57 protein-coding genes are annotated in these 42,210 nt (G+C 63.5%); 41 read left to right on the top strand and 16 right to left on the bottom strand.

Features of this window, described 5'->3' with window-relative positions:
* On the top strand, positions 1-79 hold a 79-nt coding region (locus IEX41_RS22010; protein WP_373285613.1), incomplete at its 5' end, for an EF-Tu C-terminal domain-related protein.
* Positions 80-479: 400 nt separating this feature from the next.
* Here IEX41_RS22010 and IEX41_RS21170 read toward each other — a convergent pair.
* Positions 480-713 (bottom strand): hypothetical protein, encoded by a 234-nt coding sequence (locus IEX41_RS21170; RefSeq protein WP_188792204.1) that lies wholly within the window; start codon positions 711-713, stop codon positions 480-482.
* 526 nt (positions 714-1,239) lie between these two features.
* Here IEX41_RS21170 and rpsJ point away from each other — a divergent pair.
* From rpsJ to IEX41_RS21110, 12 genes are all read left to right on the top strand, one after another.
* Entirely contained in the window at positions 1,240-1,545 is a 306-nt protein-coding gene (gene rpsJ, locus IEX41_RS21165; protein ID WP_066104052.1) for a 30S ribosomal protein S10, read from the top strand.
* A gap of 12 nt (positions 1,546-1,557) precedes the next feature.
* The gene (rplC, locus tag IEX41_RS21160; protein ID WP_188792203.1) at positions 1,558-2,400 is read left to right on the top strand and encodes a 50S ribosomal protein L3; all 843 of its coding nucleotides are present in this window, start codon (positions 1,558-1,560) and stop codon (positions 2,398-2,400) included.
* Entirely contained in the window at positions 2,397-3,014 is a 618-nt protein-coding gene (gene rplD / locus IEX41_RS21155; protein ID WP_188792202.1) for a 50S ribosomal protein L4, read from the top strand. The genes rplC and rplD overlap by 4 nt, the downstream gene beginning before the upstream one ends.
* Positions 3,011-3,307, top strand: coding sequence for a 50S ribosomal protein L23 (locus tag IEX41_RS21150; RefSeq protein ID WP_188792201.1), 297 nt, complete (start codon positions 3,011-3,013; stop codon positions 3,305-3,307). The genes rplD and IEX41_RS21150 overlap by 4 nt, the downstream gene beginning before the upstream one ends.
* A gap of 87 nt (positions 3,308-3,394) precedes the next feature.
* Positions 3,395-4,087: a YoaK family protein gene (locus tag IEX41_RS21145; RefSeq protein WP_188792200.1), complete on the top strand. Its 693-nt coding sequence runs from the start codon at positions 3,395-3,397 to the stop codon at positions 4,085-4,087.
* Positions 4,088-4,180: 93 nt separating this feature from the next.
* Complete coding sequence (locus IEX41_RS21140; protein WP_188792199.1) at positions 4,181-4,483, top strand: hypothetical protein; 303 nt, start codon at positions 4,181-4,183, stop codon at positions 4,481-4,483.
* A 240-nt stretch (positions 4,484-4,723) separates the two neighbouring features.
* Complete coding sequence (rplB, locus tag IEX41_RS21135) at positions 4,724-5,566, top strand: 50S ribosomal protein L2 (protein ID WP_188792198.1); 843 nt, start codon at positions 4,724-4,726, stop codon at positions 5,564-5,566.
* Between the two features lie 3 nt (positions 5,567-5,569).
* Positions 5,570-5,848, top strand: a complete 279-nt coding sequence (gene rpsS, locus IEX41_RS21130; protein ID WP_188792197.1) for a 30S ribosomal protein S19 — start codon at positions 5,570-5,572, stop codon at positions 5,846-5,848.
* Between the two features lie 3 nt (positions 5,849-5,851).
* The gene (gene rplV, locus IEX41_RS21125) at positions 5,852-6,232 is read left to right on the top strand and encodes a 50S ribosomal protein L22 (protein ID WP_188792196.1); all 381 of its coding nucleotides are present in this window, start codon (positions 5,852-5,854) and stop codon (positions 6,230-6,232) included.
* The gene (gene rpsC, locus IEX41_RS21120; RefSeq protein WP_188792195.1) at positions 6,232-6,942 is read left to right on the top strand and encodes a 30S ribosomal protein S3; all 711 of its coding nucleotides are present in this window, start codon (positions 6,232-6,234) and stop codon (positions 6,940-6,942) included. Before rplV ends, rpsC begins: the two co-directional genes overlap by 1 nt.
* Before the next feature lie 13 nt (positions 6,943-6,955).
* Complete coding sequence (gene rplP, locus IEX41_RS21115; RefSeq protein WP_188792194.1) at positions 6,956-7,369, top strand: 50S ribosomal protein L16; 414 nt, start codon at positions 6,956-6,958, stop codon at positions 7,367-7,369.
* Between the two features lie 68 nt (positions 7,370-7,437).
* Positions 7,438-7,602 carry a hypothetical protein gene (locus tag IEX41_RS21110; protein ID WP_188792193.1) on the top strand — a complete coding sequence of 55 codons (165 nt, stop codon included), beginning with the start codon at positions 7,438-7,440 and terminating at the stop codon, positions 7,600-7,602.
* Here IEX41_RS21110 and IEX41_RS21105 read toward each other — a convergent pair.
* Positions 7,599-8,339 (bottom strand): hypothetical protein, encoded by a 741-nt coding sequence (locus tag IEX41_RS21105; protein ID WP_188792192.1) that lies wholly within the window; start codon positions 8,337-8,339, stop codon positions 7,599-7,601. The genes IEX41_RS21110 and IEX41_RS21105 overlap by 4 nt on opposite strands.
* A 100-nt stretch (positions 8,340-8,439) precedes the next feature.
* On the opposite strand from IEX41_RS21105, the gene IEX41_RS21100 reads away from it, so the two are divergent.
* The 13 genes from IEX41_RS21100 (at position 8,440) to rpmD (ending at position 14,452) form a co-directional block, all read left to right on the top strand.
* On the top strand, positions 8,440-9,060 hold the full coding sequence (locus IEX41_RS21100) for a TIGR02466 family protein (protein ID WP_188792191.1): 621 nt from the start codon (positions 8,440-8,442) through the stop codon (positions 9,058-9,060).
* A 287-nt stretch (positions 9,061-9,347) separates the two neighbouring features.
* Entirely contained in the window at positions 9,348-9,821 is a 474-nt protein-coding gene (locus IEX41_RS21095) for a hypothetical protein (RefSeq protein WP_188792190.1), read from the top strand.
* 170 nt (positions 9,822-9,991) lie between these two features.
* Positions 9,992-10,198: a 50S ribosomal protein L29 gene (rpmC, locus tag IEX41_RS21090; RefSeq protein ID WP_188792189.1), complete on the top strand. Its 207-nt coding sequence runs from the start codon at positions 9,992-9,994 to the stop codon at positions 10,196-10,198.
* A 12-nt stretch (positions 10,199-10,210) separates the two neighbouring features.
* On the top strand, positions 10,211-10,537 hold the full coding sequence (rpsQ, locus tag IEX41_RS21085) for a 30S ribosomal protein S17 (RefSeq protein ID WP_188792188.1): 327 nt from the start codon (positions 10,211-10,213) through the stop codon (positions 10,535-10,537).
* An 87-nt stretch (positions 10,538-10,624) separates the two neighbouring features.
* A complete protein-coding gene (gene rplN / locus IEX41_RS21080; RefSeq protein ID WP_005854833.1) occupies positions 10,625-10,993 on the top strand; it encodes a 50S ribosomal protein L14 in 369 nt (122 codons plus the stop codon).
* Positions 10,993-11,304 (top strand): 50S ribosomal protein L24, encoded by a 312-nt coding sequence (gene rplX, locus IEX41_RS21075; RefSeq protein WP_188792187.1) that lies wholly within the window; start codon positions 10,993-10,995, stop codon positions 11,302-11,304. Before rplN ends, rplX begins: the two co-directional genes overlap by 1 nt.
* The gene (gene rplE, locus IEX41_RS21070; RefSeq protein ID WP_188792186.1) at positions 11,297-11,857 is read left to right on the top strand and encodes a 50S ribosomal protein L5; all 561 of its coding nucleotides are present in this window, start codon (positions 11,297-11,299) and stop codon (positions 11,855-11,857) included. Before rplX ends, rplE begins: the two co-directional genes overlap by 8 nt.
* A 14-nt stretch (positions 11,858-11,871) precedes the next feature.
* Positions 11,872-12,177: a 30S ribosomal protein S14 gene (rpsN, locus tag IEX41_RS21065; protein ID WP_188792185.1), complete on the top strand. Its 306-nt coding sequence runs from the start codon at positions 11,872-11,874 to the stop codon at positions 12,175-12,177.
* A 13-nt stretch (positions 12,178-12,190) separates the two neighbouring features.
* On the top strand, positions 12,191-12,583 hold the full coding sequence (rpsH, locus tag IEX41_RS21060; RefSeq protein ID WP_188792184.1) for a 30S ribosomal protein S8: 393 nt from the start codon (positions 12,191-12,193) through the stop codon (positions 12,581-12,583).
* Positions 12,584-12,593: 10 nt separating this feature from the next.
* Entirely contained in the window at positions 12,594-13,127 is a 534-nt protein-coding gene (gene rplF, locus IEX41_RS21055) for a 50S ribosomal protein L6 (protein ID WP_188792183.1), read from the top strand.
* 11 nt (positions 13,128-13,138) lie between these two features.
* Complete coding sequence (rplR, locus tag IEX41_RS21050; RefSeq protein ID WP_188792182.1) at positions 13,139-13,498, top strand: 50S ribosomal protein L18; 360 nt, start codon at positions 13,139-13,141, stop codon at positions 13,496-13,498.
* Positions 13,499-13,679: 181 nt separating this feature from the next.
* Positions 13,680-14,258: a 30S ribosomal protein S5 gene (gene rpsE / locus IEX41_RS21045; RefSeq protein WP_188792181.1), complete on the top strand. Its 579-nt coding sequence runs from the start codon at positions 13,680-13,682 to the stop codon at positions 14,256-14,258.
* Between the two features lie 5 nt (positions 14,259-14,263).
* Positions 14,264-14,452 (top strand): 50S ribosomal protein L30, encoded by a 189-nt coding sequence (gene rpmD / locus IEX41_RS21040; protein ID WP_188792180.1) that lies wholly within the window; start codon positions 14,264-14,266, stop codon positions 14,450-14,452.
* 224 nt (positions 14,453-14,676) lie between these two features.
* On the opposite strand, the gene IEX41_RS21035 is transcribed toward rpmD, so the two are convergent.
* Positions 14,677-15,426: an IclR family transcriptional regulator gene (locus IEX41_RS21035; protein ID WP_188792179.1), complete on the bottom strand. Its 750-nt coding sequence runs from the start codon at positions 15,424-15,426 to the stop codon at positions 14,677-14,679.
* Positions 15,427-15,700: 274 nt separating this feature from the next.
* Between IEX41_RS21035 and IEX41_RS21030 the strand changes: the two genes are divergently transcribed.
* From IEX41_RS21030 to IEX41_RS21020, 3 genes are read left to right on the top strand one after another with little or no spacing between them, the layout of a single operon-like run.
* Positions 15,701-16,678, top strand: a complete 978-nt coding sequence (locus IEX41_RS21030; protein WP_188792178.1) for a TAXI family TRAP transporter solute-binding subunit — start codon at positions 15,701-15,703, stop codon at positions 16,676-16,678.
* On the top strand, positions 16,675-17,163 hold the full coding sequence (locus IEX41_RS21025; RefSeq protein WP_188792177.1) for a DUF1850 domain-containing protein: 489 nt from the start codon (positions 16,675-16,677) through the stop codon (positions 17,161-17,163). The genes IEX41_RS21030 and IEX41_RS21025 overlap by 4 nt, the downstream gene beginning before the upstream one ends.
* On the top strand, positions 17,160-19,373 hold the full coding sequence (locus IEX41_RS21020) for a TRAP transporter permease (protein ID WP_188792176.1): 2,214 nt from the start codon (positions 17,160-17,162) through the stop codon (positions 19,371-19,373). Before IEX41_RS21025 ends, IEX41_RS21020 begins: the two co-directional genes overlap by 4 nt.
* Positions 19,374-19,429: 56 nt before the next feature.
* On the opposite strand, the gene IEX41_RS21015 is transcribed toward IEX41_RS21020, so the two are convergent.
* Positions 19,430-21,055, bottom strand: coding sequence for an AMP-binding protein (locus tag IEX41_RS21015; RefSeq protein ID WP_188792175.1), 1,626 nt, complete (start codon positions 21,053-21,055; stop codon positions 19,430-19,432).
* A 110-nt stretch (positions 21,056-21,165) separates the two neighbouring features.
* Here IEX41_RS21015 and IEX41_RS21010 point away from each other — a divergent pair, with 110 nt between their 5' ends.
* Positions 21,166-21,813 carry a sulfotransferase family 2 domain-containing protein gene (locus IEX41_RS21010; protein WP_188792174.1) on the top strand — a complete coding sequence of 216 codons (648 nt, stop codon included), beginning with the start codon at positions 21,166-21,168 and terminating at the stop codon, positions 21,811-21,813.
* A gap of 307 nt (positions 21,814-22,120) precedes the next feature.
* Here the strand turns inward: IEX41_RS21010 and IEX41_RS21005 are convergent, their stop codons facing one another.
* Positions 22,121-22,744, bottom strand: a complete 624-nt coding sequence (locus tag IEX41_RS21005; RefSeq protein ID WP_188792173.1) for a ribonuclease T2 family protein — start codon at positions 22,742-22,744, stop codon at positions 22,121-22,123.
* Between the two features lie 138 nt (positions 22,745-22,882).
* Here IEX41_RS21005 and IEX41_RS21000 point away from each other — a divergent pair, with 138 nt between their 5' ends.
* The gene (locus IEX41_RS21000; protein WP_188792172.1) at positions 22,883-23,644 is read left to right on the top strand and encodes a DUF1013 domain-containing protein; all 762 of its coding nucleotides are present in this window, start codon (positions 22,883-22,885) and stop codon (positions 23,642-23,644) included.
* An 88-nt stretch (positions 23,645-23,732) separates the two neighbouring features.
* On the opposite strand, the gene IEX41_RS20995 is transcribed toward IEX41_RS21000, so the two are convergent.
* The 6 genes from IEX41_RS20995 to IEX41_RS20970 all read right to left on the bottom strand — a co-directional run bounded on the left by IEX41_RS20995 (position 23,733) and on the right by IEX41_RS20970 (position 30,942).
* Entirely contained in the window at positions 23,733-25,187 is a 1,455-nt protein-coding gene (locus IEX41_RS20995) for a DUF2252 domain-containing protein (RefSeq protein ID WP_188792171.1), read from the bottom strand.
* Positions 25,188-25,248: 61 nt separating this feature from the next.
* Positions 25,249-25,842: a recombination mediator RecR gene (gene recR, locus IEX41_RS20990; RefSeq protein WP_188792170.1), complete on the bottom strand. Its 594-nt coding sequence runs from the start codon at positions 25,840-25,842 to the stop codon at positions 25,249-25,251.
* A 90-nt stretch (positions 25,843-25,932) separates the two neighbouring features.
* Positions 25,933-26,277: a YbaB/EbfC family nucleoid-associated protein gene (locus tag IEX41_RS20985; RefSeq protein ID WP_188792169.1), complete on the bottom strand. Its 345-nt coding sequence runs from the start codon at positions 26,275-26,277 to the stop codon at positions 25,933-25,935.
* A 103-nt stretch (positions 26,278-26,380) separates the two neighbouring features.
* Entirely contained in the window at positions 26,381-28,369 is a 1,989-nt protein-coding gene (locus IEX41_RS20980; protein ID WP_188792168.1) for a capsule polysaccharide biogenesis protein, read from the bottom strand.
* Between the two features lie 17 nt (positions 28,370-28,386).
* The gene (locus tag IEX41_RS20975) at positions 28,387-29,538 is read right to left on the bottom strand and encodes a polysaccharide biosynthesis/export family protein (RefSeq protein ID WP_188792167.1); all 1,152 of its coding nucleotides are present in this window, start codon (positions 29,536-29,538) and stop codon (positions 28,387-28,389) included.
* A gap of 96 nt (positions 29,539-29,634) precedes the next feature.
* Positions 29,635-30,942, bottom strand: a complete 1,308-nt coding sequence (locus IEX41_RS20970; protein ID WP_188792166.1) for a capsule polysaccharide biogenesis protein — start codon at positions 30,940-30,942, stop codon at positions 29,635-29,637.
* Between the two features lie 177 nt (positions 30,943-31,119).
* Here IEX41_RS20970 and IEX41_RS20965 point away from each other — a divergent pair, with 177 nt between their 5' ends.
* The 10 genes from IEX41_RS20965 to IEX41_RS20920 all read left to right on the top strand — a co-directional run bounded on the left by IEX41_RS20965 (position 31,120) and on the right by IEX41_RS20920 (position 38,453).
* Positions 31,120-31,707 carry a riboflavin synthase gene (locus IEX41_RS20965; RefSeq protein ID WP_188792165.1) on the top strand — a complete coding sequence of 196 codons (588 nt, stop codon included), beginning with the start codon at positions 31,120-31,122 and terminating at the stop codon, positions 31,705-31,707.
* 378 nt (positions 31,708-32,085) lie between these two features.
* Complete coding sequence (locus tag IEX41_RS20960) at positions 32,086-32,715, top strand: hypothetical protein (protein WP_188792164.1); 630 nt, start codon at positions 32,086-32,088, stop codon at positions 32,713-32,715.
* Between the two features lie 34 nt (positions 32,716-32,749).
* A complete protein-coding gene (locus IEX41_RS20955; protein WP_188792163.1) occupies positions 32,750-33,349 on the top strand; it encodes a hypothetical protein in 600 nt (199 codons plus the stop codon).
* Positions 33,350-33,548: 199 nt separating this feature from the next.
* A complete protein-coding gene (locus tag IEX41_RS20950) occupies positions 33,549-34,460 on the top strand; it encodes a cation diffusion facilitator family transporter (RefSeq protein WP_188792162.1) in 912 nt (303 codons plus the stop codon).
* 109 nt (positions 34,461-34,569) lie between these two features.
* Positions 34,570-35,202, top strand: a complete 633-nt coding sequence (locus IEX41_RS20945) for an ATP-dependent Clp protease proteolytic subunit (RefSeq protein WP_188792161.1) — start codon at positions 34,570-34,572, stop codon at positions 35,200-35,202.
* Between the two features lie 152 nt (positions 35,203-35,354).
* Positions 35,355-36,617 (top strand): ATP-dependent Clp protease ATP-binding subunit ClpX, encoded by a 1,263-nt coding sequence (gene clpX / locus IEX41_RS20940; RefSeq protein ID WP_188792160.1) that lies wholly within the window; start codon positions 35,355-35,357, stop codon positions 36,615-36,617.
* Positions 36,618-36,681: 64 nt separating this feature from the next.
* Positions 36,682-37,047 (top strand): RidA family protein, encoded by a 366-nt coding sequence (locus IEX41_RS20935; protein ID WP_188792159.1) that lies wholly within the window; start codon positions 36,682-36,684, stop codon positions 37,045-37,047.
* Between the two features lie 206 nt (positions 37,048-37,253).
* Complete coding sequence (locus tag IEX41_RS20930) at positions 37,254-37,637, top strand: NADH:ubiquinone oxidoreductase subunit NDUFA12 (RefSeq protein WP_188792158.1); 384 nt, start codon at positions 37,254-37,256, stop codon at positions 37,635-37,637.
* Between the two features lie 4 nt (positions 37,638-37,641).
* Positions 37,642-38,088, top strand: coding sequence for an outer membrane lipid asymmetry maintenance protein MlaD (gene mlaD, locus IEX41_RS20925; protein ID WP_188792157.1), 447 nt, complete (start codon positions 37,642-37,644; stop codon positions 38,086-38,088).
* On the top strand, positions 38,085-38,453 hold the full coding sequence (locus tag IEX41_RS20920) for a DUF2155 domain-containing protein (protein ID WP_188792156.1): 369 nt from the start codon (positions 38,085-38,087) through the stop codon (positions 38,451-38,453). The genes mlaD and IEX41_RS20920 overlap by 4 nt, the downstream gene beginning before the upstream one ends.
* On the opposite strand, the gene aat is transcribed toward IEX41_RS20920, so the two are convergent.
* From aat to IEX41_RS20895, 5 genes are all read right to left on the bottom strand, one after another.
* Positions 38,417-39,052 carry a leucyl/phenylalanyl-tRNA--protein transferase gene (gene aat / locus IEX41_RS20915; RefSeq protein WP_188792155.1) on the bottom strand — a complete coding sequence of 212 codons (636 nt, stop codon included), beginning with the start codon at positions 39,050-39,052 and terminating at the stop codon, positions 38,417-38,419. The two genes, IEX41_RS20920 and aat, sit on opposite strands and share 37 nt — an antisense overlap.
* A gap of 49 nt (positions 39,053-39,101) precedes the next feature.
* Positions 39,102-40,454 carry an acetyl-CoA carboxylase biotin carboxylase subunit gene (gene accC, locus IEX41_RS20910; RefSeq protein WP_188792154.1) on the bottom strand — a complete coding sequence of 451 codons (1,353 nt, stop codon included), beginning with the start codon at positions 40,452-40,454 and terminating at the stop codon, positions 39,102-39,104.
* 10 nt (positions 40,455-40,464) lie between these two features.
* On the bottom strand, positions 40,465-40,947 hold the full coding sequence (gene accB, locus IEX41_RS20905; RefSeq protein ID WP_188792153.1) for an acetyl-CoA carboxylase biotin carboxyl carrier protein: 483 nt from the start codon (positions 40,945-40,947) through the stop codon (positions 40,465-40,467).
* Between the two features lie 218 nt (positions 40,948-41,165).
* The gene (locus IEX41_RS20900; RefSeq protein WP_188792152.1) at positions 41,166-41,693 is read right to left on the bottom strand and encodes a hypothetical protein; all 528 of its coding nucleotides are present in this window, start codon (positions 41,691-41,693) and stop codon (positions 41,166-41,168) included.
* A gap of 150 nt (positions 41,694-41,843) precedes the next feature.
* Positions 41,844-42,210, bottom strand: a 367-nt coding sequence (locus IEX41_RS20895; protein WP_444544450.1) for an AMP-binding enzyme, incomplete at its 5' end; no start/stop codon positions are given.

The raw sequence follows: 42,210 nt of genomic DNA, 5'->3' as shown, positions 1-42,210 counted from the left end.
GGAAGACGGCCTGCGCTTCGCCATCCGTGAAGGTGGCCGGACCGTTGGTTCGGGTGTCGTGTCGAAGATCATCGAGTAATCGAGGATCCCGAGACGCGCCAAACGTGTCGAAGATCACTGATCCACGGAAAGGCCGCCCCTCGGGGCGGCCTTTTTGTTTGGTCGCTTTGGATGGACGGTGCCTCGACATGCTTCGATGAGAAGAGGAGCGTCTGGGTCAGCGGTACGGGGGAGGGGGGCCGTTCGTGCACTGCGCCTTTCTGCGATAGGTCGACGTCTCTCATCCGTTCCGGGTCTTGTGGCACGTTCTTTGCCGGGAACACTGCTTTCCGGCCCGGCCCGTACGGGCCTTCCATGAGAACGGCGGCCTGTCGTGGCGTTTACTATCCATGAAAAAGGGGCGCTCCGCAGAGCGCCCCTTTCAGTCCCACGTCGGGACTTTCATCTGACGGCCAGGCAAAAGCCCTGACGGCCGTCCCTTACTGGTACGAACGGATCATCGCTTCGGCGCGCTGCTTGGCGGTGAAGGCACTGGTTTCGTCTTGGACGTTGTTCCAGATGGCAACCGCTTGGGCATTGCTCAGCGCTTCAACGTTTGCGTTCGGTGCGAGGCGCAGGATTTCGGCGCGGGCGTTGTCGCCGGTGCCTTGTGCAGAAGCTGCGCCGGCAATGGTCGAGATGGCGATGGCGGAGATAAGTGCGATGCGTTTCATGTCTAGGGCCTTTCAGGTTAAGCGGTTCCCCGCTTGGCGGGGGGTGTTGGTGACGGCCTGTGTGTTGCCGATGACTGGGATATCGTATCGTGACAGGCAGATGACAAATCACGCCGGCGCTCACGCCCGGTGTCGGAAACGTGCCCTTGAAAGTGAGGTCCCTGTTCACAGAGGATCGGAAACTCGGTCAAACACGGGGTTTATCAGTCGCGGGGCTGGCCAAACGTCGTGATAGGCGGACGTCCCAGCACCGTTTTGCAGTTCTGCGATAGGCCCTGTGAACGTGCGCACATGAGCGCTGCCCCTGAAGCAGTTTCTTCCGTCAGCTTCTGACATGAGGGCTGAAGAGAGGGCCGAACGGCCTTGGCTGCCAAAAGATCCTTGCTAGGTGGCGGAGCCAGCTGTATAGGGCGCGAGTTCCCGATGGGAATGCGAGGGCGGGTTGATTCCCGCCCTCAAGGTTCGATGAGGGTTACCGATGCGCGGTCATCCTCCTCTCAACCTCAACGCCAATAGGAGATGTTCAATGAACCAGAACATCCGTATCCGGCTCAAGGCGTTCGATTACCGCGTGCTCGATGCCAGCACCCAGGAAATCGTCAACACCGCCAAGCGCACCGGCGCCACCGTTCGTGGCCCGATCCCGCTGCCGAACAAGATCGAGAAATTCACCGTTCTGCGTGGTCCCCACGTGAACAAGAAATCCCGCGATCAGTTCGAGATCCGCACGCACAAGCGTCTTCTCGACATCGTAGATCCGACCCCGCAGACGGTGGACGCGCTCATGAAGCTCGACCTCGCCGCCGGCGTGGATGTCGAGATCAAGGTGTAAGGAGAGCTTATTATGCTGCGCTCTGGAATCATCGCTAAGAAAGTCGGCATGACCCGGCTGTTCATGGAAGACGGCAAGCAGATCCCTGTGACCGTTCTTCAACTCGACGGTCTTCAGGTCGTCGCCCAGCGGACCTCCGACAAGGACGGCTACAGCGCCGTTCAGCTCGGTGCAGGTGCCGCCAAGGCGAAGAACACCTCGAAGGCAATGCGCGGCCACTTCGCCGCTGCCAAGGTCGAACCCAAGCGGAAGATCGCGGAATTCCGCGTCGACGCCGAGAACCTGATCAAGATCGGTGAGGAAATCACTGCTGACCACTACTTCGAAGGTCAGTACGTCGATGTCGCCGGCACCACGATCGGTAAGGGTTTCGCCGGTGCCATGAAGCGCCACAACTTCGGTGGTCTTCGCGCCACCCACGGCGTTTCGATCTCGCACCGTTCGCACGGCTCCACCGGCCAGTGTCAGGACCCGGGCAAGGTTTTCAAGGGCAAGAAGATGGCAGGCCACATGGGTGCCGTCCGCGTGACCACGCAGAACCTTCAGGTCGTCAAAACCGACGCGAGCCGCGGCCTCATCATGATCAAGGGCGCCGTCCCGGGATCGAAAGGTGGCTGGGTGACCGTCAAGGACGCCGTCAAGAAGCCGTTCCCCGAGAACGCGATCCTGCCGGCAGCCCTGAAGTCCGCCGCTGAAGAAGCCGCAAAAGCCGCCGAGGAAGCCGCAGCCGAGGCCGCAGCCGCCGAAGCCGCCGCAGCCGAAGCAGCAGCAGCCGAAGCAGCAGCCGCCGAGGAAGCAGCCCTGAAAGAAGCGGAAGCTTCGATCGAGGCCGAGAAAAAGGAAGGCGACGAATGAAACTCGACGTAATCAAGCTGGACGGCTCCGCCGCAGGCGAGGTCGAGCTGGACGAGGCCCTGTTCGGTCTCGAGCCGCGCGCCGACATCCTGCACCGCGTCGTCCGCTGGCAGCGCAACAAGGCGCAAGCCGGTACGCACAAGGTCAAGACCCGCTCGGAAGTGAGCTACTCGACCAAGAAGATCTATCGTCAGAAGGGCACCGGTGGCGCACGCCACGGCTCCCGCAAGGCGCCGATCTTCCGCAAGGGTGGCATCTACAAGGGCCCGACCCCGCGGTCGCACGCCCATGATCTTCCCAAGAAGGTCCGTGCCCTCGGTCTGAAGATGGCTCTTTCGGCCAAGGCAAAGTCGGGCTCCCTCGTGGTGATCGACGACGCTGTGTCCGAAGGCAAGACCAAGGCCCTCGCGGCTCAGCTGAAGAACCTCGGCTGGAAGCGCGCCCTGATCATCGACGGCGCATCGGTCAACGAGAGCTTTGCTCTGGCCGCTGCCAACATCGACGGCGTGGACGTTCTGCCCGGCATGGGTGCCAACGTGTATGACATCCTGAAGCGTGACACCCTGGTGCTCACGAAGGCGGGTGTCGAAGCTCTGGAGGCTCGACTGAAATGAGTGCGAAGCCGCAACATTACGATGTGATCCGCAAGCCGATCATCACCGAGAAATCCACCCTGGCGTCCGAGAACGGCGCGGTGGTCTTCGAAGTGGCGATCGACTCGACGAAACCCCAGGTGAAAGAGGCCGTCGAGGCTCTCTTCGGTGTGAAGGTCAAGGCCGTGAACACCACCATCACCAAGGGCAAGGTCAAGCGCTTCCGTGGCCAGATGGGCCGCCGGAACGACGTGAAGAAGGCCTACGTCACCCTCGAAGAGGGCAACACGATCGACGTGTCGACCGGTCTCTGAGCTGACGCTCTCAGCTCAAAGCGATTTGGGGCCCTCCGCTGACGCGGGGGGCCTTTCTTGTTCCTGTGCAGTGCGGGGAGGTAGAACATGCTGGGACGTGAAGGCGCAGACCGAACAAGATTGATCGACCTGCGTCTGGCGGCGCTGCTGTCAGCCGTGGCTGGGGGGCTTAACGCCACCGGGTTCGAAGTGGCCGGGCTGTTCTCCGCGAACATGACGGGGAACGTTTCTGCGTTGGCCGACCAGCTCGGCTCGGGGCGGGTTGGCCTGGCGCTATTGTTCGCCATCGTTGTTGTCGTGTTCATCTTTGGTGCACTGGTGGCCGGGCTTGTCATCGAGTTGGGCCGCAAGCGACAGTTTTGCGGGGTCTATGCTGCCGTGGTGCTTGTGGAGGCGGGTTTGCTGGGCGGGCTCGGACTGGCAGGCTTCGCGGGCTGGCAGGGGGCGCAGGGCACGCCACTGATCGTTGTTCTGAGTTTCCTGCTTGGCTTGCAAAACGCAGTAACGACCAGGATCTCAGCGGCTCGGGTCCGAACCACGCACGTCTCCGGTATGGCAACCGACATCGGGCTAGCGCTGGCGGGGCTGTGGGTGTCAGGCACACGCGAGGCGCAGTTCCGTGAGCAGCTTGGCCTTCATCTGACGACAATCGCATCCTTCCTTGTGGGTGGTATCGCAGGAGCGGTCCTGCACCGGACGGTAGGCCCATTGACGTTTGTCCTCTTTGCCTTGCCACTCGCCCTGATCGCTTGCCGTGAGCTTAGCCGTCAGGCGCGCTGAGGGTGGGAAACAAAGAGATCAGCCTGAGTGTGGCCTGAGAATTTCGTTCTCGCGACGGCGTAGCTTCGACAATTCAAGAATTAGGAATTCAGTTTGAACATCTTCAAATTTCGCCAGCTGGGCGTGGTATTTGTTTTAGTCGCTTGTGGACCGATCACGAATGAACCAGCTGTCAGCTTTTTCAACGAGGCTAGCGTCGCGGTCCAGCTTAATGCCAAGCCCATGTCTATGATGGATGACGCGAGCCGAGAGCGGGCCATTCAAAAAGCCGACCGGCTTGCTGCAGACACATGTCGGCGCGGACCCCACCGTGGTGCAGAGTTCGTGAGCAGCCAGGACATTCCAACTGGTCGGTATACATCCGTCATCGAGCGGCTTTACCTCTGCCTTCGTTGAGCGCATGCAAGCAGGGCGCGCAGGCTCTTGACCCGAACGGTGGGATCCCCTAAACGACCCCATCCGCTACGGCCCCGGATTCGTCCGGGGCTTCGCGTTTTGCCCGAACCGTTCCGGCCAGGGCTCGAACCGGGCACCTTCGGGGGCCTATACCATCGGCCACCTGCGGTCCCTGCAAAGGGGCGAGGGGGCTAACCATAGGCGGGGCAACCCGCCATTCTGCAAACGGAAGACAGAAGCATGGCACTCAAGTCGTACAAGCCGACGACGCCGGGCCAGCGCGGGCTGGTGCTGATCGACCGTTCGGAGCTGTACAAAGGACGTCCCGTCAAGGCCCTCACCGAGGGTCTGACCAAGTCGGGCGGCCGGAACAACACCGGACGGATTACCTCTCGCCGCCGTGGCGGTGGCGCGAAGCGTCTCTACCGGATCGTCGATTTCAAGCGTAACAAGTTTGACGTGAACGGCATCGTCGTTCGCATTGAATACGATCCCAACCGCACCGCATTCATCGCACTGATCCAGTACGATGACGGCGAACAGGCCTACATCCTCGCGCCCCAGCGTCTCGCCATCGGCGACAAGGTGGTCGCAAGCTCCAAGGCCGACATCAAGCCCGGTAACGCAATGCCCTTCTCGGGCCTGCCCATCGGTACGATCGTCCACAACATCGAACTGAAGCCCGGCAAGGGTGGCCAGATCGCACGCGCCGCGGGCACCTACGCCCAGTTCGTCGGCCGTGACGGCGGTTACGCCCAGATCCGCCTCAGCTCGGGTGAACTGCGCATGGTGCGTCAGGAATGCATGGCCACCGTCGGTGCCGTGTCGAACCCCGACAACTCCAACCAGAACCTCGGCAAGGCCGGCCGCGTGCGCCATTACGGCAAGCGCCCCTCCGTCCGTGGTGTCGTTATGAACCCGATCGACCACCCGCACGGTGGTGGTGAAGGCCGTACCTCTGGTGGTCGTCACCCGGTGACCCCGTGGGGCAAGCCGACCAAGGGCAAGCGCACCCGCAACACCAACAAGGCGTCGCAGAAGCTGATCATCCGCTCGCGCCACGCCAAGAAGAAAGGGCGGTAATCCATGACGCGCTCTGTTTGGAAAGGCCCCTTTGTCGACGCCTACGTCCTGAAAAAGGCCGAGAAGGTTCGCGAGTCGGGCAAAAACGAAGTCATCAAGATCTGGTCGCGCCGCTCGACGATCCTGCCCCAGTTCGTGGGTCTGACGTTCGGCGTGTACAACGGGCACAAGCATGTCCCCGTCAACGTGACCGAAGACATGATCGGCCAGAAGTTCGGCGAGTACTCGCCGACCCGGACCTACTACGGTCACGCAGCCGACAAGAAAGCCAAGAGGAAGTAAGCCATGGGCAAGGATAAGAATCCCCGCCGCGTGGCGGACAACGAGGCAATGGCAAAGCTGCGCATGCTGCGCACTTCGCCTCAGAAGCTGAACCTGGTGGCCGCGCTGATCCGTGGCAAGAAGGTGGAAAAGGCCCTCACGGACCTGACCTTCTCGAAAAAGCGGATCTCCCAGGATGTGAAGAAGTGCCTTCAGTCCGCAATCGCGAACGCCGAGAACAACCACGGCCTTGACGTCGACGAACTCGTCGTCGCCGAAGCCTACGTGGGCAAGAACCTTGTGATGAAGCGTGGCCGTCCCCGGGCACGTGGTCGTTTCGGCCGCATCAACAAGCCGTTCTCGGAGATCACCATCAAGGTCCGTCAGATCGAGGAGCAAGCCTGATGGGTAACAAGACCAATCCGATCGGCATGCGTCTTCAGGTCAACCGGACCTGGGACAGCCGCTGGTACGCCGACACCAAGGACTATGGTGACCTGCTGCTCGAGGATATCGCGATCCGCGATTTCATCCACGAAGAGTGCAAGCAGGCCGGTATCGCCCGTGTCATCATCGAGCGTCCGCACAAGAAGTGCCGCGTGACGATCCACACCGCACGCCCCGGCGTCATCATCGGCAAGAAAGGCGCGGACATCGAGACGCTCCGCAAGAAGATTGCGCGGATGACGGACTCGGAACTGCACCTCAACATCGTCGAGGTTCGCAAGCCCGAGCTGGATGCACGCCTTGTTGGTGAGAACATCGCTCAGCAGCTCGAGCGCCGTGTGTCGTTCCGCCGTGCCATGAAGCGCGCGGTTCAGAGCGCCATGCGCATGGGTGCCCTTGGCATCCGCGTGAACGTTGCCGGCCGTCTCGGTGGTGCCGAGATTGCTCGTACTGAATGGTATCGCGAGGGCCGTGTGCCCCTGCACACCCTGCGCGCCGACATTGATTACGCCAACGTCGAAGCCACGACCCCCTATGGTATCATCGGGATCAAGGTCTGGATCTTCAAAGGCGAAATCATGGAGCACGATCCGTCTGCCCGCGAACGCAAGTCGCAGGAAATCCAGGACGGCCCGGCTCCGCGTGGCGCCATGGGCGGCCGTCGCTGAAGGAGTTTGACAAATGCTTCAACCGAAACGCACCAAATTCCGGAAGATGTTCAAAGGCCGCATCAAGGGTGAGGCCAAGGGCGGTTCCGATCTGAACTTCGGCCACTTTGGCCTGAAGGCTCTGCAGCCCGAGCGCGTCACCGCGCGCCAGATCGAGGCAGCACGTCGTGCAATGACGCGTCACATGAAGCGTCAGGGCCGCGTCTGGATCCGGATCTTCCCGGACACCCCGGTCACCTCGAAGCCCACGGAAGTCCGTATGGGTAAGGGTAAGGGCTCGGTCGACTTCTGGGCCTGCAAGGTCAAGCCCGGCCGCGTGATGTTCGAGATCGACGGCGTTGCCGAAGACGTTGCCCGCGAGGCGCTTCGTCTGGCAGCCATGAAGCTGCCGATCAAGACCCGCGTCGTGGTCCGCGAAGACTGGTAAGTTCCACGCGAACTGACCAAAGATATATTGGCCCCCGCTTCGGCGGGGGCCTTTTCTTTGGAGGGCACATGTTCTGGATCTTTCGCCGCATCCTGTTGATGGCGTCGCTCGGGCTCGGGTTCATGTCCGGGCAAGCGTTCGAGGCGTGGCGCTACGAGGCCCGGTGCCAGGACCTCGGGGGCGGGCGCACTCCCGGCGGTTTGCCCATCTGCGTGTTGACCGAGCAGCGCTAACCCGGGAAGATCAACGCCATTTCCTGTTCGAACCGCGTCCAGGTCATCGTTGCCTTGTTGCCCGCATAGCCATGGTAATGGGATCTGCCGGAGCTGGTGGGTAGTCCTGCCCAGATCTTTGCCAGGTTGTTCATGAAGGTCGTCCGCCCGATCTCGCCCCGTTCGAAGGCGTCGAACCCTGCATCGAGCAGCAGCAGATCCGCCAGTTGATCCTGCACCTTTGCGGTAAAGCGGGTCGCCGTCGGCAGGCCCAGGCGGGTCACCAGCATGCGCAAGGTCGACGGGATGAACTGGTAGCGTCCGATCGCGTGCGGTTGTCCTGGTGTGCGATCGATCCAGTGGTAGATCTCCGCGATGGTCATGTCCGTGGGACGTTGGGTCGGCCTACGCGTCGCGCCGTGCTGCACGGCGTCATAGCCGGCGGAGCCCGCTTCGGCGCGGGCAATGATTTTACGCAGCATCGCCGCGCGGGAAGAGAGCGGGCCTAGGGGCAGGGCAGACCTTGCAAGCGGCAGGGAGGCCTGCCGTCTGACTGGTTCGAACAGGCTGCCTCCCTTCCGTCCGGCAAAAAGGCTGGGGCCGGTGGTTTTTGCGCCGCCGCGTGCTGCAATTAAGGGCCTACCTTGCTGGAGCAGGGGGTGCCGGTCGGCGTCCGAGGGAGACAAGATCGAGGCTGCCTCCGCAAGGGTCGCAGGCAGGCAAAGGATCAGCAGGAAAAGCAGTCGGATCGCGGCCATTCTGACCTCTGGGTGATTTCTTCGAGAGGGACCATCGCAGGGACTGGTTTAGATTCCCTTGCCTCTCGCCAGACTCATTTCGAACCGCTATTGGAGGCGCATGACTCAGATCCGTTCGCTTTTCGCGACCCGCCTCTATCGCGCCAGCCTGTCCGAGCATGGCCCCGCAGTCGACAGTGCCGAGTTGGAAAGCTCGTGCTGGTCCATCGCCGAGGATGACGAGGCGGGGCAGGAATGGTGCGACGCCAACAGCTACCCGGGCTACACGTCCTACGCATCCCTGACGGACCTGCCTTGGCGCTTTCCGATCTTCGCGGCCTTGGTTGAGGCGCTGGACAAGCACGTTGCGGCATTCGCCGAGGATCTCGAGTTCGACCTGGGCGACCGGAAGCTGGTGGTCGAGGACATCTGGATCAACATCCTGCCGGAAGGCGGCACGCATTCCTCGCACATCCATCCGCATTCGGTGATCTCGGGGACGACCTACGTATCAATGCCTGAAGGCACCTCGGCGCTCAAGCTCGAGGACCCTCGGCTTGGCTTCATGATGGCGGCTCCGGCGCGCCGCAAGGGTTGCCGCGAAGAGCTGAAGACCTTCGTCTACGAGGCGCCATCGGTCGGGGATGTGCTGCTTTGGGAGTCATGGCTGCGCCACGAGGTGCCGCCCAACATGTCCGAGGAAGAGCGGATCTCGGTGAGCTTCAACTACAAGTGGGAGTGAGGAGCGGTTCGGCCAGGCCGTCAATCGTTCCGGGGGAGTGTCTCCCGTGCGAGCGGGCGGAGCCCCGCCGGGCGGGGCTTGATCGGCCCGAGGCGCCGGTCCAGCACTCATATGGTCGGGTGCTTTCCTGAAGCGATCGGGGCGTTTGAATGGTCGGATACGTTGCGCTTGGTCTGCTTGTCGTAGTCGTGTGAATCTGCGCCTATGCCGTCTACACCTACCGCAAGACCGAAGCACGCAAGGCGCGGGAAAGGGCCGCGTTCCACGCGAGCGGCGGATGGGACGGTGTGCTGACCCGCGCTGCCGCTGAGATCGAGGCGGGGCGGGTGACCATCGACCGCGCCACGGCTGGGTCACCGCGTATGCGCATGGCCCGCCCGGATGTCGAACCGCGATGCTTCGCACTTTATGATTGGCTCTCGGAGCGGGGTGTGTTCGCCGATCCCCGGTCGCTCAGCCGTGTTGAATACGTCTGCCATGGCGGTGTGCTGCTGTATGGGGTGATCAGTGAAGACGGTCTGGACAGCGGGCTGGGCAATCTCGACAGTCCTGCCCGGGAGGATGCCCTCCCTGCCTTGACCGAGGCTTTCCTTGCCTATCAGGAGGAGGCCGGCGAAACCGAGGACGGCGCGACCTACTTCGCCCGGATCAGGGCAGAGCACGAGCCGAGGTTAAAGGCCGCTGGGTTCTGGGAGATACCGGCGAGGCTCGATGCCTATCTTGACGCGCATTACCCTTGGGCCGCTCCCGCCGAAGGCTGAGGCCTACCGGAAACGTGGGCGGCCCCCGAGAAGGCAAGAGGGGCGCGAGTAACGCTTGCCAACGCGGCCCAACCCGCCTATAGAGCGCGTTCATCCACCTCCACCGGGAATCAGGGTGACCCGCATAACGACGGGGCTCTCCGGTGATGTTGCAACGAAGGAGCGACCTTATGGACGCGAAAGAGCTCAGCTCGAAGACCCCGGACCAGCTCCGGGACGAGCTCGTGGCACTGAAGAAGGAGGCCTTCAACCTCCGCTTCCAGAAAGCCACCGGCCAGATCGAAAACACCGCACGCATCCGCCAGGTGCGTCGTGACGTGGCGCGCGTAAACACCGTGCTGAACCAGAAAGCCGCATCCGCGGCTTCGGCGGAATAAGGAGTTAACCCCATGCCCAAGCGCATCCTGCAAGGCACCGTGACCTCCACCGCCAACGCACAGACCGTGACCGTTCAGGTCGTGCGTCGCTTCAAGCACCCCGTGCTCCAGAAGACCATCAAGAAGTCCAAGAAGTACCGCGCGCACGACGAAGCGCAGGTCTTCAATGTGGGCCAGCAGGTCTTCATCCGCGAGTGCGCGCCGAAGTCCAAGACCAAGCGCTGGGAAGTGATGACCGAGGAAATGCTCGAGCAGCACAACCAGCAGCGTGCCGAAGCCGCCAAGCTCCAGCAGGAAGTCGAGGCGCAGCGTCACGCAGAGAAAGAAGCCGCCAACTGATTGGCGCAGGCGGGCAGGGGAAACCCTGCCCGTGAATATTAGCGAAACCCCAGGGGATTGCATCCCTGAAGGTCGGGAGAAACCAATATGATCCAGATGCAGACCAATCTGGATGTTGCTGACAATTCCGGTGCCCGGAAAGTTCAGTGCATCAAGGTCCTCGGCGGCTCGCATCGCCGCTACGCATCGGTCGGCGATATCATCGTCGTCTCGGTGAAAGAGGCCATTCCGCGTGGTCGCGTTAAGAAAGGTGACGTCCGCAAGGCCGTTGTCGTGCGCACCGCCAAGGAAGTCCGTCGTGAAGACGGCACGTCCATCCGCTTCGACCGCAACGCCGCCGTCATCCTGAACAACTCGGGCGAGCCTGTCGGCACCCGTATCTTCGGGCCGGTCGTGCGTGAACTGCGTGCGAAGAACTTCATGAAGATCATCTCGCTTGCTCCGGAGGTGCTCTGATGGCTGCGAAACTTCGTAAAGGTGACACCGTCATCGTCCTGTCCGGCAAGGACAAGGGCCAGACCGGCACCATCGAAAGCGTCTCGCCGAAAACCGGCAAGGCCGTTGTCGGTGGCGTGAACATGGCTGTTCGTCACACCCGCCAGAGCCAGACGTCGCAGGGCGGCCGTCTTCCGGTTGCAAAGCCGATCGACGTGTCGAACCTCGCTCTCGTCGATGCAAACGGCAAGCCCACCCGCGTTGGCTTCCGCATGGAAGGCGACAAGAAAGTGCGCTTCGCCAAGACCACGGGGGACGTGATCGATGCTTGATAACGCTACCTACACCCCGCGCCTGAAGGCTGTCTTCCGCGACACCATCAAGCCGGCGCTCAAGGAAGAGTTCGGCTACAAGAACGACATGCAGACCCCGCGTCTGGACAAGATCGTCCTGAACATCGGCTGCGGTGCGGAAGCTGTGCGCGATTCCAAGAAGGCCAAATCGGCCCAGGAAGACCTCACCAAGATCGCAGGCCAGATGGCCGTCACCACGAAAGCCAAGAAGTCCATTGCAGGCTTCCGCGTTCGTGAGGAAATGCCCCTTGGTGCCAAGGTGACCCTGCGCGGTGACCGGATGTACGAATTCCTCGATCGCCTGATCAACATCGCGATGCCCCGGATCCGGGACTTCCGCGGCGTGAAGCCGTCGTTCGACGGCCGTGGCAACTTTGCCATGGGTGTGAAGGAACACATCGTCTTCCCCGAGATCGAGTTCGACAAGGTCGACGAAGTCTGGGGCATGGACATCATCATCACCACCACCGCGGCAACCGACGCGGAAGCCAAGGCGCTGTTGAAGCATTTCAACATGCCCTTCAACGCCTGAGGAGCGAGAGACACATGGCCAAGAAATCCATGATCGAACGCGAGAAGAAGCGCCAGGCGCTGGTGGAGAAGTACGCCGCCAAGCGCGCTGAGCTCAAAGAGATCGCGAACGACGAATCCAAACCGATGGAAGAGCGCTTCAAGGCCCGCCTGAAGCTGGCGAAACTGCCGCGCAATTCCTCGCCGACCCGTCTGCACAACCGCTGCCAGCTCACTGGCCGTCCGCACGCCTACTACCGCAAGCTCAAGGTCTCCCGGATCATGCTGCGCGAGCTGGGCTCGAACGGTCAGCTGCCCGGCGTCGTGAAGTCCAGCTGGTAAGGAGGGTACATAGATGAACGATCCTATCGGCGATATGCTCACCCGTATCCGCAACGCCCAGCTGCGCGGCAAGTCGACCACGTCGACCCCCGCATCGAAGCTTCGGGGCTGGGTTCTCGACGTCCTCGCGGACGAAGGCTACATCCGTGGCTACGAGAGCAGCACTGACGCGAACGGCCACCCGGCCTTCGAGATCAGCCTCAAGTACTTCGATGGCACTCCTGTGATTCGCGAACTGCAGCGGGTTTCGACCCCCGGCCGTCGCGTCTACATGGGCGTCAAGGACATCCCGTCGGTCCGTCAGGGCCTCGGTGTGTCGATTGTCAGCACGCCCAAGGGCGTGATGTCGGACGCAAACGCCCGCGCTGCCAATGTCGGCGGCGAGGTGCTCTGCACGGTATTCTAAGGAGGGACTCATGTCTCGTATTGGGAAAAGGCCGGTCGAGCTGCCCTCGGGTGTTTCCGCATCCGTCAGCGGCCAGACCGTCGAGATCAAGGGCCCGAAGGGCAGCCAGATCTTCAACGCGACCGATGATGTGACCATCACTGTCGAAGACAACGCTGTGTCCGTTGCGCCGCGCGGCAAATCCAAGCGCGCGCTGCAGCAGTGGGGGATGTCCCGCACGGTGCTGTCGAACATGGTGCACGGTGTTCAGAACACCTTCAAGAAAGAGCTCGAGATCCAGGGTGTGGGTTACCGCGCCGCGGTTCAGGGTTCGGTTCTGAAGCTGAACCTCGGCTACAGCCACGACGTCAACTTCGACATTCCGCAGGGGATCACCATCACCTGCGCGAAGCCGACCGAGATCGTCGTCGAAGGTCATGACATCCAGCAGGTTGGCCAGGTTGCCGCGAACATTCGCGACTGGCGCCGCCCCGAGCCCTACAAAGGCAAGGGTATTCGCTACAAAGGCGAATACATCTTCGCCAAGGAAGGCAAGAAGAAGTAAGGACGCAGACAATGGCACTGAGCAAACGGGAACTGTTCCAGAAGCGCCGCCTGCGCGTCCGGAACAAGCTTCGCAAGGTGAACGCTGGCCGGGTTCGGCTGTCGGTCCACCGTTCGAGCAAGAACATCAGCGTGCAGCTGATCGACGACATTCAGGGCGTGACCCTGGCCTCGGCCTCCTCCATGGAGAAAGATCTGGGCGTCGTCGGCAAGGGCAACGTCGAGGCGGCCTCCAAGGTCGGCGCGGCGATCGCCGAGCGCGCGAAGGCAGCTGGCGTGACCGAAGCCTACTTCGATCGTGGCGGTTTCCTCTTCCACGGCCGCGTCAAGGCACTGGCCGACGCAGCCCGCGAAGGTGGTCTGAAGATCTGATTGGATTGGCGCCTCGCGCCATCTGATCTGCGGGGCGGCTGTCGGTCGCCCCGCTTTCCTGTAGGCCCGATCGTCACTGCCGTGGCAGAGGGCCTCGATGATCCGGGGGGCACCGCTCCACCAGGATTGAACCAAGCTCCGGTACGCGTCCCGCGTGCCGACCCTGACAAAGGAATGCCTCATGGCAGAACGTGATAACCGCCGCGGCAACCGCCGCGACCGCGATGAAGCACCGGAATTCGCAGATCGTCTCGTCGCGATCAACCGCGTCTCCAAGACCGTGAAGGGCGGCAAGCGTTTTGGCTTCGCAGCACTCGTGGTTGTTGGCGACCAGAAGGGCCGCGTCGGCTTCGGTAAAGGCAAGGCGAAAGAGGTCCCCGAGGCCATCCGCAAAGCCACCGAGCAAGCCAAGCGCAAGATGATCCGCGTGCCGCTGCGCGAAGGCCGCACGCTGCACCACGACATGGAAGGCCGTCATGGCGCAGGCCGTGTCGTCATGCGTACCGCACCGCAAGGTACTGGTATCATCGCCGGTGGTCCGATGCGTGCCGTGTTCGAGATGCTCGGCATCCACGACGTGGTCGCCAAGTCGACTGGTTCGCAGAACCCCTACAACATGATCCGCGCCACCCTGAACGGTCTTGGCAAGGGTCAGTCGCCCCGCAACGTCGCTCAGCGTCGTGGCAAGAAGGTTGCTGACATCCTGCCCAAGCGTGACGAAGCGGTTGCTGAATCCACCCAAGTGGCCGAGGAGGCCTGAGACACATGGCAAAGACGATCGTCGTGAAGCAGGTGGGCTCGCCCATCCGCCGTCCGGAAATCCAGCGCAAGACTCTCATCGGTCTGGGCCTGAACAAGATGCACAAGACCCGTGAGCTGGAGGATACTCCTTCGGTCCGCGGCATGGTCGCAAAGATCCCGCACCTTGTGGAGATCATCGAAGAGCGCGGCTGAACCGCCCCTTTTCGCTGATTGCCATAGCGCGTCCCGGAGCCCACCTCCGGGGCGCGTTTTCGTTTGAACCCACGGAATCTGGCCCAGCTGCTTGCGCAGGCCCCGGTGTTTGGGGGGCGATGCGCTTGCGGGCTCTGCCATGAGAGCTCAGGTCAGTGCTGAATGTTGAACTGGATCAGGTTCAGTCCGACGGGCAGGGACACCCTTATGTCAGGGCAGGGATGCTAGAGCATGGCCGAGATTTCGGAGGCTGTGTCCATGATGCGTCCAACAAGCGCATCGTCGGGGGACATCTGCATTTCGTGTCCCGAAAGGTTCATCGCGGCGACATAGCGCCCGTGGCGCGAGACAAGCGGCGCGGCGATGGAAAACGTTCCCGTGGCGAGGTGGGAGGTCTGGGCCACCATCCCGCGCGCCCGGTCCCCTGGCAGGAGGGCCTTGAGCGCCTCGAGGTTCTGCGGTGCGGCGTTGCTCAAGGGTTCAAAACGGTAGTCTGTGAAGAGGTCATCAAGCTCCTTCTCGGGCAGATCGCTCAGCAGCAGGCGGCCCATGGTTGTGGCAAAGGCAGGCAGGCGGCTGCCCACCGGCACGTTGGACACCATGGCCCGGTCCGACAACGCCCTGTAGACATAGACAATCTCGGGGCCCTGCAGGACGGCCACGTGGACGGTGAACCCCGTTTCGTTGCGCAGCCGTTCCGCCGGCAGACGGGCATGATCGTAGACGTCCAGCGATGTCAGGTAGCGATAGCCAAGATCCATGACCTTCGGCGCAAGCTGGTAAACGTTGTCATCGCGCTGCAGATAGCCTTCCTTTTCCAGCGTCACCACGTGGCGATAGGCGGCCGAGCTGGTGATCGCGAGAGAGTCCGCGATCTCGGACAGGGTCATGCGTGGCCGGTGGTGATCGAAGCTGTGAAGGATGCTCAGCCCGCGCAATAACGCGTTCGACTGATACCCGGACTCCTTGCTCATGTTGGTCTTCCTCCCCTCGTCCCTGCCCAGCCTTGTTAGCGCAACCTTGGCAGTTGTGGCGCGCCCCGTATCGTAGCGTACAAAAAACGTGCAAGTGGTTCCGTATGAGGCAAAACAGGTTTTCATATCTGAAAACATCCATTGACATGTGAAATGCCACCGTCAAGAACGAGCCACGTTAAAGCCCGAACAGGTGGCATACAAACGTGTGCCTGCCTAAACGGGCAGCACGGAGCCCTGCCATCCACGGCAGACCACAAACACGGAGGTTTCCATGACCGTTTCCCGTCGCCAGTTTCTTGGCACCACCGCAGCGGCATCGCTCGCAGCGCTCGCAGGCCCGGCATTTGCCCAGGGCCGCACCTTCTTCGGCATCGCCACCGGCGGCACCGGCGGCACCTACTACCCGCTCGGCGGCATGCTGGCGCAGCTGATCTCGAACAACGCGGAACTGCCGGACACCCGTCTGTCGGCCACCGCCGAAACCGGCAATGCGTCGGTCGCCAACTCCCAGCTGCTGGGCCGTGGCGAAATCGAAAGCGCCTTCGCGTCCGCTGACATCCTCGACGCAGCCTACAAGGGCGTCGGCCAGTTCGAAGACGGTGCGATCGAGAACATCCGCGCCATCGGCGCCCTCTACCCGGAAACCGTGCAGCTGATCGTCCGCGCCGAAAGCGGCATCACCAGCTTTGCGGATCTCGCCGGCAAGTCGGTGTCGTCCGGTTCCCCGGGTTCGGGCCAGTGGCAGCTGCTGGGCGATCTGCTCGAAGCCTTCGGCATGTCCCGCGAAGACATCAACGAAGACTACTCGTCGTTCTCGCAGTCGGTCGAAAAGATCAAGGACGGCAACCTCGATGCGTCGCTCATCACCGCAGGTCTGCCGACCTCGTCCGTGACCGACCTTGCGAACGGCCACGACATCAAGATCATCTCGCTCTCCGGCCCCGAAGTCGAAGCGCTTCAGGCAGAGCAGCCGTACTACGCCTCCGCGACCATCCCCGCAGGTTCGTACAAGGGCGTCGACGAAGACGTTCAGACCCTCGCTGTGCGCGCTGTCTGGGCGACCCACGCCGACATGTCCGATGACGTGATCTACGCCGTGACCAAGGCGCTCTACGAGAACACCGAGACCCTTGGTCAGGTGCACCCGATGGGCAAGCAGATCTCGCTCGACCGTGCGCTCGAGTCGGTGTCGATCCCGGTGCACCCCGGTGCCCAGAAGTACTACGACGAACAGGGCGTCGCACAGTGACGCGCGGGCGCAAGCCCATCTGCATTTTGGGGGTGGCGGCAATTGCCGCCACCCTTTGTACTAGTGCGCGCGCAGAAGACGCGTGGCTTTGCCTGTCCGAGACCCGTGGCACCGGCGCCGAGATCGCTCGCGTGCCGCTGGGACCGGAGGGCACGTTCCGTCTCAGCTTCATCCACTCCGTGTCAAAGACTCCCGTTGTCGATGTCTACCGCATCGAGGACGGCCAGATCCTGCAGACCTCCGAGATCTTCGAGGCGCATGGCGCCGGTCTGCCGTCGATCGCCAATGACATGGATGCCACCGGCTGGCGCCACGAGGATGGGCATTTCATCCTCGACATGCACCGCCTGACCGGCCCGATTCCTCTGCGCATTCAGGCGCAGTTCAAGAACACCCTTCACACTGCCGGATCCGATCTGCCCCTCGCGGACCTGGGCCACTCGGCGCTCACCCTTGCCCCTTGTGACGAGGAGACCTCCCTTTGACGTCCAAACCCCACACACCAGCCCCGGAGGATCGTGAGATCACCGCAGACGAGGTGGAGGCCCTGGTTCGGGAATACGATTCCGAATCCAACTTCCGCAACCTCGTCGGCCCGACCGCCATCCTCGTGACCATCTGTTCGGTGGCGCTGTCGCTGTTCCACGTCTACACGGCGGGCTTCGGCCTGTTGAACGAGGTGATGCACCGCACCATCCACCTGACCTTCGTGATGGGCCTGATTTTCCTGGTGTTCCCGCGCAAGCGTGCGAACCCGAACGGCAAGCAGTGGATCGAATCCGGCCTTTTCGCGGCGTTCTACCTGTATATCCTGTGGAACCTCGCGGGATCGCTTGAAAACAGCACGCTCAAGACGGTGTTCATCGCCGTCATGCTGGTGCTCATCGCGCTGACGCTGCCGTTCAACCGCAAGGGCGCTGACCCGGAGAAGGTCGCCATCCGGGACTGGATCTTCGCGGCATTCGGCGCGGGCTTCTCGGCCTACCTGTCGGTGTTCTTCCACCACGTCTTCATCGAGAACGTGGGCTCCCCGCCCGAGCCTGCCTACATGATGGGCTTCGTCGCCATTATCATGACCCTCGAAGCGACGCGGCGCACCATGGGGTCGACCCTCGCATGGATCGGCGTGGGCTGTCTGCTATACGCGCTGTTCGGGCCGTACCTGCCGGGCATCATGGCCCACCGCGGCTATTCCATCACCCGCATCGTGAACCACCTCTTCGTGGGCACCGAAGGCATCTACGGCGTCGCCGTGGGCGTTGTCGCCACCTACGTGTTCCACTTCGTGCTGTTCGGCATCCTCGCCCAGATGAGCGGCCTCGGCCAGCTTTTCATCGACCTTGCCACCATCGTGGCAGGCCGCGCTTCGGGCGGGTCTGCCAAGGTGTCGGTGGTCTCGTCGGGCTTCTTCGGGATGATCTCGGGCTCGCCCATCGCCAACACCGTGACCACCGGTGCCTTCACCATTCCGCTGATGAAGAAATCCGGCTTCTCGGGTCGCTTTGCCGGCGCGGTCGAGGCCTCGGCCTCGTGTGGCGGTCAGATCACTCCGCCGATCATGGGGGCCTCGGCCTTCGTGATGACGGAAATGCTCGGCGTGCCCTATAACGAGCTGATCCTCATCGCCATCGTTCCGGCAGCCTTCCACTACATCGCCATCCTGCTGATGGTGCACCTTGAGGCCAAGAAGCTGGGCCTGCAGGGCATGTCCAAGGACAAGATCCCGCAGTTCGGCGCGGTCCTCGCGAAGTCCTGGCACCTGTTCATCCCCTTGGGTGTCATGGTGGCGCTGCTGCTCATGCAGTACACGCCGTTCCTTGCCGCCTTCTGGGGCATCTTGCTGACCATCGGCTGTTCCTACATCCCGCTGGTGATGCGTGCCCTTGGCAACAAGTCCATGGACACGTCCACCGTGCTGACGCCCAAGCGCCTCGTGCAGGGCTTCGAGGACGGCTCCAAGTTCGCCCTCGCCATCGGCGCGGCCTGCGCTTGCGTGGGCTTCCTGCTGGGCATGACGACGCTGACGGGCCTTGGCTTCAAGTTCTCGGCCGCGGTCGTGGAACTGGCGCATGACGTGGCGGGCGCGGTGATCGCGATCGACTTCACCGGGTTGCTGTCCGAGGATGGCCTTGCGCTGTTCTTCGGCCTGATCTTCGTGGCCATCGCCTGCATCGTGATGGGCGCAGGCATCCCGACCACGCCGACCTACATCATCCTTGCGTCCATTGCGGCGCCGGCGCTGATGGACTTCGGTGTGCCGCTGATCGCGACCCACTTCTTCGTGTTCTACTTCGGCGTTCTGGCGGACGTGACACCACCGGTTGCGCTTGCGGCCTATGCGGCGGCGGGCCTCGCCCGGTCCGAGCCGATGACCACGGGCACCACGGCATTCCGCCTGTCCATGGGCAAGGCATTGGTGCCGTTCATGTTCATCTACGCCCCGAGCCTGCTGTTCGTGGACTTCACCTGGCTGGAGTTCATCACGGCACTGCTGTCGGGCCTGATGGGTGTGGTTGCGCTGTCCTCGGCCTACATCGGCTGGTTCCGCCGGGATCTCGCTCTGTGGGAGAAAGTCGCGCTGACCCTTGCCGGTCTGCTGCTGATCTCGACCCATTGGGCGGCGATCACTGTAGGCGCTCTGGTGGTGCTTGCCATCCTCGCCCGCCCGGGCGGCGGACGTGCAGCCACCGCCTGATCGACTGATCGGATGAAATTGATGCGCCGCGGCCCCATGGGTCGCGGCGCATTGCGTTACAGCTGCTTCGCGCGGGCGCGCAGCTGGAATTTCTGGATCTTGCCGGTGGAGGTCTTGGGCAGTTCCTCGAACACCACCTTCTTGGGGGTCTTGAACCCGGCCAGCCGCTGGCGGGCAAAGGCAATGAGATCGGTCTCGGAGGGGGTATGCCCCGGCTTCAGTTCGACGAAGGCGCAGGGCACCTCGCCCCACTGGTCGTCAGGCTTTGCGACCACGGCACAGAGCAACACGGATTCATGCGCCATCAGCGTGTTCTCGACCTCGACCGAACTGATGTTCTCGCCGCCCGAGATGATGATGTCCTTGGCGCGGTCGGCGATCTGGAGGTAACCGTCAGGATGCAGCACGGCGATGTCTCCGGAATGAAAATAGCCGCCCTCGAAGGCCTCTTTCGTGGCCTTTGGCGCTTTGAGGTAGCCCTTCATCACCCCGTTGCCCCGGTGCATGATCTCGCCCTTGGTGGTGCCGTCCATGGGGACCACCTGCATGGTCTCATCCATGACGGTGACATCATCCATGAAGGGCATCCCCACCCCCTGCCGCGCCTTGCGGGCGGCGCGCTCGTCGCCTTTCAGGTGATCCCATGACCCCTGCCAGGCGCATTCCACGTCTGGCCCGTAGGTTTCGGTCAGGCCGTAGACCTGCGTGACGTTGAAGCCCATTGTCTCGATCTTGGCGAGCGTCGCGGGGGCGGGGGGCGCGCCTGCGGTGAAGACCTCGACGGTCTGGGGGAAGGGGCGGCGGTCCTCCTCGGCGGCATTGACGAGCATGTTGAGCACGATGGGGGCGCCGCCGAAATGGGTCACTCCCTCGTCCGCGAACGCGGTATAGAGTGCCTTTGCGGTGATGTCCCGGCAGCACACCACGGTTCCACCCACGGCGGGCATCATCCAGGTGTGGCACCAACCGTTGCAGTGAAACAGTGGCACGATGGTCAGGTAAACCGGGTGCAGCACCATGCGCCAGCTGAGCACCTGTCCCATCGCGTTCAGGTAGGCCCCCCGGTGGTGATAGACCACGCCCTTGGGCCGCCCGGTGGTGCCGGAGGTGTAGTTGAGCGCAAGGCTCTCCCATTCATCCTCCGGCATGATCCAGTCGAACCCCGGATCGCCCGTGGCCAGAAACGCCTCGTACTCGAGGTAGTCGCCAAAGGCCTTGGCGCCGCCATGCAGGTCTGCGACCTCGATGACAGTGGGCGGATCCTGCTCCATGAGCTCAATGGCCTCGGCCAGATGCGGGATGAACTGCGGATCGCACAGCACCACCTTCGCCTCGCCATGATCGAGGATGTAGGCGATCGTGTCCACGTCGAGCCGGGTGTTGATGCTGTTGAGCACCGCCCCGCATGCGGGCACGCCGAAATGCGCCTCGGCCTGCGCGGGGAGGTTGGGCAGAATGGTCGCCACCACGTCACCGGGCCGTACGCCGATCTTCGCCAGCGCCGAGGCAAGGCGGGTGACTCGCTCGGTATATTCGGCATAGCTGCGGCGGATGGGGCCGTAGACCACGGCGGGGTGATCCGGCCAGATCCTCACCGCCCGGCGCAGGAAGGACAGGGGGGTCAGCGGCGCGAAGTTCGCCTCGCATCTGCCCAGCCCTGTTTCATTCGAAAGCCAACCCATTCTCCCCCTCCCGGTTGTTTTCCTCGCGGCAACTATGCTCAGGGCAGCGCGTCGGGGGAAGAGGCATTAAGCGGATTGTGCTGGGATGCCGCCGCGTTAATCATGCGCCCATGATCATCTCGCCTGGCCGCGGCTACATCTTTGTCCATATCCCCAAGACGGGCGGCAGCTCCATGGCCGCGGCACTTGAGGCGCGCGCCCATCGCGACGATATCCTGATCGGTGACACGGAAAAGGCACTGCGGCGCAGAGGGCGCTTGCGCCAGCTGACACCGAAGGGACGCCTTTGGAAGCATTCCACGCTCGCGGATATCGACGGTATCCTGAGTCCGGCCGAGATCGCCGACATGTTCACCTTCACCATCGTGCGCAATCCATGGGACCGGATGGTGAGCTACTATCACTGGCTTCAGGCGCAGACCTTCGATCATCCGCAGGTAGCCTTGTCGAAACAGCTGTCCTTCGGCGCCTTCATGGCCAACCCTGCCACCCAGGCGATCCTTGGTGTTGCGCCATTCTCCAGCTATATGCGCGATGCCACGGGACGGGAACATTGCTCGGCCTGGATGCGCCTCGAGCACTTCGCCGAGGACATGGCGCCGCTTAAGGCTCATCTCGGGTTCACGCCGGACATGGGGCATCGGAACCGATCAGCTCGGCGGGCGGACTTCCGCGGTTACTATGACGACAAGACAGCTGCGGTCGTGGCCATTGCCTGCGCAGAGGACATTGCCCGTTTCGGCTACAGCTTTGATTGATCGGCGGCGCGCTTGGTGTCGCTGCCGTATGCCTCCGGCGGGGATATTTGGGGTCAAAGGAAACACTCAGCCAAGGAAGAATGCAGCCCGCCACGCGTGATAGCGGGCTGCGGGAAGCTTGGGCTTCCTTCGACACGGTCATCGGCGTCCCCGCCTGTACCGTATAGCGAGCATGGCGCATTAACCTTAACGTTGGGTTACCGACAGACGCCCGTGTTTCCTTTGACCGTAAATATCCCGGGGAGCACGAGGGGCAGCGCCTCTCGTCACCGCAGGTGTTGCGACCGCAGGGAGCGTTTCCTGCAGCTCAGCGCACCGGGGCGAGCAGGGCATCGTCCGCTGCGCAGTCCCGCACCAGATCGCGCCCACAGGGCACCGGCTCGAGTGACTTGGACAGGCAGATTCGCGCCTCTTGGATGCGGCCCGACCGACAGGTTATGGTGATCATATCTGGTTCGAGGTCACTGTTTTCTTTGAGGAACGCCTCCTCGATCAATGTTGCGGGAAGGGTTACGGGGGCGTCCAGCCGCCGCAGCATCGCGGGGCGGTTGATACTGCCGAAGGCTTCGCGGGACAGCGCGAAGTAGTCCGCAGCCGTCAAGCCCGTGCAGGTCCCGTGCTTCTTCCACTGATGCCAAGCCAGACCGGATGTGCCCATGATGTCTGACATCGCTTCGGTCATTGCCCGGCTTGGCGCGGTCATGGAGCTGTCGCAGTACGAGGGGTAGCCGCGATGATGCTGGGGCCAGAGGCCGTGCAGCACGAACCCGAGGTTCCGGTCGCATTGCGGTGAGCCTCGCGGGTCCCCCTCGAGCGCGCACCAAGTTGGAGACCAGCTGAGGGACATGACGTAGTAATCGAAGTCGCCCGCCACGTCGCCGTCGGCCCGGGCCAAGGTCGCGGAGAGCAGCAGCAGAGCGATCCAGCGCATTTTCTCTTCCATATTGCAGTTTATCGCAGTATATAGCGCCCAAGTTCCCCCACAACGGAAACCCGTCCCGGAATTGTTCCGGGACCTCCCGGCCGAAAGGTCCGGGGGAGGGGAAGAAGACTTGCAAGGAGTGATACGATGGCCAAACTGCTGCACCCCAAGGCGACCGCTGTCTGGCTGGTCGACAACACCACCCTGACGTTCAAGCAGATCGCCGATCTGACCCACATGCATGAGCTCGAGGTTCAGGGCATCGCCGACGGTGATGTGGCGACCGGCGTCAAGGGCTTTGATCCGGTCGGCAACAACCAGCTCGAGCAGTCGGAGATCGACAAGGGCGAGAAGAACCCCTTGCACAAGCTCAAGCTCAAGTACAACGCCGCCGCTCAGGATGAGGAAAAGCGCCGGGGGCCGCGCTACACCCCGCTGTCCAAGCGCCAGGACCGTCCCAACTCGATCCTGTGGCTGGTGAAGTTCCACCCCGAGCTTGCCGACAGCCAGATTGCAAAGCTCGTCGGCACCACCAAGCCGACGATCCAGTCGATCCGCGAGCGCACCCACTGGAACATCCAGAACATGCAGCCCATCGACCCGGTGGCGCTTGGCCTGTGCCGCCAGTCCGAACTGGACGCTGCCGTTGCGAAGGCAGCCAAAAGCCAGAGCGCCGTCATGTCCGATGACGAACGCCGCAAGCTGGTGTCCACCGAGCAGAGCCTTGGCATGGAGACCGAGCCGCGCCTGCCCACCGCCATCGAGGGGCTCGAGACGTTCACTCTCACCGATGATGCGGACGACGAAGAAGACAAGGCCCCGAGCGACTACTCGGATGCGGACAGCTTCTTCAACCTGCCGTCCGGTGAAGACGACGATGAGGATGACAGCGAGGATCAGCGCGGCTGATCTGTCGGCATCCCAACCAGACATGACGAGGGCCCGTGCTGAACACACGGGCCCTTTTTTTGTTGGATTGTAAGGCTCGCAGCCGCCTTCAGCGATAGACCTTGTCGATCCGATCAAAGGCTCCCAGTGCGAAGTCTTCACGGAACATCTCGTGGTCAGCCTGCAGCCTGTCCGCCGCCTCTTTGGCGAAGCGGCAGATGTCGGCGACAAACAGCTTGTGAGGCTTTGCCGCCTCGACGATGGAGGGCTCCACGTCGTAGTCGATGCGGCCCAGATCGTCCGAAAGCGCATGGCTTTGCGCCAGTGCAGCGCCACAGATCCCGGCATAGTCTTTCCACGTGCCGTAGCTGAGGTCGTCGAGGTCGATGTCATCGCGGAACGGTGCACGTTCGCGGCTCATAAAGCTTTCGCCGTCGATCTCCACCGCGCCGTAGAAGATATCCCCGTGGGCCAGCTGCACCCGTTGGCCATGCACGATGCGATCAGCCTTGTCGCCCGCGATGAAGCTGCTGGGCGGTGTCAGCCCGTCGAGCGCCGAGCGACGCGCGCTCTTGAACTCGATGATGAGATCATCGGTGGCATCCTTCGACGGTCCCTCGATCAGGACGTAGTACCGCGGCAGCCCCAGAGATGCGGTGCCCTGTCCGTGCCGGATGCAGACATCCTTGACCTTTAGTTCACCCGCACGCGCAGGTTTCTCGAACCCCTTCGCAGCGGCGAGATCGTCGATCGCCTTCTGGAAGGTGTTGATACGAGAGGACAGAGGCTGCAGCTCGTCGTTGGGACGGAAGCCGCGGCCATTGGGCTTGAGGTAATCGTCCCAGAGCCAGTCCTTGCGCTCTTCCCATGCCTCCTCGAACAGGCGCTGGATCACCTTGGGTGAGTTGTGCATGTGATAACCGTCGGTCTTCTCGGTGGCGTGTTCGGCATAGCGCTCCATGGCCGCAAGGTAGCCCTTGACGAACTTGCGCACGATCTTTGCGCGCTTCTTGCGGCTGAAGCCACCTTCGGTCTTTGCCGCGATCCAGAAGCCTGTGGCGCCGCGCTTGAGATCCCATGTGAAGGGCGCATAGATCGACTCGTCAAAATCGTTTACGCCGAAAATCGGCGCACCGTTCACGTCTGGCATGACGCCGAAATTCTCGGGGTGCACATCGCCTAGCGCCATGACCGACGGCATGTGACCGTCGCTGCCGACCATGTCGCGGTAGAACAGGAGAGCAGTGCCGCGGAAGAACTTGAACAGGTCCTTCACAAGCACCTCGAACTTGTCCTGCGTGCCGCTGGCGCGGGTTTCGATTCGCGTGGCGTGGTCCTCGCGCAGGGTGGAGCGGACATGATGCCGCCTGGCCTGTCCCCTCAGCAGGGTCGGGGGGAGCATGCTGCTGCCGTCGTCAAGCGCTTCGGACAGGCGGCGATAGGCTTCGACCTTGCCGGTCGCCTTGACCGAGGGGCGGATCTGCTGGGTGTCGGTCTGGGTGCCGGCGGTCGCGCCTGATTTGGGGCGACTGCTTTTGCCGGACTTTGCCTTGGCGGTGGCCATGCCGTATCTCCCGTGGGATTGCGTTATGCGTCAACGCGGCCCCGGGGGAGGGCGTTCCGCCTTACACCCGCTTGCGTGCGTTCAGCGCCGCCGTGATGGTGCCGTCGTCGAGGTAATCAAGCTCGCCGCCGATGGGCACGCCCTGCGCGAGGGAGGTCAGCGTGACGCGGGTTTCCAGCTGGTCGGCAATGTAATGCGCCGTGGTCTGGCCATCCACCGTGGCGTTGAGCGCGAGGATCACCTCCGAGACGCCCTCGGCGTCGATGCGGGTGACAAGCTGCGGGATGCGCAGTTCCTCGGGGCCGATTGAATCCAGCGCCGACAGGGTGCCGCCAAGCACATGGTAGCGGCCCTTGAAGACGCCCGAGCGTTCCATGGCCCAGAGGTCGGCCACATCTTCGACCACGCAGATCTGGCCGTTGCCGCGCGCGTCGTCGGCGCAGATCGGGCAGATGTCGGCGGTTCCGACATTGCCGCAGTTGAGGCATTCACGGGCGCTGGTGGCGACTTGGCCCATGACATCCGCCAGCGGCTGAAGCAGCAGCGCGCGCTTGCGGATGAGATGCAGCACCGCACGGCGCGCAGAGCGCGGGCCGAGGCCCGGCAGCTTGGCCATCAGTTCGATGAGCGCGTCGATTTCCGTGCGGTCTGGCAAATTGGGTGAACCTCGAGGGTGTCGGATTCCGCAAAGCCCCCGAGGGGGCTTCGCGCTATCCTGCGAGCGGTCGTGCCTTGGGCAGACCGCTTAGAACGGCATCTTCATGTCGGCGGGAAGGCCCATCTCGGAGGTGAGCTTCTGCATTTCTTCCTGCGACCGCTCCTGCGCCTTGGACTGCGCGTCTTTGATGGCGGCAAGGATCAGGTCCTCGACCACTTCCTTGTCGTCGGAGTTGAAGATCGACGGGTCGATGTCCAGCGCCTTGAGCTCGCCCTTGGCGGTGGCGACGGCCTTCACGAGGCCCGCGCCGGATTCGCCCGTCACTTCCAAGGTGGCAAGGTCTTCCTGAAGCTGGGCCATCTTGCCCTGCATTTCCTGTGCGGTCTTCATCATCTTGGCCATGTCGCCAAGTCCGCCCAAACCTTTCAGCATCGCTTGTCTCCTGATTGCGGTGCCGCGCTGTGGCGGCTGTCGGGTTCTATATCGCAGCGCGTGCAGTGCGGAACAAGGGGTGCCGCGCAGATCGGCCCGCCGATCAGCGTCGCCAGAGGTGTGACTGGCTGGCAAAGAGGCCCTGCAGCTTCGACAGCGCCCGAAGCCCCGCACCGGGCCGGGGCAGCGGGCCTGTCTCGAGCCGGTCGCAGATCACCTCGACCGGGCAGGGCAGCCCGGTGACCGGATCGCGGTAGCGCGGGTAGGAGATCAGCGTGGCATGCACCAGCGCCTCGAGGCTGGGGCGCGGCCCGGCAAGGCGGCGGGCGGGCACGGGGCCGAGATCGCGCGTCAGGCCCCAGCCGGCGTAGAACGGCGCGCCCAGCGTGGCGACGGGGATGCCCCGCAGGAGCGCCTCGAACCCGGTGAGCGAGGTCATGGTCCAGACCTCCTGCACCAGCGGCAGCAGAGCGCCCATGGGGGTGTTGGTCAGGGTAAGGTCGGCCCATTGGCCGGGGTCCTCAACCGCGCCGGGGCGCAGGCCAGCCTCCACGTCAGGGTGGGGCTTCCACAGGATCACCGCGTCGGGGTTGTCCGCGCGCACGCGGGCCAGGAGGTCGGCGTTGCAGGACATATTCGGGCTGCCGAGCCGGACCGAGGCGTCATCCTCGACCTGTCCGGGCACGAGGATGCGGTGGCCTTCGGGCAGCTCCGGCAGGACACCGGACAGGTTGTACTTGGTCAAGCCCCCGGAGGTCAGCCGCGTTATCAGGCGGCGGGCGCGGTCCTCCTGATCCGGGCGGGGCTGCGCCTGCTGTGCGATGAGCCGTTCCAGCCGGGAGGGGCGGGTTGGGTCGTAGTAGATCCCAAGATCATCCGTCACCAGCGACAGCGGAGCCACCAGCTCCGCCCCGAGCCCGCGCGAGCGCAGGAAGCCGTCCTCGACACAGGTGGCGCCTTCGGGGGCGGAGATGCCCCAGCCCATGTGCCGCCTGCCATCCGTGGCGGCGTCGCTGAAGACCACGGGCTTTTCGCCCCCGAAAAACCCTTGCAGTGCGCCGCGCTTCCACAGCCTCATGCCGGTCGCGGTCCAGCCGTGGCGATCCTCGCGCCATGCCCGCACCTGCGCCTCCAGCGCGCCGAGCACATCCTCGATCTCGCACAGGCGGTCGCGGTAGGGATCGTACCATGTCGGGTAGAGGATCATCGCCGCCGCGAATAGCTGCACGCGCGTGAGGCTGCGCTGGCGGCGGGCGATGGGCACCTCGTCATCACTGAGACCCCATCCGGCATAGAACGGCTGGCCGAAGACCCGGGGACGGTGGCCCGCGAGGATCGCCTCGAACCCCATTTGCGAGGACACGGTGTAGACCGCGATGGCGCCTTCCAGCAGGGCCTGAGGCGACGCGGCGGCATCGCAGGTCTCGATCCGGCCGTGGGCATCCTCGGGGCTGAAATGGCCGTTGCGGTGGCCTGCTAGCGTCTCAGGGTGCGTGCGCAGCAGGATGCGGGCATGGGGGTGTTCCTCCTGCGCCCAGTACAGCATCTCAAGAAAGCGGTTGCGGTCTGCGCCACTTGCCTTGACCGAGGCATCCCCGGCGGTCTGGTCGATGACCAGCACGTAGCCGGGGGCAGGGGGGCGGGCCTCCGGATCGGTGGCGGAATACTTGCTCAGATGCGCCGCCTGCAGCCGTGCCATGGCTCCCCGGGCACGGGACAGCAGGGCATGGTCGTCAAGTGGATGGGTTTTGAGCCAGTGCTCGAGATCCGAGGGGGTACGCCCGTCGAAATGCACGCCGCTGTGGTCGATGAGCAGGCCCAGTGGCGGCTCGCCCGAGCGGCCGGGGTGAAGGCTGCGCAGGAAGGCGTCCTCGATGCGGACCAAGGCGGACCCATGGCGCACGGCCATCGCCTCGCCCCGGTGGGCATAGGGAGACTGGCCCCAGACCCCCACGAGGTCGTCGCCGGACGGCCGGCCCAGCGACACCCGGTAGCCCGAAAGCGCAAGGATACGGCGCAGGCGTTTCTGCCGCAGGAAACCTGCGTTGTAGACGTAAAGACGCCGGGGAGAGCTCTCCCCGGCGTCTGTCATGTCATCCTGTTGCAGGATCAGCTCCCGCTGGCCTGAATGGCTGTGGCGGTGGTGGCAAGGGTGCTCACCGCGCCGAGCGAGCCGGTGAGAGCCGAGATGGCCTTGCTCCACTGGGCGTAGGGCGCTTCGGTCACATAAAGCGTATCCTGATCGCGGATAACGAAATCGCGGGCCATGAACATGCCGTTGGGCTTGGTCAGATCCAGCACGTAGACAAGGCGCTGGGCGCCGATCAGGTCCGTGCGGCCAAGCACCTGGTTGGCGATCTCGGCAGGCTCGTTACGAAGCACGAAGACGCCGGTGGGGTCTGCTGCCGCCGCCAGAAGGCCGCCGACCTGGGCGATGGCCTCGACGCCCGAGAGCGTCTGCGTCTCGAACGGCACGCGGGCCTGGGCACCGGTGGCGCCAAGCGCGGTGAAGGACCGGGTGTCTTCCTCTACAAGCACCTTGTCACCGCCGCGCAGGGCGATGTCGTAGCTGGGGTTCTTGTAGAGATCCTGGAACCAGATCGTCTCGGTCTGCTGACCGCGGATGACCGAGATCTGGGCGATCTCGGGCTCGATGGTAATGCCGCCCGCGCGGGCGAGCATGGCCGCCAGCGTGCGGGTGGGCCGCTCGATCGGGTAGACGCCCTGGCCGCCGACGGCGCCAACCAGGCTCACGGATGAGCCGTCGCCGGCAAGGCGGCGCACCTCGACCTGGGGGTCGGGGGTCTGGTCGGCCAGCTTGGAAGTGATGATGCGGCGCACCGCCTCGGGGGAATTTCCCGACGCCTTGATGCGGCCCGCGTAGGGCACGAAGATGAAGCCCGAGCCGTCCACCTGCACCTCTTCGAGGGCGGTGGCATTGGCGGTCTCTGCGACCAGCAGGCCGTCATCGACGTTTTCCCAGATGGTCAGACCCAGCGTGTCACCGGGTCGGATGGTGTCCGAGCCAAGCACGGAGGCGTTGCGGAAACTCTCGGTAAAGCCAAGCGCCGGCACGACGGCGGTTGCGCGGGTCACGCGGTCGTTGACCGCAACAATGAAGGCATCGCCTTCACGCATCACCGACCCGGCGTAGATCTCGTTTTTGTTGGGGCCCATACGCGGCAGGCCGCAGGATGCCAGAATCGACACCGCGGCCAGAAGCGCGACGGACTTCACCCAATGCTTGGGGGTACTGTTCACTGCCCGGTCTCCTCGACCTGTTTTATTCTGCCTCAGGTTTTTCCCCCAAGCTAAGGGAATCGCGCCGTTAAAGCCAGAACAAAGGGATTCGGGGGGTCAGCGGACCAGTCGCAACTGTTGCCGGGGTGCCGCGGTCCCGCGTTCGAGCGCATCGTAGGGATCATCCGGCGACAGCATCATGTCGACCACGAGGCGCAGCAGCTGCCGCCGCCCACGCGACGAATAGAAGCCCCCGGGCACTTGACTGGTTTCCAGCAGGTAGCGCCGGTAGTCACGGTAGGCGCGGGTATCGGGGCGGGTTGGCTGGGCGAAGAATTCGGGCATCGTCTGGTCCGAGACGAACTCTGGCTTGGAATAGACCGCCTCGCCGAAGACCATGAGCGGGATGCCCCGCCACAGCACCTGTTGCCCGGCGGTGGAGTTTACCGTCACCGCGCTGCGCGCATCGTTCAGCAGCTGTGCCAGCTTGCCGCCTCGCACGAAATGCACCCGGTCCGCGATGCCGAAGCGGCGGGCGGCCTCGCGGATGGTGCGGAGCACGGGCGCGCGCCCGTCCTCGAGGGGGTGGGCCTTGAAGACAAGGTGGTGATGGCCGGGCGCGCCCTGTGCAAAGCCTTCGAGCACCAGTTCGAGGAACTCGGTCATCGAATTGAACGGCGAATGGTCGCGAAAGCTCGCATCATGTTCGAGCTGCATGAGCACGAGGTGATACGGAAAGCCCCCCCGACGGATGCGCAGCGTTTCGATCAGGCGTTCGGCCCGGTGAAACGGCATCAGCATCAGGCGCTTGACGTAAAGTCGGAATTCCTGTGCGACTGTCAGCGCGCGATGGGGCCGGAAGCTGCGGTAGTCGGCGTTCCGGAACATCACGAACCAATGGTAGAGCGCGCCGTAGAACACATGCTGGCGCATGTCGCCCCAGTGGCCGGGGGGCAGGGGCGCTTCCATGTCCGACTGTTCCAGTGCGCCGCGCATGTCGGCCACCTGCATGTGCATCAGCCGCGAATGGCCATTGGCGCCGCCGCGTTCGTAGCTGACCCAGTAGGGGCGCATGTAGCCTTCCTCGAAGACATGCACCTGCACGCCGCGGGCCTTGGCGATCTTGGCCGCGCGGGCGTGAACGGGCCGGGTGTCACCGTAAAGCACGATGTCGGTGACGCGCTTGTCCTGCAGCAGCCCCTCGAAGCGGGCGGGCCAGTCGTCGGCGGTGCCCTGGTAAGGGATGTAGCTTTGAGGGTGGAACCAGAAGGCGCGGTCCCCGGCGTTGAACCCCACGCGCCAGACCTCGGCCCCGGCGCGGCGCAGCATGGCGCCCAGCTTGTGGAAGAACGGCCCATGCGGTCCCTGCAAGAACAGGAAGACGCGGGGCGGATCAGTGGCAGGGGGGGAAGAGGGGCCAGTCATGGGCGGTCACGCTTTACGGTCACTATGGGGGCGGTTGTCCGGGTAACAGTAGCACAGCCGGGTTGCCTTGGACTTCCGGCACCGCTAATTGTTTGCTCGATATGCCGGGAATAGCGGAGTTTTCCGGCGAAATTAAGGCCCGGCGTGTCCGGGCCGCGCCGCAACAGGAGGCACGTCATGTTCACCGGCATCGTCACCGACATGGGAGAGATTCAGGCCCTGCACCAGGCCGGCGATCTCACCGCGCGCATCGGCACCTCTTACGACACCAGCGGCATCGACATCGGCGCCTCCATCGCCTGCGATGGCGTGTGCCTCACGGTCGTCTCCATGGGGGCCGGCTGGTTCGAGGTGCAGATCAGCGCCGAAACCGTGTCCAAGACCAACCTCGGCAGCTGGACCGAAGGGCGGCGCATCAACCTCGAGCGGGCGCTCAAGGTCGGGGACGAGCTGGGCGGGCACATCGTGTCGGGCCATGTGGATGGCCTTGCGGAGCTGATCGGCATTGCGCCCGACGGAGATTCCACGCGCCTCACCCTGCGCGCCCCGCGCGAGCTGGCACGGTTCATCGCGCCCAAGGGCTCGGTGACGCTGAACGGCACTTCGCTCACGGTGAACGAGGTCGACGACTGCACGTTCGGCATCAACGTCATCCCCCACACCCAAGAGGTCACTACCTGGGGGCAATCCAAGGTGGGCGATGACATCAACCTCGAGATCGACACGCTGGCCCGCTACGTCGCCCGTCTTGCCGAGATGAGCTGAGGCCCAAAGGTCAGGAATACCGCAATTGCAGGGGGCGGCGCTCCCCTGCCATCATGGCTCCGGTTGTTATGACAGGGCGGGTATTCTGCCGCCCGGACTGGAGTCTGTTTCGATGAGTTTCCGCATTCGCATTCTCTGGCTGGCCACCCTCATCGCCCTCGCGGCGGCGGCGGGATTGCTGCCAAGACCCTCCTCCGAGAGCCCCCAGCCGATCCCGAGGGCACCGGCCTTCCGACTTTGATCTTCTTCCGGTTTGTTGGGTCGCGCAGCGCTGAACACACCTTTTGATTGCAAAATGACCCGTTAACCATTCTTAACTGATCGTTAACCAGAAAGTCTAAAGGTCCGGTTAAGATTTGCGGCGGCATTGCCCTCCGCATGACACATATTGCTAACTTTCCGTTCATCTCTCGCCTGCTGCCGATGGTCGCCTTCGTCGCGATGGCAGTGCTTGCGGCATGCGGTGCGCCGCTGCCCGCACCCGGTGTCGCCCCCGAGCATAAGCGGGTGACCCTGACCCGCGCGCTGATGGCGCTCGGCCCCGATGTCGATGCGTCCGAAGCCCGGCGCCTTGCGGACATCGCCTATGACTACCCGCTGCAGCTTGCCCAGATCTACGAGATCGAGGATGCGCCCATCGTCCACAATCAAAAGGTCAATGACGGCCTGAAATCACGGGGACTTTGCTACCACTGGGCCGAGGCCATGCAGGCCCGGCTTGCCCGCGAAGGCTTTCGCAGCATCGAGATCCGGCGCGGCATCTCGCCCGCCCGGCCGCTGTTCCCATTCGAGCACAGCTCGATCATCGCGGTGGCGCCGGGGCAGCCTCTGCAAAGCGGGCTGCTGCTTGATCCGTGGCGGTACGCGGGGGCGCTCTACTGGCTGCCCGTGACCGATGACCGTGTGCATCACTGGCAGCCCAGGGTCGATGTGCTGAGGGACAAGGCGCGGCGCAAGGGTGTGCCCTTTGTCATGCTTCCAGCGACCGACGGGCTGAGCGAGCATTAACCGGGAATTACCGAAATGAGTGCTAGGAGGAGCCATGAAACAGCTTTTTCTGCCTCTGCTTCTTGTGTTGAGCGCTTGTGTGACACCCCCTGAGGCGCTCGATCGCGCGTCACGCTCGCAGCGGGATGCGCTGACCTTCGCAATCACCCGGCTTGGCCCTCTGGTGAAGCTGTCCGAGGCTCGCAGGCTGGCGGATCTGGCCTATGACTACCCGGTGCAGATCGCTCGCCGGCAGGCCGGCACCGACCCGCCGCTGAGGGTGACTCGAAACATACGCCTGGGCTATAAGACACCCGGCTTTTGCTACACGTGGGCGGACGCGCTTTATGCGCGCCTGCGGCAGGAGGGCTTCCGCACCATTGGTGTCGCGGTGGCAATGTCGCCCGTGCGTCTGAACCGCCCGATTGAGCGCAGCGGCGTCGCTGTGACGCTGCCCGGACGGCCTGTCTCCAGCGGACTGATCCTGGATGCTTGCTCGGAGGACGGGGCCCTGGTCTGGAGCAAGGCCGAAAAGGGGCTGTTCACGTCGTGGCAACCGCGTGACAGCGTGCTGTGGGAAAAACGCTTTGGCCGAAAGCCATGGTATGCGCTCAATCCGGGCAGTGCCCTGATCCAGCGTGCGCGAGAGTTCTGATGCCGTGCCGCCGGAGCAGGGTGTTCCGGCAGTTTCGGGGAACTGCCGCAGCGTGGCGTCCGGCAACGGGATCGTGAGGAATCTGCCGGTGCCTTTGGCGGTTCACCGCTTGACCTTCCCGGTGGCGCGGGATTGCATGAAGGCTGCGCGCGGGCTCCGGTTCGTGACATGTCGCAACGGCCGGGCAAGGGGGCAGGGCATGCCACACGATCACCACCACCATATCGACGCCGACGCAGGGGATTCGCGGCTTCTAGGCGCCATTGGCGTCAACCTGCTGCTGACCGTGGCGCAGGTCGTGGGCGGGATCTTCTCGGGCAGCCTCGCCATGATCGCCGACGCGCTGCACAACTTCTCCGACGCGATCTCGCTTGTCATCGCCGCCGCAGCCCGCCGCATCGCGCGCCGTCCCGCCAGTCAGGACATGCCCTTCGGCTATGCGCGGGCCGAGGTGGTGGCCGCACTGGTCAATTACACGACATTGATCGTGATCGGTCTCTACCTTGTGATGGAGGCCGTGCTGCGGTTTCTTGATCCCGAGCCGGTGCAGGGATGGCTGGTGGTCATCATCGCCGTGGTGGCGCTGGTGGTCGATGTGGTGACGGCAGTGCTGACCTACGCGATGTCAAAAGACAGCGTTAACATCCGCGCGGCCTTCCTGCACAACGTGTCGGACGCGCTGGGCTCGGTTGCGGTGATCCTCGCTGGCACGCTCATCATTCTCTACGGCTGGACGTGGGTGGACCCGGCGGTCACCCTGCTGATCGCGGGCTACATCCTGTGGATGGCGTTTTCCGAGATCGGCGGCGTGATCCGTATCCTCATGCTCGGCAGCCCGCCGATGCTCGCCCCGGCGGACGTCCTGCGCGAGGCCGGGGAGGTCGAGGGCGTCGCGGGGCTGCACAAGGCGCACCTGTGGCAGATCGACGAACACCGCGCGGCGCTTCAGGCGCATTTGGTGGTGCGGGACGACGCGTGGAGCGATGCGGATGGCATCAAGGACCGGGTGAAGGCGCTGCTCAAGGCGCGCTTCGGCATCGATCACGTGGTGCTCGAGATGGAATGCGCGCGCCACGCCTGCGACCATCCCGAGGCATGGGGTGGCGCGTGATCGCAACGGCATTCCTCGGCGCCGCCCCTTGCGGCTGGCCGGGGCGACGACTAAGAATCTGGTAACACCGACCGGATAGGCATTTCTGGACAAGAACAGGCAGGCGGATATGAAAGACCCAATCGATACTTACATGAACACGCTCGTCCCCATGGTGGTCGAACAGACCAGCCGTGGTGAACGTGCCTACGACATCTTCTCGCGTCTGCTCAAGGAACGGATCATCTTCGTCTCGGGCCCGGTGCATGACGGCATGTCGAGCCTCATCGTCGCGCAGCTGCTGCACCTCGAGGCGGAAAACCCGTCCAAGGAAATCTCGATGTACATCAACAGCCCCGGCGGCGTTGTAACCTCGGGCCTGTCGATCTACGACACCATGCAGTACATTCGCCCCAAGGTCTCGACCCTCGTGATCGGCCAGGCGGCGTCCATGGGGTCGCTCCTGCTGACCGCGGGCGAGAAGGGCATGCGCTTCTCGCTGCCCAACAGCCGCATCATGGTGCACCAGCCCTCTGGCGGCTATCAGGGCCAGGCGACGGACATCATGATCCACGCGCAGGAGACGCAAAAGCTCAAGACGCGCCTCAACGAGATCTACGTGAAGCACACCGGCCGCACCCTCGACGAAGTCGAAGCAGCGCTCGAGCGTGACAACTTCATGGCTCCCGAGGACGCGAAGGAATGGGGCCTCATCGACGAGATCGTCGAAAGCCGCGGCGCGGCGGAAGAGGCCAAGTCTTAATCTAATGCCCCGCCGCAGTTGCGCGGCGGGGCATATTTCGGATTGTGGACGACGGGGCGCTGCCCTAGACTTCACAGAATTGGCGAAGACGACAGGCCCAGGGCTGGCGCTACGGTCCGGCCCAAGCGGGAAATGGCCTGGAAAGGTGTGACATGGCGACGAATTCTGGCGGCGACAGCAAGAACACCCTGTATTGCAGCTTCTGCGGCAAGAGCCAGCACGAGGTACGCAAGTTGATCGCAGGGCCGACCGTGTTCATCTGTGATGAATGCGTCGAGCTCTGCATGGATATCATTCGCGAAGAGACCAAGGGCGCAGGCCTGAAGTCCTCGGAAGGGGTGCCCACCCCGCGCGAGATCTGCGACGTGCTGGACGATTACGTCATCGGTCAGATGACGGCGAAACGGGTTCTTTCTGTCGCGGTGCACAACCACTACAAGCGGCTCAACCACGCGCAGAAAAGCGCGGACATCGAGCTGGCGAAATCGAACATCCTGCTGATCGGCCCCACCGGCTGCGGCAAGACGCTGCTGGCCCAGACGCTGGCGCGCATCCTTGATGTACCGTTCACCATGGCGGACGCGACCACGCTGACCGAAGCCGGTTACGTGGGCGAGGATGTGGAGAACATCATCCTCAAGCTGCTTCAGGCGTCGGAATACAACGTCGAACGGGCGCAGCGCGGCATCGTCTACATCGACGAGGTCGACAAGATCACCCGCAAGTCCGAGAACCCGTCGATCACCCGCGACGTGTCGGGCGAGGGCGTTCAGCAGGCACTTCTGAAGCTGATGGAAGGCACCGTGGCGTCGGTTCCGCCGCAGGGCGGCCGCAAGCATCCGCAGCAGGAATTCCTGCAGGTGGACACCACGAACATCCTCTTCATTTGCGGCGGCGCCTTTGCCGGTCTTGACCGGATCATCGCGCAGCGGGGCAAGGGATCGGCCATGGGCTTCGGTGCCGATGTTCGCGATCCCGAAGAGCGGGGTGTGGGCGAAGTGTTCCGCGATCTCGAGCCCGAGGATCTGCTGAAATTCGGTCTGATCCCGGAATTCGTCGGCCGTCTGCCGGTGATCGCGACGCTCGAGGATCTGGACGAGGACGCGCTTGTCACGATCCTCACCATGCCCAAGAATGCCTTGGTCAAGCAGTATCAGCGTCTGTTCGAGATGGAGGACACCCAGCTGACCTTCACCGACGATGCGCTGAGCGCGATCGCCAAGAGGGCCATCGAACGCAAGACCGGTGCGCGGGGCCTGCGCTCCATCCTTGAGGGCATCCTGCTCGACACGATGTTCGAACTTCCGGGCATGGACGAGGTGACCGAAGTTGTGGTCAACGACGAGGCGGTGGGCGCGGATGCCAAGCCGCTTATGATCTACGGTGACCAGAAGAAGGAAGGCGCCTCAGCCTGAGGCACCGTTTGGAATGAGCTTTGAGGCGGGGGATAGTCCCCCGCCTTTTGCATGTGAGGATGCAATGACAATCAGACGTATTCAAACCGGCAGCCCGTTCGAGGCGAAAATCGGATATTGCCGGGCCGTGGTCGCGGGCGGGTTCGTGCATGTCGCCGGTACCGTGGGGCAGGGCGAGACGGTCGAAGAGCAGTGCCGTTCGGCTCTCGAGGTCATCGGCCAGGCACTGGACGCCGCAGGCGCAAGCTTTGCCGAGGCCGTCCGGGTCACGTACTACCTGCCCGACGCCGCCGAGTTCGAGCCGTGCTGGCCGATCCTTTCTGAAACCTTTGGGGACAATCCGCCGGTGGCGACCATGGTCGAGGCCAAGCTGATCGATCCGAAGTACCGTATCGAGATCGAGCTTACGGCACTGGCTCCCGAAGCCTGACGCTCAGCCAGGGGGGGCGGCCATGGCCGCCCTTTCCACAGGCACGTGAAGATCGGCGCGACCCCGGACCCGGACTGCAGCGCCGGTGCGATCCGTCGCATTTGGCGAAAGCGGCCACCGGTTGTACCCGGCAGTGCGGTTCTTGTCGCTGGACCTTTGGCCAGGGATCCTACATAAGCGAAGAGCAAGATACCGAGGAGTCGTCCATGGGCATTCTTAACTCGCTCCTGAAGGCCGTGACCTGGTGGAACGGCGGCACGCTGAACACCATGATCTGGAGCAAGCGCCACGGCACGCGCGTCGGCGAGGACGAGCAGGGCAACACCTTCTACCAGACAAAGGATGGCGCTCGCCGCTGGGTGATGTACAACGGCGAGGTCGAGGCGACGCGCATCAGCCCCGATTGGCACGGCTGGCTGCACCATACCTTCAAGGAAGCGCCGACCGAGCGGCCCATGGTTCACAAGACTTGGGAAAAGCCCCATATCGAGAACCTCACCGGAACTGCCCTGGCCTATGCGCCGCAAGGCTCGATCCGTCAGCCACAACCTGCGGCACGTGCCGATTACGAGGCGTGGAGCCCGGAATAACCCCATGTCCAGCAATGCCACAGAGGTGCTGGTCGGCGGCGCCGTATTGGCTGCCGCCATCGCGTTCGGTGCGTACGCAGTGTCCGCGACGGGCTATTCGCTTTCTGACACCGGCTACCCGCTGAGCGCCAGCTTCCGATCCCTCGAGGGGGTTGCGGCTGGCAGTGACGTCCGGCTTGCCGGTGTGAAGGTCGGCACCGTCACCGATGTCTCACTCAATGCCGAAACATACCGCGCTGACATGGGCATCCTGATGCGCGATGGCGTGCAGATCCCCGATGACAGTGCCATCGTGATCTCCTCCGAGGGGCTTCTGGGCGGCAACTTTGTCGAGATCAGCCCCGGTGGGTCGCCCTTCTATTATGAGGCCGGGGACGAGATCCTTGATACGCAGGGCTCGGTGAGCCTCATCTCCCTGCTTCTGAAATACGTGGCTGGAGGCGACGAATGATCCGCGCAGTGATGCAGGCAGTGGCGCTTGCTGCCATTACGGTGGCCCCGGCGGCCGCTCAGGAAGCAACCAGCGAAGGCAGTGGTGCCGTTTTGCGGGGGCTCGACAAACTGACTGGCCGGTCTGCTGATATCGAACTGCGCACTGGTGAAACCGGCCAGTTCGGCCGCATCGAGGTGAGCCTCGGTGACTGCCGCTTCCCTGAAGGCAACCCTGCTGGCGACGCCTTCGCGTTCCTGAGCATACGCGAGGCGGGCAAGTCCGACCTTGCGTTCCGGGGCTGGATGATTGCGTCGTCCCCGGCGCTCAACGCCATGGACAACCAGCGTTACGACGTCTGGGTGTTGCGCTGCACCAACTCATGACCTGATACCGCAAGGGGCGTCCCAGTGAAATCGCTGACGCCCAGTAGCGCTTGCTGTAGCCGTGCGCGATATACGGCCCGCGGAATCTCGATCCCGCCCATAGAGGCAAGGTGCTCAGTCAGGAACTGAGTGTCGAAGAGGGTGAACCCGGCGCGGCGCAGCAGATCCATGAGCCAGCACAGCGCGATCTTTGAGCCGTCCCTGCGCCGTGAGAACATGGATTCGCCGCAGAAGGCTGCTCCGACCTCAAGTCCGTAGATCCCACCCACGAGCGTGTCACCGTCCCAGACCTCCAGAGAATGCGCCAGCCCGGCATGATGCAGCGCGACGAAGAGTGCGCGGATTTCAGCATTGATCCAGGTGTCGGGACGGTCGGCGCAGCCGTCGATCACCCTTTCGAAGGCTCTGTCGACGGTGACACGGTAATCGTCGCGCCGCAGCACCCGCGCCATGCTGCGCGAGATATGCAGGCCATCCATGGGAATGATGCCCCGGCGTCGCGGATCGACCCAGAAAAGTTCGGGGTCGGTCCGGCTTTCCGCCATGGGAAAGATCCCCGACCGATAGGCGTGTAACAGCAGGTCGGGGGTAAGGGTCATCCGCGGCGCTCCGGGCGCAAGGGCACCTGGTATGCGCCGCGAATGGTCATCAGGACGAGAATGGATCCTTGGCCAGCCACTTTTCAAGCCAGTGGATGTTGTAGTCGCCGCGGTGGATGTCCTCTTCCTGCAGTAGCGCATGGAAGAGCGGCACCGTGGTGTCCACACCGTCAACGATCAGTTCGCCAAGCGCCCGGTTGAGCCGCGCGAGCGCCTCGGTCCTGTCGCGGCCCTTGACGATCAGCTTGCCGATGAGGCTGTCATAGTAGGGCGGGATCGAATAGCCCTGATAAAGAGCGCTATCCATCCGCACCCCAAGGCCGCCCGGCGCGTGATACTGGGTGATCTTGCCGGGGCAGGGGGCGAAGTTCGGCAGCTTCTCGGCGTTGATCCGGACCTCAATGGCGTGGCCGTTGATTTCCAGATCGTCCTGCGTGAAGGACAGGTCCTTGCCTTCAGCGACGCGGATCTGTTCGCGCACGAGGTCGACACCGAAGATCGCCTCGGTCACCGGATGCTCCACCTGAAGGCGGGTGTTCATCTCGATGAAGTAGAACTCGCCATCCTCGTAGAGGAATTCGATGGTGCCGGCACCGGAATAGCCGAGATCAGCGACGGCCTTGGCGCAGGTTGCGCCGATGCTGGCGCGTTCCTCGGGAGTGATGCTGGGCCCGGGCGCCTCTTCGAAGACCTTCTGGTGACGGCGCTGCAGCGAACAGTCACGCTCGCCGAGGTGTACCGCCTTGCCCTTGCCGTCACCGAAGACCTGGATCTCGATGTGGCGCGGCTTCTGGAGGTACTTCTCGATGTACACCTCGTCGTTACCGAAGGCGGCCTTGCCCTCGGCGCGGGCGGTGTGGAAGGCGCGCTCCATCTCTTCTTCGTTGTTCGCGACCTTCATGCCGCGACCGCCACCACCGGCGGTGGCCTTGATGATGACCGGGTAGCCGAAATCGCGACCGATCTGCTTTGCGGTCTCCACGTCGGGAACGCCGCCTTCAGAGCCGGGCACGCATGGCACGCCGAGCGCCTTCATGGTGTCCTTGGCGGTGATCTTGTCACCCATGGTGCGGATGTGCTGCGCCGAGGGGCCTATGAAGGTCAGGCCGTGGTCCTCGACCATTTGCACGAAACGGGCGTTTTCGGACAGGAAGCCGTAACCGGGGTGGATGGCCTGCGCGCCTGTGATCTCGCATGCCGAGATGATGCCGGCGGGGCTGAGATAGCTGTCGGTGGAGGACGCAGGGCCGATGCAGATGCTTTCATCGGCCATGCGCACATGCATGGCATCGGCGTCGGCGGTCGAGTGGACCGCGACGGACCCAATGCCCATCTCGCGGCAGGCGCGGATAACGCGCAAGGCGATCTCGCCGCGGTTGGCGATCAGGATCTTGTCAAACATTGCCATCCCCTTACTCGAGGATGACCAGCGGCGCGCCGTATTCGACGGGGGCACCGTCCTCGACGAGGATGCGCTTGACCGTGCCCGAGCGGGGGGCAGGGATGTGGTTCATGGTCTTCATCGCCTCGACGATGATGAGCGTGTCGCCCTCGTTGACCTGCTGGCCGACGCTGATGAAAGAGGGGGCGCCGGGTTCAGCCTGCATGTAGACCGTGCCGACCATGGGCGAGGTCACGGCGCCGGGGTGGGCTGCGGGATCCTCGGGGGCGGCTTCCGCGGCAGGCGCGGGCGCTGCGGCGGGGGCTGCGGCGACCGGCGCGGGGGCTGCGGCGACCGGCGCGGCTTGCGGGTGCATGCGGCTGACCCGTACATTGAGGCTGTCGTCTTCGCCGTAGTCACGCTTGACCTGAAGTTCGGTCAGATCGTTCTCGCGGAGCAGCTCCGCCAGAGCCTTGATGAAGGCCACGTCGGATTCGTGGTTGTCTTTGCTCATGCAATCCTCGCCGGAAAAGTTTCGGGCCCGTTGTCTCTCGGCCACGTTCGCTCGCGCTTATAGGGCAGAGTTTGATGCATGAAAAGCGACCCAGCTGGGGAAAACGCAAGGTGACAAGGTCGAATGTGCTGGAAAACAGCGCATCACGACCCGAGCCAGGGCAGTCGTGCTGTAGATCTCTGCGCTTTATCGGGTCGCATGATGCGTCTGTAGTCCCTTCAGACTTCAGAGGAAACCGAGCTTGGTAGATAGGGGCGTGCCTGCTCACCATAGCCTTGAATGGCGGTTTCAGCTCTTTTTGATGGCATCGGCCTGTCAGTTTCCGGCTCTGCGTCGATTGGCGGCAATGGGTTTTCTTGGGCAGAAGCCTTCTCGGTCTGCGCCAGCGTGTCGGACATCTCCTCCTTGATCTCGGCCTCATCTTTTTTGTCAGAATCGGGGGAAGTCGCCAGATCGGCTTCATTGGTCAGCTTCTTCGCCTGCTCCTCGAGTATGCGGGCGATTCGGATCTGCATCATAGAGGGCGGGGCGACATGCTTGGACGGATCAGGCATGCCGCTCAATGTGCGCCAGAAGCTGTTCGGAGGCTGGCCGCCTGGATCCGACTGCGGGTCGGCACCGGATTTCGCAAGCTCGGAGACCGGCTGCACCTTGGTCACCGGAGGTGGTTGGTTGTTCACCGCTGGCAGCCCTTGCGGGTGCCCGGTCGCCAGCGGGGCCGTCTGTGAAAGGCCCGGAAACTGCATGGATAACTCCACCGCATATGCGCCCCCGCATCCTATCGTACCATATGGCGGCACGCCGCGCATCGCGTTGTGAAGGATTTATCTGATTCTTCGGGCGGTTGGTTAATGGATGAGGCGGAAGGCCAGGCCTTCCGCCTCATCCATGGCCGGTCACCCCTTGTTCGCGCGGTTATCGATGAGGTCATCGACGACCGACGGATCGGCAAGGGTGGAGGTGTCGCCGAGGGCGCCGTAGTCGTTCTCGGCGATTTTGCGCAGAATGCGGCGCATGATCTTGCCCGAGCGGGTCTTGGGCAGGCCCGGCGCCCACTGGATGAGGTCGGGCGAGGCGATGGGGCCGATCTCGGTGCGCACCCAGGTGCGCAGCTCCTTCTTGAGCTCTTCCGAGGGCTCCACATCGTTCATCAGCGTGACGTAGCAGTAGATGCCCTGGCCCTTCACCTCGTGCGGGTAGCCCACCACCGCCGCCTCGGCGACCTTGGCATGGGCGACGAGGGCCGATTCCACCTCGGCCGTG

This window comes from Salipiger pallidus, assembly GCF_014643635.1.
In the GTDB taxonomy this organism is placed as follows: domain Bacteria; phylum Pseudomonadota; class Alphaproteobacteria; order Rhodobacterales; family Rhodobacteraceae; genus Salipiger; species Salipiger pallidus.
The sequence above is the reverse complement of the archived record's forward strand: the minus strand, read 5'-3'. Positions and strand labels throughout refer to the sequence as shown.

Bases quoted from the DNA above. Each gene is read 5' to 3' on its own strand.
- IEX41_RS21170 (WP_188792204.1), bottom strand. From the start codon at position 713: ATGAAACGCATCGCACTTATCTCCGCCATCGCCATCTCGACCATTGCC.
- rpsJ (WP_066104052.1), top strand. From the start codon at position 1,240: ATGAACCAGAACATCCGTATCCGGCTCAAGGCGTTCGATTACCGCGTG.
- rplC (WP_188792203.1), top strand. From the start codon at position 1,558: ATGCTGCGCTCTGGAATCATCGCTAAGAAAGTCGGCATGACCCGGCTG.
- rplD (WP_188792202.1), top strand. From the start codon at position 2,397: ATGAAACTCGACGTAATCAAGCTGGACGGCTCCGCCGCAGGCGAGGTC.
- IEX41_RS21150 (WP_188792201.1), top strand. From the start codon at position 3,011: ATGAGTGCGAAGCCGCAACATTACGATGTGATCCGCAAGCCGATCATC.
- IEX41_RS21145 (WP_188792200.1), top strand. From the start codon at position 3,395: ATGCTGGGACGTGAAGGCGCAGACCGAACAAGATTGATCGACCTGCGT.
- rplB (WP_188792198.1), top strand. From the start codon at position 4,724: ATGGCACTCAAGTCGTACAAGCCGACGACGCCGGGCCAGCGCGGGCTG.
- rpsS (WP_188792197.1), top strand. From the start codon at position 5,570: ATGACGCGCTCTGTTTGGAAAGGCCCCTTTGTCGACGCCTACGTCCTG.
- rplV (WP_188792196.1), top strand. From the start codon at position 5,852: ATGGGCAAGGATAAGAATCCCCGCCGCGTGGCGGACAACGAGGCAATG.
- rpsC (WP_188792195.1), top strand. From the start codon at position 6,232: ATGGGTAACAAGACCAATCCGATCGGCATGCGTCTTCAGGTCAACCGG.
- rplP (WP_188792194.1), top strand. From the start codon at position 6,956: ATGCTTCAACCGAAACGCACCAAATTCCGGAAGATGTTCAAAGGCCGC.
- IEX41_RS21110 (WP_188792193.1), top strand. From the start codon at position 7,438: ATGTTCTGGATCTTTCGCCGCATCCTGTTGATGGCGTCGCTCGGGCTC.
- IEX41_RS21105 (WP_188792192.1), bottom strand. From the start codon at position 8,339: ATGGCCGCGATCCGACTGCTTTTCCTGCTGATCCTTTGCCTGCCTGCG.
- IEX41_RS21100 (WP_188792191.1), top strand. From the start codon at position 8,440: ATGACTCAGATCCGTTCGCTTTTCGCGACCCGCCTCTATCGCGCCAGC.
- rpmC (WP_188792189.1), top strand. From the start codon at position 9,992: ATGGACGCGAAAGAGCTCAGCTCGAAGACCCCGGACCAGCTCCGGGAC.
- rpsQ (WP_188792188.1), top strand. From the start codon at position 10,211: ATGCCCAAGCGCATCCTGCAAGGCACCGTGACCTCCACCGCCAACGCA.
- rplN (WP_005854833.1), top strand. From the start codon at position 10,625: ATGATCCAGATGCAGACCAATCTGGATGTTGCTGACAATTCCGGTGCC.
- rplX (WP_188792187.1), top strand. From the start codon at position 10,993: ATGGCTGCGAAACTTCGTAAAGGTGACACCGTCATCGTCCTGTCCGGC.
- rplE (WP_188792186.1), top strand. From the start codon at position 11,297: ATGCTTGATAACGCTACCTACACCCCGCGCCTGAAGGCTGTCTTCCGC.
- rpsN (WP_188792185.1), top strand. From the start codon at position 11,872: ATGGCCAAGAAATCCATGATCGAACGCGAGAAGAAGCGCCAGGCGCTG.
- rpsH (WP_188792184.1), top strand. From the start codon at position 12,191: ATGAACGATCCTATCGGCGATATGCTCACCCGTATCCGCAACGCCCAG.
- rplF (WP_188792183.1), top strand. From the start codon at position 12,594: ATGTCTCGTATTGGGAAAAGGCCGGTCGAGCTGCCCTCGGGTGTTTCC.
- rplR (WP_188792182.1), top strand. From the start codon at position 13,139: ATGGCACTGAGCAAACGGGAACTGTTCCAGAAGCGCCGCCTGCGCGTC.
- rpsE (WP_188792181.1), top strand. From the start codon at position 13,680: ATGGCAGAACGTGATAACCGCCGCGGCAACCGCCGCGACCGCGATGAA.
- rpmD (WP_188792180.1), top strand. From the start codon at position 14,264: ATGGCAAAGACGATCGTCGTGAAGCAGGTGGGCTCGCCCATCCGCCGT.
- IEX41_RS21035 (WP_188792179.1), bottom strand. From the start codon at position 15,426: ATGAGCAAGGAGTCCGGGTATCAGTCGAACGCGTTATTGCGCGGGCTG.
- IEX41_RS21030 (WP_188792178.1), top strand. From the start codon at position 15,701: ATGACCGTTTCCCGTCGCCAGTTTCTTGGCACCACCGCAGCGGCATCG.
- IEX41_RS21015 (WP_188792175.1), bottom strand. From the start codon at position 21,055: ATGGGTTGGCTTTCGAATGAAACAGGGCTGGGCAGATGCGAGGCGAAC.
- IEX41_RS21010 (WP_188792174.1), top strand. From the start codon at position 21,166: ATGATCATCTCGCCTGGCCGCGGCTACATCTTTGTCCATATCCCCAAG.
- IEX41_RS21005 (WP_188792173.1), bottom strand. From the start codon at position 22,744: ATGCGCTGGATCGCTCTGCTGCTGCTCTCCGCGACCTTGGCCCGGGCC.
- IEX41_RS21000 (WP_188792172.1), top strand. From the start codon at position 22,883: ATGGCCAAACTGCTGCACCCCAAGGCGACCGCTGTCTGGCTGGTCGAC.
- IEX41_RS20995 (WP_188792171.1), bottom strand. From the start codon at position 25,187: ATGGCCACCGCCAAGGCAAAGTCCGGCAAAAGCAGTCGCCCCAAATCA.
- IEX41_RS20985 (WP_188792169.1), bottom strand. From the start codon at position 26,277: ATGCTGAAAGGTTTGGGCGGACTTGGCGACATGGCCAAGATGATGAAG.
- IEX41_RS20980 (WP_188792168.1), bottom strand. From the start codon at position 28,369: ATGACAGACGCCGGGGAGAGCTCTCCCCGGCGTCTTTACGTCTACAAC.
- IEX41_RS20970 (WP_188792166.1), bottom strand. From the start codon at position 30,942: ATGACTGGCCCCTCTTCCCCCCCTGCCACTGATCCGCCCCGCGTCTTC.
- IEX41_RS20965 (WP_188792165.1), top strand. From the start codon at position 31,120: ATGTTCACCGGCATCGTCACCGACATGGGAGAGATTCAGGCCCTGCAC.
- IEX41_RS20960 (WP_188792164.1), top strand. From the start codon at position 32,086: ATGACACATATTGCTAACTTTCCGTTCATCTCTCGCCTGCTGCCGATG.
- IEX41_RS20955 (WP_188792163.1), top strand. From the start codon at position 32,750: ATGAAACAGCTTTTTCTGCCTCTGCTTCTTGTGTTGAGCGCTTGTGTG.
- IEX41_RS20950 (WP_188792162.1), top strand. From the start codon at position 33,549: ATGCCACACGATCACCACCACCATATCGACGCCGACGCAGGGGATTCG.
- IEX41_RS20945 (WP_188792161.1), top strand. From the start codon at position 34,570: ATGAAAGACCCAATCGATACTTACATGAACACGCTCGTCCCCATGGTG.
- clpX (WP_188792160.1), top strand. From the start codon at position 35,355: ATGGCGACGAATTCTGGCGGCGACAGCAAGAACACCCTGTATTGCAGC.
- IEX41_RS20935 (WP_188792159.1), top strand. From the start codon at position 36,682: ATGACAATCAGACGTATTCAAACCGGCAGCCCGTTCGAGGCGAAAATC.
- IEX41_RS20930 (WP_188792158.1), top strand. From the start codon at position 37,254: ATGGGCATTCTTAACTCGCTCCTGAAGGCCGTGACCTGGTGGAACGGC.
- mlaD (WP_188792157.1), top strand. From the start codon at position 37,642: ATGTCCAGCAATGCCACAGAGGTGCTGGTCGGCGGCGCCGTATTGGCT.
- IEX41_RS20920 (WP_188792156.1), top strand. From the start codon at position 38,085: ATGATCCGCGCAGTGATGCAGGCAGTGGCGCTTGCTGCCATTACGGTG.
- aat (WP_188792155.1), bottom strand. From the start codon at position 39,052: ATGACCCTTACCCCCGACCTGCTGTTACACGCCTATCGGTCGGGGATC.
- accC (WP_188792154.1), bottom strand. From the start codon at position 40,454: ATGTTTGACAAGATCCTGATCGCCAACCGCGGCGAGATCGCCTTGCGC.
- accB (WP_188792153.1), bottom strand. From the start codon at position 40,947: ATGAGCAAAGACAACCACGAATCCGACGTGGCCTTCATCAAGGCTCTG.
- IEX41_RS20900 (WP_188792152.1), bottom strand. From the start codon at position 41,693: ATGCAGTTTCCGGGCCTTTCACAGACGGCCCCGCTGGCGACCGGGCAC.